The sequence below is a fragment of the Prosthecobacter sp. genome, from assembly GCF_044222345.1.
GTDB lineage: Bacteria > Verrucomicrobiota > Verrucomicrobiia > Verrucomicrobiales > Verrucomicrobiaceae > Prosthecobacter.
This window is the reverse complement of sequence record NZ_JBGANL010000003.1, coordinates 1-57,671: the sequence shown is the minus strand read 5'-3', so window position 1 is coordinate 57,671 and position 57,671 is coordinate 1. Positions and strand designations below refer to the sequence as shown.

Annotated in this window: 40 protein-coding genes and 1 tRNA gene (1 of these 41 running past the window's edge); 17 read left to right on the top strand and 24 right to left on the bottom strand. The window is 61.4% G+C overall.

Annotated elements, in window-relative coordinates; all coding sequences use genetic code 11:
• Together dnaE and ACILSL_RS02880 are read right to left on the bottom strand one after the other, a co-directional pair.
• Positions 1–1,955 carry the beginning of a DNA polymerase III subunit alpha gene (gene dnaE / locus ACILSL_RS02885; protein ID WP_395730493.1) on the bottom strand. 2,296 nt of this gene lie to the left of the window's left edge, so only the first 1,955 of its 4,251 coding nucleotides appear in the window; it begins with the start codon at positions 1,953–1,955; its stop codon lies off the left edge, out of view.
• A gap of 6 nt (positions 1,956–1,961) precedes the next feature.
• Positions 1,962–2,414, bottom strand: coding sequence for a LexA family protein (locus ACILSL_RS02880; protein WP_395730492.1), 453 nt, complete (start codon positions 2,412–2,414; stop codon positions 1,962–1,964).
• A gap of 339 nt (positions 2,415–2,753) precedes the next feature.
• On the opposite strand from ACILSL_RS02880, the gene ACILSL_RS02875 reads away from it, so the two are divergent.
• Both ACILSL_RS02875 and ACILSL_RS02870 read left to right on the top strand, forming a co-directional pair.
• Complete coding sequence (locus ACILSL_RS02875; RefSeq protein ID WP_395730491.1) at positions 2,754–3,683, top strand: DUF3500 domain-containing protein; 930 nt, start codon at positions 2,754–2,756, stop codon at positions 3,681–3,683.
• 14 nt (positions 3,684–3,697) lie between these two features.
• Positions 3,698–4,054 (top strand): c-type cytochrome domain-containing protein, encoded by a 357-nt coding sequence (locus ACILSL_RS02870; protein WP_395730490.1) that lies wholly within the window; start codon positions 3,698–3,700, stop codon positions 4,052–4,054.
• Positions 4,055–4,097: 43 nt separating this feature from the next.
• Here the strand turns inward: ACILSL_RS02870 and ACILSL_RS02865 are convergent, their stop codons facing one another.
• Positions 4,098–5,507 (bottom strand): DUF1501 domain-containing protein, encoded by a 1,410-nt coding sequence (locus tag ACILSL_RS02865; protein WP_395730489.1) that lies wholly within the window; start codon positions 5,505–5,507, stop codon positions 4,098–4,100.
• A gap of 287 nt (positions 5,508–5,794) precedes the next feature.
• Positions 5,795–5,869 (bottom strand) — tRNA-Thr (locus ACILSL_RS02860).
• A 100-nt stretch (positions 5,870–5,969) separates the two neighbouring features.
• On the opposite strand from ACILSL_RS02860, the gene ACILSL_RS02855 reads away from it, so the two are divergent.
• From ACILSL_RS02855 to ACILSL_RS02840, 4 genes are all read left to right on the top strand, one after another.
• Positions 5,970–6,740, top strand: a complete 771-nt coding sequence (locus ACILSL_RS02855) for a TrmH family RNA methyltransferase (RefSeq protein ID WP_395730488.1) — start codon at positions 5,970–5,972, stop codon at positions 6,738–6,740.
• A gap of 203 nt (positions 6,741–6,943) precedes the next feature.
• Positions 6,944–8,359: a dihydrolipoyl dehydrogenase family protein gene (locus ACILSL_RS02850; protein WP_395730487.1), complete on the top strand. Its 1,416-nt coding sequence runs from the start codon at positions 6,944–6,946 to the stop codon at positions 8,357–8,359.
• A 74-nt stretch (positions 8,360–8,433) separates the two neighbouring features.
• Positions 8,434–11,541 carry a PSD1 and planctomycete cytochrome C domain-containing protein gene (locus tag ACILSL_RS02845; RefSeq protein WP_395730486.1) on the top strand — a complete coding sequence of 1,036 codons (3,108 nt, stop codon included), beginning with the start codon at positions 8,434–8,436 and terminating at the stop codon, positions 11,539–11,541.
• A 1-nt stretch (position 11,542) separates the two neighbouring features.
• Positions 11,543–12,982 (top strand): DUF1501 domain-containing protein, encoded by a 1,440-nt coding sequence (locus ACILSL_RS02840; RefSeq protein ID WP_395730485.1) that lies wholly within the window; start codon positions 11,543–11,545, stop codon positions 12,980–12,982.
• 185 nt (positions 12,983–13,167) lie between these two features.
• On the opposite strand, the gene ACILSL_RS02835 is transcribed toward ACILSL_RS02840, so the two are convergent.
• Positions 13,168–14,013, bottom strand: coding sequence for a helix-turn-helix domain-containing protein (locus ACILSL_RS02835; protein ID WP_395730484.1), 846 nt, complete (start codon positions 14,011–14,013; stop codon positions 13,168–13,170).
• A gap of 195 nt (positions 14,014–14,208) precedes the next feature.
• Between ACILSL_RS02835 and ACILSL_RS02830 the strand changes: the two genes are divergently transcribed.
• From ACILSL_RS02830 to hisH, 5 genes are all read left to right on the top strand, one after another.
• Positions 14,209–17,280 (top strand): DUF1553 domain-containing protein, encoded by a 3,072-nt coding sequence (locus ACILSL_RS02830; protein ID WP_395730483.1) that lies wholly within the window; start codon positions 14,209–14,211, stop codon positions 17,278–17,280.
• A 44-nt stretch (positions 17,281–17,324) separates the two neighbouring features.
• Positions 17,325–17,702 (top strand): GxxExxY protein, encoded by a 378-nt coding sequence (locus ACILSL_RS02825; protein WP_395730482.1) that lies wholly within the window; start codon positions 17,325–17,327, stop codon positions 17,700–17,702.
• Between the two features lie 114 nt (positions 17,703–17,816).
• Positions 17,817–19,184 (top strand): DUF1501 domain-containing protein, encoded by a 1,368-nt coding sequence (locus tag ACILSL_RS02820; RefSeq protein ID WP_395730662.1) that lies wholly within the window; start codon positions 17,817–17,819, stop codon positions 19,182–19,184.
• Positions 19,185–19,250: 66 nt separating this feature from the next.
• Positions 19,251–19,853: an imidazoleglycerol-phosphate dehydratase HisB gene (gene hisB, locus ACILSL_RS02815; protein ID WP_395730481.1), complete on the top strand. Its 603-nt coding sequence runs from the start codon at positions 19,251–19,253 to the stop codon at positions 19,851–19,853.
• Positions 19,853–20,473 (top strand): imidazole glycerol phosphate synthase subunit HisH, encoded by a 621-nt coding sequence (hisH, locus tag ACILSL_RS02810; protein WP_395730480.1) that lies wholly within the window; start codon positions 19,853–19,855, stop codon positions 20,471–20,473. The genes hisB and hisH overlap by 1 nt, the downstream gene beginning before the upstream one ends.
• 67 nt (positions 20,474–20,540) lie before the next feature.
• On the opposite strand, the gene ybeY is transcribed toward hisH, so the two are convergent.
• From ybeY to ACILSL_RS02760, 10 genes are all read right to left on the bottom strand, one after another.
• Complete coding sequence (gene ybeY, locus ACILSL_RS02805; RefSeq protein WP_395730479.1) at positions 20,541–20,996, bottom strand: rRNA maturation RNase YbeY; 456 nt, start codon at positions 20,994–20,996, stop codon at positions 20,541–20,543.
• Positions 20,996–22,726: an HDIG domain-containing metalloprotein gene (locus ACILSL_RS02800; RefSeq protein WP_395730478.1), complete on the bottom strand. Its 1,731-nt coding sequence runs from the start codon at positions 22,724–22,726 to the stop codon at positions 20,996–20,998. The genes ybeY and ACILSL_RS02800 overlap by 1 nt, the downstream gene beginning before the upstream one ends.
• 35 nt (positions 22,727–22,761) lie before the next feature.
• Positions 22,762–23,787 carry a PhoH family protein gene (locus ACILSL_RS02795; RefSeq protein ID WP_395730477.1) on the bottom strand — a complete coding sequence of 342 codons (1,026 nt, stop codon included), beginning with the start codon at positions 23,785–23,787 and terminating at the stop codon, positions 22,762–22,764.
• Positions 23,787–24,230 carry a hypothetical protein gene (locus ACILSL_RS02790; protein WP_395730476.1) on the bottom strand — a complete coding sequence of 148 codons (444 nt, stop codon included), beginning with the start codon at positions 24,228–24,230 and terminating at the stop codon, positions 23,787–23,789. The genes ACILSL_RS02795 and ACILSL_RS02790 overlap by 1 nt, the downstream gene beginning before the upstream one ends.
• 48 nt (positions 24,231–24,278) lie before the next feature.
• On the bottom strand, positions 24,279–25,103 hold the full coding sequence (locus tag ACILSL_RS02785; protein ID WP_395730475.1) for a hypothetical protein: 825 nt from the start codon (positions 25,101–25,103) through the stop codon (positions 24,279–24,281).
• A gap of 197 nt (positions 25,104–25,300) precedes the next feature.
• Positions 25,301–25,852, bottom strand: coding sequence for a hypothetical protein (locus ACILSL_RS02780; protein WP_395730474.1), 552 nt, complete (start codon positions 25,850–25,852; stop codon positions 25,301–25,303).
• Between the two features lie 34 nt (positions 25,853–25,886).
• Positions 25,887–27,227, bottom strand: coding sequence for a coproporphyrinogen-III oxidase family protein (locus ACILSL_RS02775; RefSeq protein WP_395730473.1), 1,341 nt, complete (start codon positions 27,225–27,227; stop codon positions 25,887–25,889).
• Between the two features lie 155 nt (positions 27,228–27,382).
• Positions 27,383–29,932: a protein kinase domain-containing protein gene (locus ACILSL_RS02770; RefSeq protein WP_395730472.1), complete on the bottom strand. Its 2,550-nt coding sequence runs from the start codon at positions 29,930–29,932 to the stop codon at positions 27,383–27,385.
• A gap of 146 nt (positions 29,933–30,078) precedes the next feature.
• Positions 30,079–31,746: an ArnT family glycosyltransferase gene (locus ACILSL_RS02765; RefSeq protein ID WP_395730471.1), complete on the bottom strand. Its 1,668-nt coding sequence runs from the start codon at positions 31,744–31,746 to the stop codon at positions 30,079–30,081.
• On the bottom strand, positions 31,746–32,429 hold the full coding sequence (locus ACILSL_RS02760; protein WP_395730470.1) for a PIG-L deacetylase family protein: 684 nt from the start codon (positions 32,427–32,429) through the stop codon (positions 31,746–31,748). The genes ACILSL_RS02765 and ACILSL_RS02760 overlap by 1 nt, the downstream gene beginning before the upstream one ends.
• A 157-nt stretch (positions 32,430–32,586) precedes the next feature.
• On the opposite strand from ACILSL_RS02760, the gene ACILSL_RS02755 reads away from it, so the two are divergent.
• On the top strand, positions 32,587–33,339 hold the full coding sequence (locus ACILSL_RS02755) for a glycosyltransferase family 2 protein (protein ID WP_395730469.1): 753 nt from the start codon (positions 32,587–32,589) through the stop codon (positions 33,337–33,339).
• A 32-nt stretch (positions 33,340–33,371) separates the two neighbouring features.
• On the opposite strand, the gene ACILSL_RS02750 is transcribed toward ACILSL_RS02755, so the two are convergent.
• Genes ACILSL_RS02750 through ACILSL_RS02740 form a run of 3 tightly spaced genes read right to left on the bottom strand, consistent with a single transcriptional unit; the run spans position 33,372 to position 38,430 of the window.
• A complete protein-coding gene (locus ACILSL_RS02750) occupies positions 33,372–34,496 on the bottom strand; it encodes an ABC-2 transporter permease (RefSeq protein WP_395730468.1) in 1,125 nt (374 codons plus the stop codon).
• Positions 34,497–34,498: 2 nt separating this feature from the next.
• Complete coding sequence (rbbA, locus tag ACILSL_RS02745) at positions 34,499–37,252, bottom strand: ribosome-associated ATPase/putative transporter RbbA (protein WP_395730467.1); 2,754 nt, start codon at positions 37,250–37,252, stop codon at positions 34,499–34,501.
• Positions 37,249–38,430, bottom strand: a complete 1,182-nt coding sequence (locus tag ACILSL_RS02740) for an HlyD family secretion protein (protein ID WP_395730466.1) — start codon at positions 38,428–38,430, stop codon at positions 37,249–37,251. Before ACILSL_RS02740 ends, rbbA begins: the two co-directional genes overlap by 4 nt.
• 348 nt (positions 38,431–38,778) lie before the next feature.
• Here ACILSL_RS02740 and ACILSL_RS02735 point away from each other — a divergent pair, with 348 nt between their 5' ends.
• From ACILSL_RS02735 to ACILSL_RS02720, 4 genes are all read left to right on the top strand, one after another.
• On the top strand, positions 38,779–41,058 hold the full coding sequence (locus tag ACILSL_RS02735) for a PQQ-binding-like beta-propeller repeat protein (RefSeq protein WP_395730465.1): 2,280 nt from the start codon (positions 38,779–38,781) through the stop codon (positions 41,056–41,058).
• Positions 41,059–41,113: 55 nt separating this feature from the next.
• Positions 41,114–42,751, top strand: coding sequence for a PQQ-binding-like beta-propeller repeat protein (locus ACILSL_RS02730; RefSeq protein ID WP_395730464.1), 1,638 nt, complete (start codon positions 41,114–41,116; stop codon positions 42,749–42,751).
• A gap of 165 nt (positions 42,752–42,916) precedes the next feature.
• The gene (locus ACILSL_RS02725) at positions 42,917–45,199 is read left to right on the top strand and encodes a PVC-type heme-binding CxxCH protein (RefSeq protein WP_395730463.1); all 2,283 of its coding nucleotides are present in this window, start codon (positions 42,917–42,919) and stop codon (positions 45,197–45,199) included.
• A gap of 51 nt (positions 45,200–45,250) precedes the next feature.
• A complete protein-coding gene (locus tag ACILSL_RS02720) occupies positions 45,251–46,450 on the top strand; it encodes a family 10 glycosylhydrolase (protein ID WP_395730462.1) in 1,200 nt (399 codons plus the stop codon).
• A gap of 66 nt (positions 46,451–46,516) precedes the next feature.
• Here the strand turns inward: ACILSL_RS02720 and ACILSL_RS02715 are convergent, their stop codons facing one another.
• The 3 genes from ACILSL_RS02715 to ACILSL_RS02705 form a co-directional block, all read right to left on the bottom strand.
• Positions 46,517–51,499 carry a PAS domain S-box protein gene (locus ACILSL_RS02715; RefSeq protein WP_395730461.1) on the bottom strand — a complete coding sequence of 1,661 codons (4,983 nt, stop codon included), beginning with the start codon at positions 51,497–51,499 and terminating at the stop codon, positions 46,517–46,519.
• A gap of 357 nt (positions 51,500–51,856) precedes the next feature.
• The gene (gene glgA, locus ACILSL_RS02710; protein WP_395730460.1) at positions 51,857–53,059 is read right to left on the bottom strand and encodes a glycogen synthase; all 1,203 of its coding nucleotides are present in this window, start codon (positions 53,057–53,059) and stop codon (positions 51,857–51,859) included.
• Between the two features lie 58 nt (positions 53,060–53,117).
• Positions 53,118–54,224: a hypothetical protein gene (locus ACILSL_RS02705; RefSeq protein ID WP_395730459.1), complete on the bottom strand. Its 1,107-nt coding sequence runs from the start codon at positions 54,222–54,224 to the stop codon at positions 53,118–53,120.
• An 84-nt stretch (positions 54,225–54,308) separates the two neighbouring features.
• Here ACILSL_RS02705 and ACILSL_RS02700 point away from each other — a divergent pair, with 84 nt between their 5' ends.
• Positions 54,309–56,117, top strand: a complete 1,809-nt coding sequence (locus ACILSL_RS02700; RefSeq protein ID WP_395730458.1) for an exosortase/archaeosortase family protein — start codon at positions 54,309–54,311, stop codon at positions 56,115–56,117.
• 33 nt (positions 56,118–56,150) lie between these two features.
• Here ACILSL_RS02700 and ACILSL_RS02695 read toward each other — a convergent pair whose 3' ends face one another.
• The 3 genes from ACILSL_RS02695 to ACILSL_RS02685 all read right to left on the bottom strand — a co-directional run.
• Positions 56,151–56,630 (bottom strand): hypothetical protein, encoded by a 480-nt coding sequence (locus ACILSL_RS02695; RefSeq protein ID WP_395730457.1) that lies wholly within the window; start codon positions 56,628–56,630, stop codon positions 56,151–56,153.
• A gap of 5 nt (positions 56,631–56,635) precedes the next feature.
• Complete coding sequence (locus ACILSL_RS02690; protein WP_395730456.1) at positions 56,636–57,004, bottom strand: DUF6941 family protein; 369 nt, start codon at positions 57,002–57,004, stop codon at positions 56,636–56,638.
• A 22-nt stretch (positions 57,005–57,026) separates the two neighbouring features.
• A partial coding sequence (locus ACILSL_RS02685; RefSeq protein WP_395730455.1) for a penicillin-binding transpeptidase domain-containing protein occupies positions 57,027–57,671 on the bottom strand: 645 nt, incomplete at its 5' end.

The window sequence follows — 57,671 nt, the reverse complement described above, 5'->3', positions numbered from 1 at the left end:
TACCGCCGCCTCAGTCCCTCATGCGCCAGCCGGTGCAGCATTGCCGCAGGTGTGCTCCCATCCGCTGGTAAATAACGTGGAAATCGTAACGTTTTAAAGTCGAATTCAAATTCACATTCTGCGTGAATAGTCTCGATAATCTTCATCTCATCAGTAGAAATGATACTCGATAACACGCTATAATCGTGAAAAGAATAATCCCCTTTCCTTTTGTCCGGATGCGCTTCGTGCAAAAGCGTTAACGTCTTCACGCTTTGCAGGACATCGAAGAATACTCGGTCCTTTTTGCTTCGATAACGTATTGATTTAAACGTTACATAATTCTCAACTTCCGGCACAACAATCAAACCTTCCTCATGATCATGCATTTGCCCTGATGTAACGACACCAACGCCACTAAATGAGAGTAGCCGACAGAGGTTCTGGTAGCCTCGCTGGTTCTTCACATAGGCCAGCAGCGGCTTCTGGTCACAGCGTAATTCCGCCCCAATGATGGGCTTGATACCCTTCGTCTTGGCTGCTTGGAAAAAGGGCACCGCAGCATGCAGGTTCGGGTCGGTGATAGCCATGGCAGGCATGCCCCTCTCAACAGCAGCATCGATCATCGCCGGGATGGTGAGCGTGGAATCCAAGAAGCTGTAGCAGCTTTTCACATTCAATGCAGGCACTCCGAAATGTAACGATTTATTAGTTATTATTTGAACACCTACACCCGGCCGTTCTTTCAATGTCCGACTCGACGCCTGTGGCGTTACATCAGAGACAAGCTGCGCCTTGGGCAATGTCTGCCGGGGCGCATGCCTGTGGTTTGACAGCCACAGGTCATGCCCCCGCATGATGCTGCGGTTTTCATGCCGCAGCGCATCCACCACCCCCGCGATTTTCTGTAACTTCTCTCTCGTAACATCAAACTGCTCCAGCGGCAGCAGCGCATGTCCTCCAGTCTCATACACTTTGGTAAAGCGCAGCCCCACCAGCCTCACACTCACACGCCGCTCCCAGGCCCGCTTCAGCAGGCCCGTGATCAGCGGATAGACATCGTGCTCCAGATCTGTCGGCTCATCCAGACTGGTCGAGCGCGTCACCTCATCCATATCATTGTAACGCAATCGCAGTAACACCGTCCGAATACTTTTCCCATCCTGCCGCACCCGCCGCATCAGCGTGTCCGCCATGGCTCGCAGACGTGCGATGATGAAAGCCTGGTCCGTGGTGTCTTGACTGAAGGTGTCCTGCTCACCGTAGCTCTTCGCTTCCGGGGCATCGCAGACCACGGGGCGGGTGTCGAGCCCCATGGCATACTCATGCAGAACCGGCGCCCCCTGCCCCACCAGCAGCGACAACTCGTCCACCGGCGTTCGGGCAATGTGCTCGATCTGGCGCAGTCCGGCAGTGTTCAGCCTGGCGGTCAGCTGCGGCCCGACCGTGGGCAGCCACCGGTTTTCCAGCGGCCACAGAAATCCCTGCTCACTTCCTCTTTCCACCTCAATGAAGCAATGCGGTTTCCTCAGCTTGCTGGCGATCTGGGACACCAGCTTGTTCGCGCCCACCCCGACCGAAACCGACAGCTTCAGGCTCTGGGCGATGGCTTTCTGAATCGTCGCAGCAGCCTCCCCCGCCCGGGTACGCTTGGCTCCGTAGAGATCCAGGTAGCACTCATCGATCGACGCCTGCTCGACCAACGGCGAAAAGTCATACGCATACGAAAACATCAGCCGCGAGAAGCGCTCATACTTCTCAAAATCGCAGGGCAGCACGATCAGGCTCGGGCACAGCTTTCGTGCCCTTGCCGTCGGCATGGGCGTGTAGATCCCCAGCTTGCGCGCCTCATAGCTGGCTGAGGCGATGATGCCCCGCCGCTCCCCACCCACCGCCACCGGCCGCCCGCGCAGCTTGACGTCCGCAGCCTGCTCCACCGAGGCGAAAAACGCATCCGCATCAAAATGAAGAATCATGGCACATCACCTTTCCGACAGCCGCAGCAGCGCGATCTGCACCCCCTGGATCACCAGTTCCCGAGCCGGAATGAGGTCAGGGTATTTCGGATTTGAGGCCCGCAGATACGGCACGCCTCCCTGTACAATGAAGCGCTTCAGCGTCGTCTCCCCGTCGATCAGCGCCGCCACGATGTCCCCATGCTTCGCCTCACGAAACTCCATGATGACAATGTCCCCCTCCAAAATGGCCGCATTGCGCATGGAATCCCCCCTCACCTTCAGCGCAAAAGTCCGCGCATTCTTCGGCAGCCGCAGAGTGGAGGGGTCGATCTCGATGCACCCATCCACCCGCCCGTCCTGAATCTCCGGCCTGCCCGCGATGATGCTGCCAAGAAACGGCACCTGATGCCGGATCCAAGAACGGCCTTCGGACAACCAAAGGAGATTCAAAGCGCGAGTTTGGCAGGGATTGATCATGCCTACCTGATACTGTTCTTTGGAACAGTATCAACTACAAGCTATCGGACCTGCTGAATTCCAGCTCTTTACGAACCAGCTTCACGCGGATCGAAACCCGGAGGGTGTACTCGTTCCCGCAATCCTCCCCTCGCTACGCAAGCGATCTTCCTCCCTGTCACCAGCAAGATGCCCAAAGCCCAGGCTGTATAAGATCCCGCCATGAATCCCAACCCAACGCCGTCCTCTCCTGATTTGAATCCACCGGTCTGCCCAGAGTGTGCCGGGCACGACAGCTCTTCCCCGCACCGAGGACGTCGTGACTTCATCAGGGTGCTTTCCGGCAGTGCCCTTGGAGTCATGGGAGCCTCCTCATTGAACTCCGGCTTCGCCGCCCCGGCAGACACTCCGCGCACTGCCAAGCCCGCTGAAGAACTCATCCGCGAACTCTTTGCCACCCTGACCGCCGAGCAGAAAACAGCCATGGTGCGCCCTTGGGACCATGGCGCAGAGGCAGGCGGCATCCCCACACGCCTCAAGACCCACAACGCCGCGCCCTTGGGCAAAAAACTCAGCGAGCAGTTCACCGCACCGCAGCAGGATCTCATCAAGCAGACTTTCAAATCCATCCTCTCCGGCGACGAGGCCTACGACCGCATCAGCCGCCATGGCAAGTGGGACAGCAGCGGCTCCTTTGAAGGCAACGGCATCGCCATCTTCGGCGATCCTTCCGGCAAGGATCCCTTCTCCTGGGTCTTTGCCGGCCACCACCTCACCCTGCGCTGCGATGGCAATTCCCAGCCCAACACCGCCTTCGGTGGCCCCATGTACTACGGCCATTCCGCCAACGGCCACAGCGACATGAACGTTTACAACGACCAGACCCGGGAAGTCATGAGCGTCTTCGACATGCTCAGCGAGCCCCAGCGCAAGCAGGCCGTCATCGTCGGCTCCCCCGGAGACGGCGTCGGCGCGCTCAAGCCCAAGCTGGTCGAAAAACCCGCCACCGGCGTCGGCTACGGCGATCTCGAGGAATCCCAGCGCAAACTGGTCGCCGATGTGATGCGCAAGCTCCTCAACCCCTTCCGCCAGGAAGACGGCGACGAAGTGATGCAGCTCATCAAAACCAACGGTGGCATGGAAAAACTGCGCCTCGCCTTCTACAAGGACAACGCGGAAAAAGGCAACGACCGCTGGGACGCCTGGCGCATCGAAGGCCCCGGCTTTGTCTGGAACTACCGCGTCCTCCCGCACGTCCACTGCTTCGTGAACGTCGTCGGTCAGGCCTGAGATCCACTGCGGTGATGCGCGCCCTCCTTCCCCTTCTCTTCAGCGGGCTGCTCCTCGGCAGCCTTGCTGGAGCGGCGGACCCCGCCACGCCTGATTTCAAAAAGGACGTGCTGCCCGTCTTTGAAGAGAAGTGCATCCACTGCCACGGCGCGAAACGCAAAGGGGGCAAGCTCGACATGCGCACAATGGAAGCCATGCTCGAAGGCGGCGACACCGGCCCCGCCTTCAAACCCGGCAACGCCAAAAAAAGCCTCCTCATCGAGCTGATCCACTACAAGGAGATGCCGCCCAAAAAGAAGGGCGCCCACATCACTCCTCAAGAACTCGAAATGCTGCGCCACTGGATCAATTCCATGTCAGGCAGCCCTTGATCCATGGGACTCAAGTGCAGGATGCCGCCGTGCCTGCACCACACTATCCAAACAGCCCCATGACGGGCTTGCCGGTGGAGAAAGGCGGACGAGAGAGGCCGGTGTTCATGGTGAGATCGTTCAAGGGCACCCCCAAGGCATGAAGCACGGTGGCGTGGAGATCCTGGACGGTGACGGGATCGCTCACCGGAGCGGAGGCTGTCTTGTCGGATTCGCCGTAAATCGCGCCGCCGCGAATGCCGCAACCGGCGACGATGGCGGAGAAGCACTTGGGCCAGTGCTGGCGCCCCGGAGGCCCCTGCGTCAGGATGATGGGTGTGCGTCCGAATTCGCCCACGGCAACGACCAGCGTGTCTTCCAGCAGGCCGCGCTGCTTGAGATCGGTGAGGAGCGCGGAGAGCGCCTGATCAAGGCGCGGCAGGCAGAAGTTCATGCCATAGGAGCCCCCGCCGAAGGCGTTGCCCATGCCCATGTTGCCACCATGCATGTCCCAGCTGGAGCTGGGCGGGCCGCCACCTTTTTCATCCGGCGCGGCACCGACCCAGCCATTGACGGTGATGAAGCGGACCCCGGCCTCGACCATGCGCCGGGCGAGCAGGAGATTCTGGCCGAGCGGGTGCATGCCATAGCGTTCGCGCACGGCCAGCGGCTCGCTCTTCAAATCAAACGCCTGCCGGCCTTCCGGGCGGGTCATGGAGTCGTAGGCTTTCTCGCGGAGTTCGTTCCAGTCCTTGCCCTGCGGATTGTCCGCTAGGAGCTTGGATTCCAGATCGGCCAGCAGCTTGCGCCGTTCCCACAGGCGCGCGGGATCGCCCATGTCATAGATCTCCGGCGGCTTGAAATTGGGCATCGCGGGATGGTTGCTCTCGGAGCCGACGAACACCGGCGCGTGCGCAGAGCCCAGGTAGCCGCCGGAGCCGATATTCGGCGCGCAGAAGACCGGCTGCCCCACGCATTTGATGAGCCAGGCGTTGGAGACGAGGTTCTCCTCACTCGGCAGATGCTTGGCCACCACGGAGCCGAGATAGGGCAGGCCGTCGGGCTCGCCCTGCTTCACACGCTCGATCAACTGCCCGCTGAGCAGGTTGTGCATCGCATCGAAGTGGTTGTTGATCGGCCCCGGGTGCGTCATCGAGCGGATGAGGCAAAACTGATCGGTCACCTTCGCCAGCATCGGGTGCAGTTCGCTCAAGTGCATGCCCGGCACCTTGGTGCGGATGGGTTTATATGGGCCGCGGATCTCGGACGGTGCGTCCGGTTTTAGATCCCAGGTGTCGAGCTGGCTCGGGCCGCCGCAGAGCAGCAGAAAGATGCAGCGCTTCTTCGAAGCCACTGCTTTGCCTGAAGCGTCCAGCTTGTCCTTCCCGACGACCAGTCCCGGGATAGCGAGGTTCAGGGCGCCGATGCCACCGGCTTGAAGAAACCGGCGGCGCGAGGTCGGGAGGAGGTTCATAAACAGTGGCTGTTCGTGACAAATGGAATGCAGCCGCAGGCCACATTGCCCCGTGCAGACCCCGGGACTGGAGAATTACGGCACCACTCGCCGAGATTTCTCATCACCGGCATGAAAGGCCTAAGATGAGAGAATTCGTCGGTCTCTGGCAGTCATTGCTGCTGGAAAGTGGCACATTCGCCGCATTCTGACCTGGAATGCCGGGACTTTTGCCCGTTTGAGAGAGGGCGTTTGGCTCCTCCTTGCCCACCAAACCATTGACACCAGATGTTTTGGAAATTTTCAAATGGAGCCAGCAGTCGGGGTCGAACCGACGACCTGCGGTTTACAAAACCGCTGCTCTACCACTGAGCTATGCAGGCACATTCGTGAGGGGCTGTGATAATAAACGCCCACGTTCATTCGGCAAATGGATTTACAACAGGATTAGACGAGAGATGGTCAGCCCCGCCCATCCTCCGCATGCTCATCACCAGCTCCTCCAACGAACGCATCAAACACGCCCGCAGAGTCCGCGAAGGCCGTGAGCGCGACCTGATCTTCGTCGAAGGTGAACGCCTCGTGGCCGAGTGCGTTTCATCCGGCCTCAACCTCCACGCGTGCTTCACCGCCGCAGCGCCTTCGGCCTCCCAGCTCGCCTTGCTGGAGCGCCTTTCCTGCCCCGTCTTCCAGCTTTCAGAATCTGTCCTCGAATCGCTGAGCGACACCACCTCCACCCAGGGCATCATCGTCATTGCAGAGCGCCCCTGGCCCACGCTGGATGCCCTCTTTGCCAGCCCCGCCCCCCTCATCCTCGGCCTCGACCGCATCCAAGACCCCGGCAATCTCGGCACGCTTGTGCGCACCGCCGAATCCGCCGGTGTCAGCGGCCTGTTCTCCTTCGCCGGCTCGGCGGACGCCTTCTCTCCCAAGACCCTCCGCAGTTCCATGGGCTCCGCCTTCCGCCTGCCCATTCTGCCGGATGTCTCCGGCCTCGGCACCATCGAGACCTGCCGCAGCCGTGGTATCAAAACAGTCGTCGCCACCGGCGAAGCCGACCTACTGCATTACGACTACGACTGGAGCCAGCCCACGCTCCTCATCCTCGGCAACGAAGGCCGTGGCGCGAGCCCCGAAATCATGGCCGCCTGCGACGCCCGCGTCCGCATCCCCCTGCACTCCCCCGTCGAATCCCTCAACGTCGCCGCCGCCGGTGCCGCCATCTTGTTTGAGGCGGTGAGGCAACGAAGGTAGCCTTCCAGAATTCGTAGTTCGGCCTCAGCCGGTTCTGAAGCAAACCACGTCAAAGCAGAGCAACACAACAGTCATGCTTCATGGGGCATCTTCGTTTTGTCCCCACGAAACTGTCGCGTTAACGAGCGTATTCGCCGCTTCATCATTCGTAAACGTACCAAGTCCCCAGCTTGCACATCACCTCCCCCCCTGCACTTCTCCTCATGTCAGAACACTCTTTCGATTTCATCGTCATCGGCGGCGGCAGCGGCGGCTACGCAGCGGCCCGCACCGCCCACAGCGCCGGCCTCCGTGTTGCCGTCATCGACGGCGCAGAGGAACTCGGCGGCCTATGCATCCTGCGCGGCTGCATGCCCAGCAAGACGCTCATCGAATCCGCCAACCGCCAGCTTCACATCCGCCACGCGGAGGAGTTCGGTCTGAAGGCCACGTCTCACGGCGTGAATGTCCGCACCATCCGCGATCGCAAGCGCACCCTCATCGCCGACTTCGCCGGGTATCGGCAAGGCCAGCTCGAAGACGGGCGCTTCACTCTCTATCGCGGCCACGCCCGCTTCATCGACGCCCACACCGTGGAAGTCCTCCCGCGCGATGGCTCCGCCTCCTTCCAAGCCACCGCCCGCAGCTTCTGCATCGCCACGGGTTCTGAAGTCATGGTGCCAAACGTCCCCGGCCTTGCCGAAACCGGCTTCTGGACCAGCGATGACGTACTCGATGCCGACACACTTCCCAAAACCATCGCCGTCCTCGGTGGCGGTGCCATCGCCCTCGAAATGGCGCACTACCTCGAAGCCATGGGCTGCGGCGTCACGCTCATCCAGCGCAACACCCAACTCCTCACCGGCCTCGATCGCGAATGCAGCGATGTGATTGCCAAAGCTTACACCGAGCGCGGCATGAAGGTCCACCTCGGCACCCACCTCAGCGCCGTCTCCACCCACGAAGGCCGCAAGCGCATCTCGTTCACCGAGTCCGGCCACACGCACGCCATCCTCGTCGATGAAATCCTCCTTGCCATGGGCCGCGTGCCCGCCACGAAGAGCCTCGCGCTGGATGCCGCCAAAGTCGCCCTGCACAAATCCAAGGTCATCGTCAACGACCGCCTGCAGACCTCCCAGCCGAACATCTTCGCCGCTGGCGATGTGTGCAGCCCGCTCGATGTCGTGCACATCGCCATCCAGCAGGGCGAGATCGCCGCACGCAATGCCGCGAAGCTCATCCAAGGCAAAACCGCCGATGAAGCCATCGACTACCGGCTCACGCTCTTCGGCGTGTTTTCGCACCCGCAGGTCGCCGTGGTCGGTGCCACCACCGAGAAACTCAAGGGGAAAAAGATCCCCTTCCTCGAAGCCTGCTATCCCTTCAACGACCACGGCAAATCCATGGTCATGGGCGAAACCGCCGGCTTCGTGAAGATGCTCGCCCACAAAGAAACCGGCGAGATCCTCGGTGCCTGCGTCGTCGGCCCCGAAGCCACCGAGTTGATCCATGAAGTCGTCATCGCCATGAACTTCAAATCCACCGTGCAGCAGTTCATGGCCATCCCGCACTACCACCCGACGCTGAGTGAAATCTGGACATATCCGGCGGAGGAGATCGCGGACCAGATGGCGGGCTGAGCAGAATTGGGCATAACAAACCCACTAAAAGGCATGGCCCCACGGACGTTAGCATCAACACTATCGTCCAACCCATGTGCCGCGCTCTTCTCTTCCTCCTGGCCCTCCCTGCATTGCACGCGGCGGATTCCGCCAAACTGAAATACAACCGTGATGTGCGGCCCATCCTCAATGAGAAGTGCTTTCATTGCCACGGCACGGATGCCGGCCATCGCAAAGGCGACCTCCGCCTTGATCTGCGCGACTCCGCCATCAAGCCCGCCAAGTCTGGCGACATCGCCCTCGTCCCCGGCAAGCCCGAGCTGAGCCAGCTCATCGCACGCGTCGAATTGCCGCACGACGATGACGACGTGATGCCACCCGACAAAGACGGCAAGCCTCTCACCGCCGAGGAGAAAGCCATCCTCCGCCAATGGATTAGCGAAGGCGCCGAGTATCAGGGCCACTGGGCCTTCCTCAAACCCGAGCGCGCACCTGAGCCAAAAATCACGGATCCCACGTTCACCATTCGCAATCCCATTGATTCCTTCATCGCCGCGCGCCTGCAGGAAGAAAAGCTCCACACCTCACCCGAGGCAGATCCCGCCACACTGCTGCGCCGAGTCACACTCGATCTCACCGGCCTGCCACCCACCCCCGAAGAGATCGCCGCGTTTGAAAAAGACACATCTCCGCAGGCCTATGAAAAGGTGGTGGATCGCCTGCTCAAATCCGAGCACTACGGCGAGCGCATGGCCATGCAGTGGCTCGACTTCGCACGCTTCGCCGACAGCCACGGCTTCCAGACGGACAGCAGCCGCTCCATGTGGCCCTGGCGCGACTGGGTCATCAAGGCCTTCAACGACAACAAGCCTTTCGACCAGTTCACTCTCGAACAAATCGGCGGCGATCTGCTGCCCAATGCCACGCGTGATCAAATCGTCGCCACCGGCTTCAATCGCAATCACCGCCTCAATGGCGAAGGCGGCATCATCGCGGAGGAATGGCGCATCGAAAACATCATCGACCGCGTGGAAACGACCAGCTTCACCTGGCTTGGCCTCACGCTGAACTGCTGCCGTTGTCACGACCACAAGTATGATCCCTTCTCGCAAAAGGACTTCTATTCCTTCTTCGCCTTCTTCAACAACATCACCGAGAGCGGCACCATTCAGGGCAGCTCAAACCGCAGCGGCGGCAATTCCGATCCTGTCATCTCCGTGCCGGACGCCGAGGAGGAAAAGCAGCTCGCCCTGCTTCGCAAAAAGATCGAGACCGCCCAGTCCAAAGTCACCGAGACCCAGCTCCAGCTTCCCAACCTCGTGGCCAGCTGGGAGGCTGACATGGAAAACCCCGACACCGCGAAGAAGCCGATGTGGGAAGTTCTGCCCATCACAGAAGCCAGGTCTCAGGGCGGTGCATCCTTGCGAAAGCTGGAGGATGCCTCCTGGATCGCGGGAGGGCGTAATCCCAACTCCGACACCTACACCATCACCGCGCCGCTCGCCGAGGGCAGCTTCACCGGCGTGCTGCTGGAGGCGCTGCCAGACCCTGCGCTGCCCAATCAAAGCCTGGGCCGCGCCTCCAACGGCAACTTCGTGCTCACCGGCATCGAGGGCGAAATCAGCGCGCCCAGTTTGAAGCAGCCGGTGAAAATCACCTTTGCCCGCGCTGAAGCGGACTACTCGCAAAAAGGCTACGATGTGAAGCTGCTGCTCGACAATAATCCCAAGAATGGCTGGGCCATCGACGGCAACGACCCCAAGAAACGCGTGGAGCGCAATGCCATGTTCATCGTGGACAAAGCCGTGCACGTTCCCGCCGGTGCAACGCTGACCGTCCGCATGCTGCATCAGTCCACTTTTGCCGGACACAATGTGGGGCGCTTCCGCCTTTCCACCACCGATGCAGAGCCCGCGCTCGCCAGCCTCGACGGCACCGGCGGCCCACCTGCCGCCGTGCTGGCCGTGATGAAGATACCCACTGAAAACCGCACGCCCCAGCAGCGCAGCGAACTGGAGAAATACTTCCGCGCCAGTGTGGACAGCCCCCTGCGTGATGCCGACTACGCACTCGCCGCAGCCAAGGCGGAGCTGGAGAAATACGAGCGCACCGTCCCCTCCGTGATGGTCATGAAAGAAGGCCCCGTGCGCGATGCCTTCGTCCTCAAACGCGGCGAGTATGACAAGCCCGGCGACAAGGTCAGCATGGTCACCCCCGCCGTGCTTCCTCCCATGCCGAAGAATGCGCCAGGCAATCGCCTCGGCCTCGCGCAGTGGATCGTCTCGCCTGAAAATCCTCTGACCGCCCGCGTGTGGGTAAATCGCGCGTGGGAAAAATTCTTCGGCTACGGCTTGTCCAAATCCACCGAGAATCTCGGCACGCAGTCGGAGTATCCTGTGCATCCGGAGCTGCTCGACTGGCTCGCCACCGAGTTCATCCGCTGCGGCTGGGACATGAAGGCCATGCAGAAGCTCATCGTCATGAGCGCCACCTATCGGCAGTCTTCCAAGCTCACGCCCGCGCTGCTCGAAAAAGATCCTGAGAACCGACTCCTCGCACGTGGCCCGCGCTTTCGCCTTCCCGGCGAGGTCGTGCGTGATCAGGCACTCGCCGTCGCCGGATTGCTGGTGCCCAAAATCGGCGGCCCCAGCGTGAAGCCCTACATGCCCGATGGTGTGTGGGATGATACCAGCAAATATGGCGACCTGCGCGGCTACAAGGCGGATACCGGCGAAGGCCTGTACCGCCGCAGCTTCTACACCATCTGGAAACGCACCGCCGCACCGCCCACCATGCTGCTCTTTGATGCGCCCACGCGCGAAATCTGCACGGTGAAACGCAGCCGCACCAACACCCCGCTGCAGGCGCTCTCATTGCTCAATGAAGTCACCTTCGTCGAAGCCGCACGCGGCCTCGCGCAGCAGATGATGCAGCACGGCGGCGCCACGCCGGAGCAGCGTATCGCCTACGGCTACCAGCGCGCCACCTCCCGCAACATCGAGCCTGCCGCGCTCAAGCAGCTCGTGGCCGGTGTGCAGAAACGCATCACGGAATTCCAGGCGAAGCCCGCCGAAGCCACCGCCCTCATCACCCAGGGCGCCACCAAGGCCGACGCCTCTCTCAATCCCACCGAACTCGCCGCTTATACCACCACGGCATCCGTGCTTCTCAACCTCGACCGCGTCATCACCCGTGACTGATATGAATCCTTCTCTTCAACTTCAGGACCGGCTCAACCGCCGCATCTTCCTCAAGAACTCCTCCGCCGCCATCGGTGCTGCCGCTCTCGGTTCACTCCTTCAGGACGAAGCTGCCGCTGCACAGCCCGCGCGTTACTTCCCCAACTTCGCGCCCAAGGCCAAGCGCATCATCTACCTCTTCCAATCCGGCGCGCCCTCGCAGATGGATCTCTTCGATCCCAAGCCGCAGATGGAAAAGCACCGCGCCGAGGATCTGCCCGCCAGCATCCGGCAAGGGCAGCGCCTCACCACCATGACCTCAGGCCAGAAGGCCTTCCCGGTTGCGCCATCGATTTTCAAATTCGCGCAGCACGGCCAGGGCGGCATCTGGCTTAGCGAGCTCTTCCCGCATCTCTCCACCGTGGCGGACGAGATGTGCGTGATTCGCTCCATGTTCACGGAGGCGATCAATCACGACCCCGCCATCACCTTCTGCCAGACGGGCTCGCAGCTCGCAGGCAGGCCCAGCATCGGAGCCTGGCTCAGCTACGGCCTCGGGAGTGCGAATCGCGATCTGCCCGCCTACGTGGTCATGACCTCCTTCGGCACGGGCCGTCGCGATGACCAGCCGCTCTACGACCGTCTCTGGGGCAGCGGCTTCCTGCCCACGCAGCATCAGGGCGTGCGCTTCCGCAATGCCGGCGACCCCGTCCTCTACCTCTCCAATCCCGCCGGCGTGGACCGCCCCATGCGCCGCCAGATGCTCGATGAACTCGCCGCTCTGAATCAGCGCGACTTCGAATCCTTCGGCGATCCCGAAACCGCCACACGCATCTCCCAGTATGAAATGGCATTTCGTATGCAGATGAGCGTGCCCGATCTGGTGGACACCTCCAAAGAGCCGCAGCACATCATCGACAGCTACGGCCCCGACGTCAAAAAGCCCGGCACCTTCGCCGCGAACTGCCTGCTCGCACGCCGGCTCGCCGAGCGTGATGTGCGCTGCATCCAGCTCTTCCACATGGGCTGGGATCATCACGGCGGCCTGCCCGCTGCCATCCGCGGCCAGTGCCGCGACACCGACCAGCCCACCACCGCCCTGATCAAAGATTTGAAACAGCGCGGCCTGCTCGATGACACCCTCATCGTCTGGGGCGGAGAATTTGGCCGCACCATCTACTCCCAGGGCACCCTCACCGCCACGAACTACGGCCGTGACCACCACCCGCGCTGCTACTCCCTTTTCATGGCCGGAGGCGGCGTGAAGAAAGGCACCACCTACGGCGAAACCGACGACTACAGCTACAACATCGTCCGCGACCCCGTGCATGTGCACGATCTCAACGCCACCCTCATGCACCTCCTCGGCATCAACCACGAGCGCCTCAACTACAAGTTCCAGGGACTCGACATGCGCCTCACCGGCATCGCCGGGAATGTGGTGAAGGGTGTGCTGGCGTAGTCACATCCTCCTCTTCCTCCTACTCATACTCCTCCTCTCGGAAGCACTAAGAGCCTGCAAAACTTCGAGCACTCACTTCTCGTCCTCCTACTCGAACTCGTCCTCGATCTCACAGTCCCGCCACACGCTCCAGTTCGCTCACCGCATCGGCGTTCCTCTGTCGGGGTTTCAGACTTCAGCTCAGTTCACCCATCCTTCCGCACTCTCTGCCGCGCTCGAAACTCCCCCGGTCCACACCCCACCTGCCGCGCAAACATCCGGCTGAAGTAGTGCCGGTTCGGAAACCCAAACTCCACGGCGATCTGGTCGATCGTCTTGTCCGTCAGCGCCAGCGCCTCCCCCGCCAAACGCACCCGCGTCCGCAGCACATGCACCGCCGGCGTCTGCCCGGTGTGCTCACGAAAAGCCCGGATGAAGCGCTCCACGCTCATCCCCGCACGCTCCGCCAGAAAGGGATTCGTCAGCTTCCAATGCGGCGCACGCGCGATGAGTGCCAGCACCTCCACCAGCCGCTCCGGCATCACCGGCGGGGCTTCCGTTTCCAGGGCAGCGAAGACCGTATGCAGCAGGGCAGCGCTGAGATGGTGCAGGCGATGATCCCGCAGCTCTCCGGCTGCCTCCCGATGCGTCTCAATCAAATGCCCCAGCATCGCACGCAGCATGTCATCCACCGCGATCACCATCGGCCTGGCCGGCATGGACACACCCGGCCGCGCCGTCGTAAAGTGCAGCCAGAAGTGGCTCGCCTTCACCGGGCCGCAGCAGTCAAAGACCGTGTCCGCCGGAATCAGCACCGCGCACTTCGGCCCCAGGGGGATCTTGCTCCCTTCAAACATCAGATGGCAGCCCGGCTTTGAGTTGTAATAGAAACGCCAGAACGGTGAATCGACTCCCGTGTGATTCCAGTTCTCCAGCGCCGGCTGATACCCGCTTTCATGAATCAAAAACGGCGTCCATCCTGACTGCGCCACACGCGCAAGATCCACGCCCCACGGCGTGGTGTAGTTCAGGTATTTGCGACGACTCGACATACTCTATCTGAAATCAGATACGCCGATCCACGTCACATTTACCAGCTATTCACACCGCCTCCGCAGAATAAGATACAATTCATCCATAAAGAGGCACAGACCCACCGCGTTTGTTATTCCACCCTACCACGCCCCTGCCTGCCCTCTGGAATTCAATGTTCAATGTTGAACGTTCAAAGTTTTCCCATCTCCCTCATGCACCGTCTCCTCCTCATCCTTCTCACCTTCCCCGCCCTGCTCCCGGCAGCCCCCGCCAAGGTGAAGTTCAATCGCGATGTGCGCCCCATCCTCTCGGACAAGTGCTTCTTCTGCCACGGCCCCGACCCCAAGAAGCGTGAAGGCGATCTGCGCCTTGATGTGCGCGATGCCGCTGTCGAAGCCAAAGCCTTCCTGCCCGGCAAAGCGGAAGTGAGCGAGATGATCCAGCGCATCCTCACCACCGATGCCGATGACCACATGCCACCAGCCAAGTCCAAGCTCGCCGATCTGACGCCGGATGAGGTCGCCATCTTGAAGCAATGGATCAATGAAGGCGCCGAGTATGAAGCCCACTGGTCCTTCATTCCTCTCAAACCCGAGGCCACCCAAAACCAAAGCATCGACAAAATCGTCAGCGCCGAACTCGCAGAGCGCAGTCTGAAACTCCAGCCCGAGGCCGCTCCCGAAACCCTCATCCGCCGTCTGAGCTTCGACCTCACCGGCCTGCCGCCCTCCCCCGAAGAAATCAGCGCCTTCGTCACCGCGCATCAGTTTGATCCAGCATCAGCCATCCAGCATCTAGTCACCCGCCTGCTGGCGTCACCGCATTACGGCGAACGCATGGCCGTGGACTGGCTCGATCAGGCACGCTACGCCGACAGCTACGGCTTCCAAGTCGATCGCGAACGCGACGTCTGGCCCTGGCGCGACTGGGTCGTGAAAGCCTACAACGAAAACCTCCCCTTCAATCAATTCATCACCTGGCAGCTCGCAGGCGATCTGCTCCCCAATCCCACCGACGAGCAAATCCTCGCCACCGCATTCAACCGCCTGCACCAGCAGGAAAGCGAAGGCGGCAGCGTGGAGGAGGAGTACCGCGTGGAGTATGTGGTGGACCGCGCGCAGACCGTGGCCACCGCCTTCCTCGGCCTCACCTTTGAATGCTCACGCTGTCACGATCATAAGTATGACCCCGTGACGCAGAAGGATTATTACGGCCTCTTCTCCATGCTGCAAAACATCGACGAAGCGGGCCTCTACTCCTACTTCACGCCCTCGCCGCCCACTCCGGCCATGATGATGATGGATGCGCCTGCGAAAGAGAAGCTGGCCGCGCTGAATGCGAAGGTCACCGCACTGGAAAAGAAACTGAGCAACGCCGGCATTCCCGCCACCGCTTTGGAACTCCGCGATGGCGTCCCCACATCCCTTGAAGGCCAGATCGCCCACTTCACCTTTGATGAACTCAAAGGCAACAAACTCGCCGACTCCCTCCATCCTGCTCCACCGCCCGCACCTCCGCAGCCCAAGGTCGCCGCAGACGCAAAAGACAAAACACCCGCGCAGAAAAAGAAAGACGCCAAGGCTCCGCCTCCCGGCCCCGAGGCGATCCTCAAAGGCGAAAACAAACTCGTCTCTGGAAAGCTCGGCAACGCCATCCAGTTCACCGGCGATGACGCCGTGGACACACCGCTCGGAAACTTCCAGCGCCACGATCCTTTCAGCATCTCGCTCTGGCTGCAGACACCCGATGACAAAGATCGCGCCGTGGTCCTGCATCGCTCTCAGGCATGGACAGATGCTGCCAGCCGTGGCTACGAACTCCTCATCGAAAACGGCCGCATCAAGTGGTCCCTCATTCACTTCTGGCCCGGCAATGCCATCTCCATCCGCACCCAGGCCAAAGTGCCGCTCAATGAGTGGACGCAGGTCATCGTGACGAATGACGGCAGCAGCCGCGCCTCCGGCCTGAAGATTTACATCAATGGAAAAATCGCGCCGGTGGACATCATCAAGGACCACCTCACCAAGAACATCACTGGAGGTGGCCACGACAACATCAGCCTCGGCGAGCGCATGCGCGATCGCGGCTTTAAAAGCGGGCTCGTCGATGACCTGCGCATCTTCAATCGCGATCTCTCCCTGCCCTTTGACGCCAAGCGGGAACCGCTGCTGGCTGAACTCAAAGCCGCCCGCGCCGAAGTCACCGCCTTTGCCGATGCGCAGAAGGAAATCATGGTCATGCAGGAGCTGCCGCAGCCCAAGAAGGCCTACATCCTCACCCGTGGCGAGTATGATAAACGCGGTGACGAAGTCGGCCCTGCCACGCCCGCCTTCCTGCCCCCCTTCCCCAAAGACGCACCCAAGAACCGTCTCGGCTACGCGCAGTGGCTCACCGCGCCGGATCATCCCCTCACCGCGCGCGTCACCGTCAATCGCATCTGGCAGAGCCTGTTCGGACGCGGCTTGGTGAAGACCGCCGAAGACTTCGGCAGCCAGGGCGAGCGCCCCTTGTATCCCGAGCTGCTCGACTACCTCGCCATGAAGTTCATCCAAAACGGCTGGAACGTGAAGGCGCTGGTTCAGGAGATCGTGACGAGCAAGGTGTACCTCCAGCAGAGCATCGCCGATGCAAAGACCATGGCCGACGATCCCGAGAATCAGTGGCTCGCACGCGGCCCGCACTTCCGCCTGCCCGCCGAGATGATCCGCGACAACGCGCTCGCCGCTTCGGGCCTGCTCAAGCTCACCATGGGTGGCGCTCCCGTGTATCCCTATGAGATGACCGAAGCTTTCAAGCCCATGGGCCCCAGCGCAGGCGATGCCGTCTATCGCCGCAGCCTCTACACCAACTGGCGCCGCACCAGCCCTCCGCCCGCCATGGTCGCCTTCGACGCCCCACGCCGTGCCGTGTGCATTTCCAAACGCGAACGCACCGACTCCCCCCTCCAGGCCCTCATCCTCCTCAACGGCGTGCAGTATGTCGAAGCCGCCCGCGTCCTCGGCGAAAAGCTCCACCTCGAAACGAAAAGCGACCTCCCCAAGATGATCGAACTCGCCTTCCTCCGCTGCCTCAGCCGCAAACCCGACGCCAAAGAAGTCAGCATCTGCACCCAGCTCTACCAGGAACAGCTCACCCATTTCAAAGCCACCCCCAACGCAGCCGAAGAACTCCTCAAAACCGGGAATGCCAAGCGTGATGCTTCCATCGCGCTACCCGAAGCCGCTGCAGCAGCCGTGCTGGCGCAGGCTTTGTTAAATCACGATGCTTGCGTGGTGAAGCGGTGAGATTTGAACCACTGACTTGCACTGACTGACACTAATTTACAGATATGAATAAAGAGCTGTATAAAAAGGAGGGTTTTCTGCTCGTTGGCGCAGCATTTGCAGTGCATGACGAGACGGGAGGAGGGCTGGCGGAGGAGGTTTATCAGGAGAGCTTTGAAAGCGAGCTGGAGATGCGAGGCATTCCGTTTCGTCCCAAACAAGAAATCGCGATCTTTTACAAAGGTCGCGAACTGAAGAAGCGCTACATCCCCGATCTCTACGCCCACGATGCCATTGTGGTGGAATTGAAAGCCGTGGCAGCACTCCAGCCCGAACATTCTGCACAGCTTCTCAACTACATGCGGCTAACCAAGATGCCCGTCGGTTATCTCCTCAATTTCGCGCCACTTGAAGGCGTAGAGTGGAAAAGATTTGTTCTATAATTCAAGAGTCATCCGATCATGAATCCCATCAGTGCCAGTCAGTGTCAGTCAGTGGTTCCAATTTCTGATTATTCAGGAAGTCTAAACCGCCGCACTCTCCTCAATCGCTTTGGCATGGGCCTGGGCGGCATCGCGCTCAATGAGCTGCTCGCTCAGGGCTCCGAACCCGCCGACCACGGCGTGCTCGGCGGCACGCACTTCGCGCCCAAGGCCAAGCGCATCATTTACCTCTTCATGTCAGGCGGCCCTTCGCACCTGGACCTCTTCGACTACAAGCCGCTCCTCAACAAACGCCACGGCGAGCAGCTTCCCGACTCCGTGCGCGGCGGCCAGCGCCTGACCGGCATGTCGGGAAATCAGTCGTCCATCCCCATGGTGGGGTCACCCTTCAAATTCTCGCAGCATGGTCAGGCGGGCGGCTGGTTCAGCGAGCTTCTGCCACACACCGCGAGCATCGCGAATGATCTCTGCGTGGTGCGCTCAATGTACACCGAGTCGATCAATCACGGCCCCGGCGTGACGTTTTTCCAAACCGGCTCCCAGATCGCAGGTCGCCCCAGCTTCGGCTCATGGCTCAGCTACGGTCTGGGTGCAGAGAATGCGAACCTGCCCTCCTTCACCGTTCTCATCACCAAGGGCAAAGGCGGCCAGCCGCTCGGCTCTCACCTCTGGGGCAGCGGCTTCCTGCCCACGAAGCATCAGGGCGTGCTCTTCCGCGCCGCCAAAGATCCCGTGCTCTACCTCGGCAATCCCGCAGGCGTCAGCGCCGACAGCCGCCGCCTCATGCTCGACCGCCTCAAGGAACTGCATGAGCACCAGTTCGCCGGAACACCCGATGCCGAAATCCAAAACCGCATCGACCACTACGAGATGGCCTTCCGCATGCAGACCAGCATCCCCGAAGTCACCGACCTCAGCGACGAGCCGCAGCACATTCTCGACAGCTACGGCCCCGATGTGAAAACCCCCGGCACCTTTGCCGCGAACTGCCTCCAGGCGCGGCGTCTTGCCGAAAAAGGCGTGCGCTTCATCCAGCTCTACCATCAGGACTGGGACCACCACGGCGGCCTGCCCGGCGCCCTGCCCAGGCTCTGCAAAGAAACCGACCAACCTGCCGCAGCGTTGGTCAAAGACCTCAAACAACGCGGCCTGCTGGACGACACCCTCGTCGTCTGGGGCGGCGAATTCGGCCGCACCGCCTACTGCCAGGGCAAAATCAGCACCAACTTCGGCCGCGACCACCACCCCCGCTGTTTCAGCGCCTGGTTTGCCGGCGGCGGCATCAAGGCAGGCTCCGTCTATGGCGAGACCGACGACTTCGGCTACAACACCGTCAAAGACGGCCTCCACATTCACGACTTCCACGCCACGCTGATGCATCTGCTCGGCATCGATCACGAACGCCTCACCTACAAGTTTCAAGGCCGCCGCTACCGGCTCACCGACATTCAAGGCAAGCTGGTCAGGGGCCTGCTGGCGTGACACGTTGATGTGCAACTGAGACGGTTGCACTACAGGGAAACGCGTGTTCATTGCCCATCCCCTTTCATGAGCCAAACCCGCACCGCCAAGCAGCACCGCAAAACCGCCGAGACGGATATTGAGATCGAGCTCAATGTCGATGGGTCCGGCAAATCGCAGATCGACACCGGAGTGCCGTTCTTTGACCACATGCTGACGCTGTTTACCAAGCACGGCCTCTTCGACCTCAAGGTCAAAGTCGTGGGCGACATCGAGGTGGACTACCACCACACCGTCGAAGACACCGGCATCGTCCTGGGCAACTGCTTCCGCGAAGCCCTCGGCAACAAGGCTGGCATCACGCGCTACGGCTTCTTCCTTCTGCCCATGGACGAAACCTTGGCCGAAGTGGCGATGGACCTCAGCGGCCGCGCCTTCCTGAGCTACCATGCGCCTGAGCGCGTCGAAGCCATCGGCGGCGTGAACCGTTTCAGCTACCAGCTCGTGGAGGAGTTTCTCCGCGCCTTTTCCTCCAGCCTGCTGGCGACTCTTCACGTCGAAATCCGCCGTGGTCGCGATGCCCACCACATGGCCGAAGCCATCTTCAAAGGCTTGGCCCGCGCACTGGATGCCGCCACGAAGCACGATCCCCGCGTCACCGGCATCCCTAGCACGAAAGACATCCTGTGATGAAACTCGGAGTGCTTGATTACGGCGGCGGAAACCTCCGCAGCGTGCTGAATGCGTTCGATGCCATCGGCGCCCATGCTGACCTCGTCACCAAGCCGGAAGACTTCGAGTCCATCGATGTCCTCGTCTTCCCTGGCCAGGGCGCCTTTGGCGACTCCATCCGTATCCTCAAGGAGACCGGCCTCTGGGTGCCCCTGCAGGCCTGGCTGAAGGCGGAGAAGCCCTACCTCGGCATCTGCCTCGGCTATCAGCTCCTGTTTGAAAGCAGCGAGGAATCCCCCGGCGTCGAAGGCCTCTGCGTGGCCAAAGGCCAGGTCAGAAAGTTCGATCCTGCAAGCGGCCTCAAGATCCCGCACATGGGCTGGAACGTCGCCCAGTGGGAGCCCGCGCAGGCCGCCGTGTGGTCGGGTCTGCCCAACCCCACGTACGTGTACTTTGTGCACTCCTACTACCCGGACGTGCAGGATGAATCGCTCGCCCTCTGCCGCACCGACTACGGCGTGAGCTTCATCAGCGGCATCGCGAAGAAGAACCTCGTGGCCGTGCAGTTCCACCCGGAGAAGAGCCAGGAAGCCGGACTCACGCTGCTGCGCAATGCGCTGAAGGTGCTGGAGCAGTAAGGCGTTCGTTGGCCGCAAAAAGACGCAAAGATTCACAAAAAACAGATTCAGAATCTGTTCTGAATTTTCACTCCTTTTTGTGGCTCTTTGCGGCCAATGCTTCCTTCAAAACAGCCTCCTGCCGCTGCGCCATCTCACGCGCTTCCTCCGGCTCGTGGTCGTCCCAGCCCGCGAGGTGCATCAGGCCATGCACAAGGTAGAGGGCGACTTCGTGGTCGAGGGGCTGACCATGCTCAGTGCCCTGGCGCAGAGCGGTGTCGGCGCTGATGAGGATCTCACCGTGGTGGAAGGTGATGACGTCTGTGGGTGTGGGGTCATCGAGGAAATCGGCGTGTACGCGGGCGATATCGGCATCGTCCACGATCGTGATCTCGATTTCTTCAAGCGAAGCCAGCGGGGCATCGGGAGATTTCAGCTCTTTGAGGCACCCGGGCAGCGCGGCTTTGCCGATGCGCCGCAGCCAGGGCAGCGGGATGGCGTGGGCTTTCTGCCGGTTGTAAATGCGGAGCTTCGGCAGCGGCATCAGGCGGCGGAGGCTGGGGGAGATTTACGGCTGCGGGGCTTCTTGACGGAGGCCTCGGCTGCAGGGCTGGAAAAGGAGGCTTCGACGATTTTTGCCGAGGCTTCGGTTTCTTCATCGCCCACCAGCACGGGCTTTGCCTCGACGGGTCTGGCTTCATCCCGCACATGAGCCTGCTGTGATGAAGGCCTGGCTTCAACGGCCTTCTGATATTTGATGCGGCCGTGCATCATGCTGAGCAGGGTCTTGGCAAAGCTGGCCTTGATCCTGGCGAGCTCGGCGATGGTGAGATCACACTCATCCAGCTGGCCGTCCATCATGCGCGCCTGCACGATGTCGTTGATCATGGTCTCAATGCGTGAGGCATTGGGTTTTTCCAGCGTGCGGGAGGCGCTCTCCACGGCGTCTGCCAGGGAGATGATGGCGGATTCCTTGAACTGCGGACGCGGTCCTGGGTAGCGGAAGGTTTCCTCGCTCACCTGCGGCACGTCGTCCTCCTTGGCCTTGCCGCCTTTCACCAGACGCTCTACCTCGGCTTTCTGATCCAGCGCCTGACGGTAGAAGAACCACGCGAGGGAGTTGCCGTGGTGCTGCTCGATGACGTCGATGATGCGTGCATTGAGGTTGTGCTTGATGGCCAGATCCACGCCGTCTTTGACGTGCGCGATGATGACCAGCGCACTCATGCGCGGGGTGAGGTCCTCATGCGGATTGTCCGAAGGGTCCATGTTCTCGATGAAGTACTCCGGCTTGCTGAGCTTGCCGATGTCATGGAAGTAGGCGCACACACGGCACATGCTGGCGCTGGCACCGATGGCTTCTGCTGCGGCTTCGGAGAGATTGGCAACGACGAGGCTGTGATGGTAGGTGCCGGGCGCTTCGATGCTGAGGCGGCGCATGAGCGGGTGGTTCAAATCTCCGAGCTCCAGCCAGGACACATCCGTGGTGACACCGAAGACGCTTTCCATCACCGGCAGCAGCCCGCCCACGGCCATGCCGGTAACGATGCCAATGAGCAGCGGCAGGCCCACCATGCGGCCGATTTTTTCCTCCATGATCACTCCAGCGGCCTCATGCAGCAGGAGCGAATAAGCCATGGCCACCAGCCCGACGTAAAGCCCCGCCATGAAGAGCCGGTTGCGGCGGCGCACACGCTTCGTGAGAAGAACTCCGGTGAAGCCGAGCAGGGCCGAAGTGGCCATGTAAGTGGGCGCTGAAATGGAAATGCAGACCAGCACACCAAAGAGGGTGGCGTAAATGGCCCCAAACAGGCCGATGCGCCGGCCGAGAATCACCGAGAGCACCACCGGCCCAAAGGCATGCGGCAGTACGATGGCCTTGAGCGTCTTGCCCCAGCTCTGGCTGAAGGACAGATCCAGCATGAGCACCACCAGCGCGAGGTGGGTGACGATGGTGCCCAGCACCAGCAGCAGCACACCGTTGTCACAGATCTCATGCCGCAGCGCCACGCGCTCATGCACCACCATGGCAAAACCAATGGCCGCAGCATAGAGCATGTGCAGCCAGGTGACGGCGGGCAGCCCGGCCTCCACCTGGGTGCCGAGGCGCATCAGGATGCCGATGCCAATGAAAAACAGCACGTAGGCTCCGACCGTGCCCGCAGGATGCGTGCGCATCTCATCAAGCAGATCCCCCTCCTGGTGCTTTCGGCGGGTTTTGCCGCAGGAAAGCCCTTCGCGTTGCAAGCGGGCACGACGAATGGACTCAAACATGGGTTAAAAAAATAGGGGGGACGGCTATGAAGCTATCATACATCGGGGTTCGGACAAGAATCTTTCCCCCCACCTTCAGCCTGTTTGGGCCATTGTGTCTCATTTTTACGACTCCGCCCCGTTTGGTAGGCTTCAATGATACGCTGCACGACCGGCAGACGAACGATGTCTTTCGGGGCAAAAGCCACGAAACGCACGCCTTCCACATCCTGCAGCAGCTCCACGGCCTCCTTCAGACCCGACTTCACATGGCGGCGCAGGTCAATCTGGGAAGGGTCTCCCGTGACCACGCAGCGCGCCCCCTCCCCCAGACGGGTCAGGAACATCAGCATTTGCTCGGTGGTCGTGTTCTGCGCTTCATCGAGGATGATGAAGGCATTTTTAAGCGTGCGCCCGCGCATGTAGGCCAGCGGCGCGATCTCGATGCTGCCGCGCTCGATGAGGCGCTCCGCCTCCTCCGGCTCCAGCATGTCATAGAGGGCGTCATAGAGCGGACGCAGGTAGGGGAAAATCTTCTCCTTCAGATCTCCCGGCAGAAAGCCCAGCGCCTCGCCAGCCTCCACGGCGGGACGGGTGAGCACCAGGCGCTGCACGAGCTTTTCCTTCAAGTAATGCAGGCCCTGGGCCATCGCGAGATAGGTCTTGCCGGTGCCCGCAGGCCCCACGCCGAAGACGACCTCGCTTTCCCTCATGGCCTGCACGTAGGCGATCTGTCCGCGCGTCTTGGCCAGAACGGGGGGGCGCTTGCCGGAGCCGAGCAGCTTGAGCTGCATGATGGCATCCGCCGGGGCATCGCCCGTCTCACGCTGCACGCTTTCGACCACCAGGCGCACCATGCCGGCAGACACATCGCCACCGTTGCGGCGCACTTTTTCGAGTTGGGTGAAAACCTCGCGCACTGACGCGATGGGGGCCGCCTCGCCCTCCAGACGCACCCAGCCTTCGCGGCTGGTCACGTTCACGCCAAACGACTCACCGATCAGCCGCAGACTGCCGAGGTCATTGCCGATCAGTTTTTGCAGGAACTGCGGCGTCTCGTACGTGAGCGTTTCGACAGGCATCAGCGGTAGCCATAGGCCAGCGCCCAGAGCACGCCGGCATCCGTCTTCGACTTCAGTTCAAAGACGATCTTGTAAGTGCCGGTCTTCGGCGGATTGACGCGCACGCTCATGAAGAACTTGTCCGCCTTCGCATTGATCTGCACCGGCTGGTTCTTCTCATCGTACACCTTCATGTCGAGCGTGACTCCTTCCTGGCTCGTACCGAGCCAGAAGGCGTATTCGTTGCCCTTGAAAAGCTGGTGGGTGATCTGCAGCTTCTGCCCGCTCTTCACCTCGCCGTTCCAGTAGTCTTCACGCACGATGAAGCCCTGCTCCACAAATGGCATCGCGGCCTCCATGGCAAAGTCATGGGACTCATCCACGGTCGCATAGACGCACGTGGCTCCCAGCACCAGCAGGCAGGCGGCGGCGAGAACTTGAAAGCGGGACCAGGGGCGGTTCATTTGGGGGGATCTTTCCATGGAGGAGGTCATGCAGGTGGAGGGCACCGACTACTTTTTCGCGAGGATTTCCGTCAGCAGGCTGTCGCAGGTTTTGCCGATGTCAGTGACCGCATCCTTGGAGAAACCATCCACGGCGCCTTCCATCTGATCGAGCACGGAGGCCAGGCCCTTTTGGATGGACCTCACCACATCGTGGTCACGGGTGCTGACGGGCATTTTGGCGATGCTGTTGACGAAGTGCTCCACCAGCATCGGCTGGTTCAGCAGCTCGGCGCGGTCGGCCGAAAAACTCTTCTTCACCACGGAGGTCACGGAGGCCGTGCCACGCAGCCAGCCACCGAGGCTGACGCACTGCGAGAGGTCCATGTCCTTCATCTGCTCCATCGTGTCGCGCACGGTCTTCTGGGTCTGGTCAAATTCCTTGCGGATGGCGCTCCAGTTCCCCTTGTCCGCCGCGTCCAGGATGGCCTGGGCGTGAGGCAGCACGGATTTGCTGAGGCCGAGGCTCTTGGCCAGGGAGATGACGTCATGGCCGATGTCCTTCACGGCTTCCTTGTCCTCGGCCTGCACAGCCACGAAGCCCTCGGCCACGGTGTAGCCAAAGAGGAGGGAGAGCTTGGTGCGGTCGCTCGTGGTCGGCATGTCCTGCTTGCGCAGTTCCGCGTTCCAGTTGGGCTCGCCGAGCTTGTCGAGCACGGAGAAAACTTCGCTCGGGACCGGGACGATCACGTCATCCACGACCTTGCCCGGGAAAGCGAGCGGGTCGAACTCCTCCACCCCCTTGGTGCCCTTGGGGGCGGCGGTGAGAGGCAGAATGCCAGCCAGAAGCAAAGCGGCAGTCAGGGTGGGGCGAATGAACAGGGAGCGTTTCATGACAAAAAATAACCAGGGTAAGAGCGCAAATCGGGTCTGACCAACTCAACCCCATTACCCTCAAATCGCAAATGGTTTGACCACCAACCGTACGGAGCCACGTCTTTTCGGCGTGGAGAGGAAGAGTGAGGAGGGCACAGAACGCTCGCACGTCATGGTGTTTGCCACACCTCGCGCAAGCCCGCTGAAACCCTGCCCTACCCCATCCGCGGCAGCACCTCGACCACATCCGCGAGCACCCTGCCGCTGCCGTGGCGCAACTCATTGCAGCGGCCAAAGAGGATCTGGCCGCTGGTGGCACCGAGGAGGTCGGCGAGGCGCTGATCCACCGAGATGCGGAAGTAGCCGCGCGGGTGGCTGGAATGAGGCACCTGGTAACGCTCCAGGATGGCCCCGAAGGGCACGAGGCCTTCGAGGACGAGCTTCTGCGCTTCCTCGGGCAGGAGATCCAGGTGAATGCCGATGGCGCCAAACTCCACGGGCATGCCGTCCGTGTGCCGGTGCAGCACGGAGGCGCGCACGAGGTAGTTGCCGATGCGGGCACGGGCGGCCACGTCCAGATCGATCTCGCTGGCATGAAACTCCCGCAGGCGCGGGGTCATGTCCTTGTCATGCACCAGCAGGGCGCGCTCCTGCTCGGCGAGGTCGCTGCCATCCACAAAGGTGACGCGCGGACGCACGCTGCCGATGCCGTAAAAGAATATGAGAGGTGCCAGGATGTCCTCGTCCTGCCGGGGTGCCTCGTTCATCGCCGTCGTTGTCGTTCGGTTGCGTCGGAGGGCTTCAGGTGTAGCGGGCGTACTGGCGGTGCTGCGGCAGGAAGAAATCATGCAGCAGGCGGTCCACCTGCAGCAGGCCGTCGCGCGAGAGCGTGACGCCCGCCGCATCCAGCGTGGCAAAGCCTTCCTTGGCCAGGTAGTCGAGCTGCGGCCCGAAGTGCTGGCGCGGATCTTCACCGAACTTTTTGACGTAGTAGTCGAACTCGCTGCGGCCCAGCTTGAGCTTGAGGATGAACTCGCGCACGAAGCGATCCTCCGCCGTGGTCTGGTAGGCGCGGAAGATGGGCAGCTTGCCGGCATCCACCGCCTGCATGTAGGGGCCCACATCGGCCTGATTTTGATAATGCACCCCGCCGAGATGGCCGAAGGAGGCCACGCCGCAGCTCAGGAGATCGGCACCTTCCCAGAGGGAATCGCGATAGACGAATTTGATGCGCTTGGGGTCCTTCACCACGGTGTAGGCGCTGGTCACGGTGTAGCCGTCTTTTTGGAATTCATCGAAGGCGTAGCTGACCCAGTCGCGCTTGGTCTGCCAGTCGGCCACAGGGGCGGTGACCTTGCCCTCGGCCTTCATCTGCTGATACATGGTGGTGTTGTAGGGCACCTCCATCTGGTAGATCGTCACGGCATCCGGCTGCAGGGCGATGGCCTTCCTGACGGTGTCCTTCCAGTTCTCCCAGGTCTCGTTCATCATCCCCGCGATGAGGTCGATGTTGATGTGCTCAAAGCCGAGCGTGCGGGCAAAGCGGTAGGCCTTCTCGATCTCGCCGCTGCGATGCGCGCGGCCGTTGGATTCGAGGATATGATCGTCGAAGTTTTCCACGCCGAGGCTCAGGCGTGTGACGCCAATGTCACGGATGCCGGTGAGCTTGACTTCATTGAGCGTGCCGGGTTCAGCTTCGAAGGCCACTTCCTCCGCCTCGTCCCAGGGGATCATGTCCTTCATGCGGTTGGTCAGATCCTTGAGCTGCGGCACGGACAGGTAGCTGGGGGTGCCGCCGCCGAAGTAGACGAAGTGCGCCTTGCGCCCCTTGAGATAGGGCTGGCTGGTGAAGCGCTCCATCTCGCGCATGCCGGCGTCGATGTAGGCCTTCACCTCCTGCGCATTCTTGTCGGTGTAGACCTTGAAATAGCAGAAGTGGCAGCGTTTGCGGCAGAACGGGATGTGGAAATAAACACCCAGCGGGATGTTGGCCGGGGCGGGCTGCTTCAGCACCTCCTCCACCACCGGAACCTGGTCAGGCTTCCAGAATGAGAACGGCGGATAATTGGAGACAAAGTAGTTTCCAGCCTCGGTCTGTTCGACCTTTTTCTCCGGAGCGGGAGTTTCGAGAGCGGTTTGCATGATGGGGTAAAAGAATAACGGCTGCTACGGGAAGTTCTACGAGCAAAATATGCGCGAAGCGAGACGAAGGGATGATTTTCTCCCTGAGGAAGGGACCCCGCATAAAGAGATGGCTGGATATTTTGAGCCAAAGGCTTCTGCCCATCTTTCCCCCGTCACTTCCCATGCGCCAGCACGACGCGGAAGCCGATGGTGTTCCGGCGTGTCTCCGGCGGCACGGGCATGCGTGCTGAGGCCAGGAGTTCGTCCTGAGAGGCGGAGCGCCAGTTGCCGCCGCGTGTAGTGCCCAGGACGGGTTTCGCGGGCTCGCCTGGTTTGGCGGGTGGCTGCAGTGTGTAATCCGTTTCCACCCATTCGGAGACATTGCCCGCCAGTCCTGAAATGCCACGATCATTCGGGCGCAGCGCCGTCACCGGGGCGAGGAAGGGAAATTTGTCGCTGTAGCCAGGAATCGCGCTGTCGAGGCTGGCTTTACGTGCGCCACTCATGTCGGCGAGATTGTCCACATCCTCTGGCGGCGGCCACTCAAAGCCCCAGGGGTAGATGCCGCGGATGCGTCCGTTGCGCTCCTCAGGGGATGAGCCGCGCTCCAGCGGCAGGCCCACCGCACGGCTCCATTCTTCATCCGTGGGCAGGCGGTACAGATCCTTCGCGCCGATCAGCCCGGCGTTGCGCTCACGCTCCGTCAGCCAGGCGCAGAAGGCCCGCGCCTCAGTGCGGTCCACCCCTGCCACGGGCATGGTGCCCCCGCCCTTGATGGTCCCGTCCAGCCTGGCAGGGCGGCGCGACTGGGTGGCTTTGCAAAATTCCAAATAATCGCGATGGCGGGTTTCCCACGCGGAGAGCATCACGTCCCCCAGCGGCACCAGATTCATCCCGAGGCTGTTCGCCTTCCACTGGCGGCCAAAGGTAACGGCCTTGCGCGTCTGCATGTCGGCGATGAGTTCCGCCTGCTCCCCTTCCCGCACCTCGCCTTCCAGCACCACATCCGCGAAGCCCTCCTCGCGCAATTCAAACTCCACGGGGCCGGTGCGCACGCGGGGCAGCTCCAGCGGCGTCTCGCCCAGAAACTGGTCGTGCTGAAACACGCGTACCTTCTCCGGCTGGCTGTGCACCACCACGCTGCCGTAGGTCTGGCGCTCCACGCGCAGGTGAAACGCACGCCAGTTCTTTTCCTCACTCTGCTCCCCTTTGTCCATGTCCCGGCCATCCGGCATGTCATCGGCGGCGGCCTGCCCGCTTTCCACAAAGTAGAACGGCTCCACTTCATAACGGTGTTCCTGGCTTAGAAAGGCCTCGCTGCGGTCGCGGTCCGTCAGCCAGTAGCGGAAGGCTTCCGCATCACCGTCAGGAACGACGACGAGGTAGGCCGACTCCTGATCTTTGCCGCGCTGAAAACGCACCACCTTCCCTTCAAACGATCTCCCCGTGGCCTCCAGGAAGCGCTTGAAAAACTTCATCTCCACCGGCTCCGCGCTCATGTGCCCGCCCGGGCCGGGCTTGAACACCATGCCGAGACTGTTCAGCCAGCGCTCGCCCTTTTGCGGCAGCTTGGAAGGCTCCAGTTTCAGGTCAAACATCGCCGGCTTTTCATCCAGCGCGATGTGATCGATCTCGATCTGCTTGTAGCCCGGCAGGCGCAGCTGATAGATCACTGGCACGCCTTCAGCGGGGTTGAGTTCCAGCGGCGTCACGCCCAGCTTTTCTTCACCGGCAAAGACCACGGCCCCGGGCGGCGTCGTCACGATCTTGAGGCGCGGCACGCTGTTGTTCACCGCCATGAGCGTGCGCGTCCGGTGGTTCTGCGCCAGCCACATGCCAAATCCTACCGCCAGCAGGAGCGCCACGGAACCGACGGCGATCCATGACCACATCAAACGGCGGGAGGAGGGCAGCGGCTCGCCGCGCAGCGCCAGCGCCATCTCCCGCGCACTGACAAAGCGCCCTTTCGCCTTCGGCGCACAGGCTGTGCACACCACATCCTGAAGTCTGCGCCAGACCTCCAAGCTGGAGCCCGTTTCCGCACAGGAGGGCAGGTCGGGAAAATCCAGGCGGTCCTTCCCGGTGCTCGCCTCATACAGCACCATGCCCAGGGAGAAAATATCCGAGGCCGCCGTGCCCGGCCCTTCGGGAGCCACAAAGCCCTCCGTGCCCACAAAACTGCGCTGTCCCAGCAGGGCCACCAGCCCGATGTCGGCCAGCCGGCAGATGCCGTCGATGAAGATGAGGTTCGACGGCTTCACGTCGCGGTGGATGAGCTGATTGCGGTGCAGGTAGTCCAGCCCCTCGGCGATGGTCGCGCCCAGCTTGATGCACAGCTCGGCTGACACGCATTTGTCCCGCTTCATCTGCAAGCCCAGCGTGTGGGGCTTGTAGGTGTCGGCATGGATGTCGCGACCGGTCTCCAGATCATCCGCCAGCTCCATCACATAGTAATAGAAGCCCTCGTTATCATTGCGGCCCACCTGCAGGATGGGCACCAGGGCCTCATGGCGGCGGGAGATGGGCTCGAAGCGCTTGATCGCTTCAAACTCGCGCTCAAAGGAGTCGGGCCGGTCATAGTCCTCCCGCCACACCACCTTCACCGCGCGCAGCACGCCGGTGACACTGCGCGCCAGCCAGACCTCCCCAAACGCCCCTTGGCCGATGATACGTAGGGTCTCGTGATCGCGAATATCGGGCGCTGTTCGTGACTTGGACTGCATGCAGGAGGTTGGAATAGCGGAATTACACCGCAACCGCGCCTGCTTGTCGAGTTGTGAAGTGGAGAAATGCGGGGCTGTGGCACCGGCAGCCACAGCCCATGGGGGGCCAGCGCCTATGCGCTTCCCGCTCCTCCGACGCCCCTCCGTCAAATCCCCCCCTTGATCCGCACCAAAATCCGCGAGCCCTGCGTGTGCAGCTTCTCAATGCGGCCAAAGAGCGGGGATTCAGGAATCTGCAGATGAGCCAGATCGTGGGAGAGGAGGATGCAAAGCACGCTGTGCTGCTTGCTGGCCAGTTCGTTCAGCCCATCGGTGCCGCGCACCATCTTGAGCGGAGGATGCGGGGTGAAGTAGGGCTGCACATGCTCCGGACCTGACGGGAAGAAGATGACGCCTTCAGGCATCTTGCCGGTGTAGTAGGTCACCGCACGGGCGATGAAGCTCGAAGTGACGAGCGGCTCGCCGGGCTGACGCACTTCCACCGCCTTGGCGGCGATGTCCCGCGTGGAGGTGTAGATCGGGATCTTGTCATCCACACCGTACTGCATCACAATCACGATGACGGCGGTCACCATGACGGTGAAGCCCGCCCAGGCGACCGTGCGGCGCATCAGCAGGAGCACCATCGGGACGCTGATGACAGCAGCCAGCGTGTAGATGACCGGCACGAGGTCTTTGATGAAGACATTGCTCTCCTTCGGCGGCAGGATCATGGACACCACAGCAGCTGCGCCCAGCACCAGCACCGTCTGCAGCACCGCCAGGAAGGAAGCCAGAATGCGCTCCCCTTTGCTGCGGAAGCCGTTGCTGATCCATTGATCCATCGTGTGGCCCATCAGCAGCGCGATGGTCACAAAAAAGAAGAACGTGTAGGTCGGCAGCTTGCTGTTGCAGATGGTGAAGAAGATCAGGTTCGGCACAAACCAGCAGGCCATGAACAGCATGCGATTGTCTGTTTTGAGCCCTTTCACCGCACGCACCACGGCGGCGATCAGCAGGGGAATCCAGGGCAGCGAACCCGCGACGAGGATCATGAGGTAGTAGTACCAGTGGTTGCTGTGCTTGTGCTCCGCGCTGGTGAGGCGCTCCCAGTTTTCATGCACAAAGAAGCGGTGCCAGTACTCCATGCCATACTTCTGAAACATGACGGCATACCACGGTCCGGCGATCGCCAGCCAGGCCAGAATGCCAAGCCACAGACCTTTGCCGCGCCATGGGGAGCGTTTGCCCGTGAGCCAGATGTAGCCAATCGAGCCAATCGTAGGCACCAGCAGGCCGACAGGCCCCTTCGTCAGCATGGCAAATGCCGAGGCGACAAAGTGCAGGATCATCCAGCGGTCACGTTTGTCTTCCTCCTCCGTGGCCAGCCAGAAGCAGAACACCGAGGCGCTGATGCAAAGCGCCAGACAGATGTCCGTCAGCATCAGCCGCGACATGAGCACATACTCCACCCCGGTGGCCAGCACCACGGCAGCACAGAAACCGGCGCGCGGTGAGAACATGCGCCGGCCAAACCACCAGGTGAGAAAGACCAGCAGCGTGGCCGCAGCAGCGGAGGGGGCACGGCAGGCAAAGGGGTTGTCGCCAAATAGCTTCATGGCGATCATCGACTGCCAGTAGAAGAAGATCGGCTTCTCAAACTGCCGCTCGCCAAAGATAGTGGGGGTCAGCCATTCGTTCCCTTGCACCATTTCCTTGGTGGTTTCCGCGTAGAACGGTTCATCGGGGTCGATCAGGGGCAGATGCCCGAGACGCCACCAGAACATGACTGTGCAAAGAGCGAGAAGGGTGAGTAATTGGGAGCGCGTGGACATCAGGCAGGGTTGGAGGGAATGAAGATTTCTTGATCGCGTGCATACCCGCAAAAGCGGGAGCTGCTAAGGAAAAGTTGGGTTTCGTGGCACTCGATCGCCGCGAGTTTGCGGGCCTTTTGCCTCAGCGTGAGCTGCAGGGTGAGCCCGGCTGCCTCAGGGCAGAACCAGCGGCGGTGGATGAGATAGGCCCACTGCGGCAGGTCCATCCCGGCACGATGCATGGCCTCCTGAATGAGGTCGTAGGATCCTACATGGTCCGGGTGGTTGTCATCCTGGGAGGGCACCACGAGAAGCGTGGGGCGGAAGGTCTGAAATTCGGACACATGCAGCTCCAGGGTGCGTGCGTCTTTCTGCTGAGAAAGGCGGGTCAGCCCCTGATCAGGCAGGCCGAAAAAGGAGGCCGCCTCCGCCGGCAGGCCGAGAGTCTGCAAGGAACGCACCGCCTCAAGCCGCCGCCGTGCGCCCCAGCGCTGGCGGCAGGACGCGTCGATGGTCCAGCGCTGCTCGACGTAGCGCTGCGGCCAGGGATTGTTGTCGCCATCGGTCTGGAAGACGACCCGCACCTGCGCTCCCAGCGCCACGGCCTGCTGGATCAGCCCGCCGCAGCCCAGGGCCTCGTCATCCGGATGAGGGGCAAAGACCAGCACGCGATCCTGGGGTGAAAGCGTGAAGGAGGAAGGCATCGGGGGTGGGTCGGGGAATGAGGGAGCCTGAGGGTGGCCGGGGTGGCGGCTTTCCATACCCGGCTTCTTTCAGCGTGCCAGATGAATTCTTTGCGGCGGCATATTCTGGTTGGACAGGGTTAGGGAAACCGTGGAAGATTGCTTACCCACTTAATTCATGCAGGCCGCCAGCCAGATTCCCCCCTCCACGTGCAAGATCGCCGCACTCATTCCGGCCTACCGAGAAGCGATGGCCATTGCCGATGTGGTGCAGCGGACGATTCCCCACGTGGATCTCGTGCTGGTGGTGGACGACGGCTCGCCTGACGACACGGCGGAGCTTGCCAGGAAGGCCGGAGCTGAAGTTATCGTTCACTCGGTCAATCAGGGCAAAGGTGCCGCCATGAAGACGGGCATGAAAATCCTGACCGAACGCGGCTTTGACTACATCATGCTGCTGGACGGAGATGGCCAGCACGCACCGGAAGAAGTCTCCCGCTTCACCGCCGTGGCCCGCGCAGGAGCAGCCCATGTGGTGCTGGGAAACCGCTTTGAAAACGTCAAGGGCATGCCCATCGTGCGCCGCTTTGTGAACAGCCTGATGTCCCGCATCATAAGCAATGCCTGCGGCGTCCGCATCCCGGACACCCAGTGCGGCTTCCGCCTCATCCGCTCCTCTCTGGTGACGTACATCATGGGCAGCAGCGACCACTTTGACTTTGAAACGGAAATGCTGCTGCTGGCCAGCCGCGCCGGATTCACCATCCAGAGTGTTCCAGTGAGCACCATCTACGGGGCCGAGAAGACCAAGATCCGCCCCGTGCAGGACACCATCAAGTTCATCAAACTGATGCGCCGCTGGCAGAAGCAGTCCGACACCTTCCCCGCCGGACCGGCCGCTGCGCTGCATCAGGCCGCTGTGGAGAAGTAGGACCGCCCTGCAGTTCCGGCGATGGGAAGGCCTCAGGCCATTTCATTGATGGTCTTGCGAAAGCGCCCCAGGGCGATGAAGAAGAATGCCGCGCCGATGGCGACCAGCACCAGAAACTGCGGCCACACCACACTGAGGCCCGCACCACGAAACAGCACCGCCTTGCCGAGCGACACGAAATGCGTCGTCGGCGCGAAGAGCATCAGATGCTGCACGATAGCCGGCATGCTTTCGCGCGGGGTGAAGCCGCCGGAAAGCAGCTCCATCGGCAGCAGGAACAGCACCGCAAGCAGCCCAAACTGCGGCATGGAGCGCGCCAGCGTGGCCATGAAAATCCCCAGGGAGGTGGTGGCAAAAAGATGCAGCGCCGTCCCCAGCAGAAAGAGCACCACAGAGCCCTCCACCGGCACGTGCAAAGCCCCCTGCACCACCACCAGCAGGGCGATGGTGGCCGCCACCAGCACCACCAGCCCCATGGACCAGATTTTGGCGACCATGATTTCAAACGGCGTGACGGGCATCACCAGCAGGTGCTCGATGGTCCCATGCTCACGCTCTCGAATCAGCGCCGCCCCTGTCAGGATGATGGAGAGCATGGTCACGTTGTTGATGACCTCCATCAAGGCGCCAAACCAGGACTGCTCTAGATTGGGATTGAAGCGCTCACGCAGGACCAGATCCACCCTCGGTGTGGCGCTGCTGCGGTAGTGCGCGACGAATTCGTTGACCTCGTCGGAGATCATTTGCTGGACATAGCTGCTCCCGGTGAAGGCCTGCGACATGCGGGTGGCGTCCACATTGAGCTGGAGACGCGGCGACTTGCCCGCCAGCACGTCGCGCTGAAAATCCGGCGGTATGTCGATCACAAAGGTGTAGTCGCCATTGTCCATGCCCGCATCCATCTCCGGCAGGGTAATCATGACCGGGGGGTTGAAGCGTGGCATGGAAAAAGCCGAGGCGATGCGCGCCGAAAGCGGCGAGCCATCCTCATCCACGATGGCGATGGGCGCCTTGTGCAGCGTGTCCGGCATGGCCGTGGCGGCCACGTAGATCGAAACCGTAAAGGTGTAGGCGATCAACACGAGCATGACCGGGTCGCGCGCCAGGCTCCAGAGCTCCTTGATCCCCAGCCGGTAGATGTTGATGGCAAACGACATGGTCATGAATCCTGCTTTTTCTGCAGCGCAATGGACAGGCCAACGATGAACAGCACCCCCAGCAGCATGGGCACGAAGAAATGGTACTGGCCGGAGAAGCCCAGGGCCTTGTTGAACACGCCACGGCTGATGTTGAGGAAATAGGTGGCCGGCTGGATCCGGCCGATGAACAAGCCAGTCCCCTCCAGGGAAGAAACAGGATTCAGCAGCCCGGCAAACTGCACCACCGGGATGATCGTGCCCACGAGGGTCACGAAAATGGCCGCAATCTGGCTGCGGGTAAAGGTGGAGCAGAACAGGCCCAGGCCGGTCGAAAACATCACAAACAAAAGCGCGGCCAGGGCGAAGGCCGGAAAACTGCCTTTGAGCGGCACGCCAAAAACCGTGACGGCCAGCAGGGTGAGCAGCCCGAAGTTCAGCATCGCCAGCAGCACATAGGGCAGTTGTTTGCCGAGCAGAAACTCACTGCGCGTCACCGGGGTGACGTAGAGATTGATGATCGATCCCAGCTCCTTTTCACGCACGACCGACAGCGCGGCGAGCATGGCCGGAATCATCAGCAGAAGCATCGGGATCACCGCCGGCACCATGGATGGCAGGCTGGCGACATCGGGGTTGTAACGGTAGCGCGTCTCGATGATGGCGGGGCCGCTTCCGGCATTCTGGCCCAGCCTTCGCTGCGAAACATCCAGCAGCCAGTTTTGATGCATGCCATGCACGTAGGCCTGCACCGTCTCGGCACGGGCGGGCATGGAGCCGTCCACCCAGGCTGCGATTTGCACGGGAGTTCCACGCCCCAGATTCCTGGCAAAGTTCGGCGGGATCTCAATGGCCAGCGCGAGCTCGCCAGAACGCATCCGCTGATCCAGATCCGCGTAGTCGGTGATGGCCGGACGTTCGATAAAGTAACGCGATCCGGACAAATTGAGCGCATAGTTCTGGCTCAAGCCGGTTTGGTCACGATCCAGCACGGCATAGGTCAGATTTTCCACGTCCAGGCTCATGCCATAGCCAAAGACAAACATCAGGATGACCGACCCGAGCAAGGCCATGGTGGCGCGGACCGGATCGCGCTTGAGTTCCAGAGCTTCCCGCAAGGTGTAGCTCCACGCACGCTGCCAGCTGAACGCTTTCCGACCCGCGCGTGCCACCGGCGGCGTCAGAGGCGCTGCAGCCTCCGCTGCCACATCGGGCGGCAGGCTCTCCGGCGGAGCGCTTTCTTTCAGATAGCCGATGAACGCCTCTTCCAGCGAAGCCGCGCCACGCTTGCGGACGAGTTCGGCAGGTGCGTCGGTGACCAGCACTTTGCCCGCATTCATCAGCGAGATGCGGTCGCAGCGCCCGGCCTCATTCATGAAGTGGGTGGAGATGAAAATGGTGACCCGATCATTGCGCGAGAGATCAATCATCAACTGCCAGAGGATGTCCCGAGCGATGGGGTCCACCCCTGAAGTGGGCTCATCCAAGATCAGCAGCTCCGGCTTGTGCACCATCGCCACCGCCAGCGACAGGCGTTGGCGCATGCCCAGCGGCAGGCTGTCCGGCATGGCATCGAGCAGCGAGGCCAGACCAAAGCGCTGGGCCATCTCGGCGACGCGCGCGTCGATTTCGGCCTCGGGCACTGAAAACAGCCGCGCATGCAGCACCAGGTTTTGCTGCACCGAGAGCTCCGAGTACAGCGAGAATCCCTGCGACATGTACCCGACACGACGGCGCGTGGTGATGTCCTTCGGATCGACTTCATGACCGAGCAGCATCGCGCGCCCCTCGCTCGTCGGCAGCAGGCCGGTGAGCATCTTCATCGTGGTGGACTTGCCGCAGCCATTCGACCCGATGAATCCAAAGATTTCACCCCGCAGAATACGAAAGCTGACATGGTCAACCGCCGTGAAAGCACCGAACCGCCGGGTCAGATCTGTGGCCTCGATGGCAATCCCGGCATTGGCTTCGGCGGCGAGCGGTGGAATCGAAACCGCACGGTGGCCACGCTGCTGCTCCTCTGGCAGCAGGGCGATGAAGGCATCATCGAGCGACTCCCTCTGGGAGCGGGCCAGCAGCTCCGCAGGCGAACCGGTGGCCAGCACCTGGCCGGCATTCATCGCCACCAGCCAGTCAAAGCGCTGCGCCTCCTCCATGTATGCCGTGGCGACGATGACGCTCATGCCGGGGCGGCTGTCGCGGATGCGTTGGATCAGATCCCAAAACTGCGACCGGGCCAGCGGATCCACACCGGTGGTCGGCTCATCGAGAATCAACAGATCGGGATCATGGATCAGCGCACAGCACAAACCCAGCTTTTGCTTCATGCCGCCTGACAGCTTGCCCGCCGGACGCGACAGGAATGGAAGCAGCCCGGTGCTGCGCGTCAGCTCGTCAATGCGGCGGCGGCGCTCGGCGGCATCGTGGCCGAAGAGCCGTCCAAAGAACTGCAGATTCTCCTCCACCGAGAGCGTCGGATAAAGGTTTTTGCCAAGCCCCTGCGGCATGTAGGCGATGTGCGGGCAGACCTGCTTGCGATGCCCCACTTCCGTCATATCTCCCCCGAGGACTTCGACGCGTCCTTGCTGCACTTTGCGCGCCCCGGCCACCAGCGCCAGCAGGCTGGATTTTCCCACGCCATCCGGCCCGATCAACCCCACCATCCGGCCCGCAGAAATCTCCAGCGTGACGCCGGCCAGCGCGATGTTTTTGCCGTAGCTCAGGCTGACATCCGTCAAGCGGGCAACGGACTCGGAACTGGACTGCACCGGGTTCATTGCGGCAGCTTGATCGCCAGGCTCTCCGGCCACTCAGCTTTTGCATCGAGCTTGAGCCATGCCACCCCGGGCAGCCCCGTCTTGACCAGCTTCAGATTCTTCTGCAGCAGTGGGCGGCCAAACTGCGCCTTGACGCGAAACATCAGCTTCTGCCGTTCGTTCGCCGTCTCCACTGTCTTGGGCGTGAACTGGGCGACGCTGGCCACATAGGATATCTGCGCCGGGATCACATACTGCGAAGCTGCATCGAGGATGACGCGCACTTCGCTGCCCAGCGCCACCTTTCCCACCGCCGCCTCGGGCAGGAAAAAGGTCAGATACACATCGCCGAGATCCACCAGGTTCAGAACCTTGCCACCGGGCGCCAGAACTTCGCCGGGCTGTGTCACTCGGTATTGCACGCGACCATCTCGCGGCGACTTGAGCTGGCAGTCCAAGATGTCCGCCTCGATGCTGGCGGCGGTCGCCTTGCTCGCATTGACCGCGGAATTGGCGCCGATGACCTGGGCTTCTGCGGCCTTGATCGCAGCCTGGGCGGCGGCCACCTGGGCTTGCGCCGCCGTCACCGCAGCCTCCGCCCCATGCAGTCTGGCGAGGTCATCATCGTGGTCCTGCATGGAGATCGCCCCGCTGGCAGACAGCGCTTTGGTGCGGGCGTACCGGCTCTTGGCGGCTTCGAGTTCAGCCTGACGCTGAACGGTCACGGCCTGCGCGGCAGCCACGTCACTCTTCCGTGCGGCCACCTGAGCCTCGGCACTGGCCACGGCGGTGATGGCCTGCTGCAGCTGGGCCTTGGCCGCATCGTGCTGCGCATTCAGCACATCCACCTGCATCTGCGCCAGCAACTGCCCCGACTGCACAAAATCGCCCTCATCCACCAGAATATTCTGCACACGCCCGGCCAGCTTGGTGGCGATGTCGATCTCCGTGGCTTCCACGCGCCCGTTTCCGCTGACAAACCCTGGGCCAGGTCCGGCATGTTTGAATTCAAGCCCAACCACGATCACCAGCAGGACCACGGCGCCTGCAATGGCGGCCAGCCACCCGTACTTTTTCAACAAGGACGAACCAGCCTTGGCTGGAGGCGGAACCGTTGGCGCGGCCTCTGTAACAGCGGGTGAGACTGGTGGAACGACAGAGGCACTGGTGGAGCCAGTGGGGGTACCGGGCGGAGTCATGGATGTCGATAGTTTTGAATGCCCACAAAATCCACCCCATTCGAAGCATCGGAACTGTTCATTCATGAGCTATTCTTGCAGTCGGCCCATGAGATTGTCCGGCCCTGCATTCCCCTGCCGGCGAAGCGACGCATGGAAACACGGGAGCATTTGAAGCGGCAGACAAATAGGATTTCGCGTTTTCGAGCGCTCCTGTGCCCGTCCGCCTGCAAGATGGAGGGCGTATGATGCGTTGCCATCATCCCCCCATTGTCAGCTAGCGGCGCCTCCCTTGCGAAAGGTATGAAAATCGCATTGAAGCGCGTCGTGTGCTCACGATGTTTTATTTCCACCCTCCCACCCCATTCCATGCACCACCGTCCCCGACCCTCCTTCGGCTGTTTGTTTGCCGCCACTCTGGCTCTGACCGGAATCACCCAAGCGAATGACTGGACGAACTGGCGCGGGCCGCTGCAAAACGGCGTGAGTCTGGAACATTACACCAAGGCTGGAAAACTGGATGAAAAGCCGACGTGGACTGTGGACATCCGCAGCCGTGGCATCCCGGTGGTGGTGGATGGCAAGGTCCTCCTCTGGGGCTACAAGGGTGAGACGACGGATCTCATCGAAATGCTCACCTGCATGGATGCCAAGACGGGCAAGAAGCTGTGGGAGCATGAGTTCAGCGATTATCTCAGCGATTCGATCTACAACCGCTACACCATCGGCGCACCGACGGTCGATCCTGAAACGAAGCGCATCTATCTTGTCAGCAATGCCGGACGTTTCCTCTGCTATGAACTCGATGGCACGAAGGTCTTTGAGATTCCGCTGATGGAAGACTTTGGCCGCATGACCTTCCCCAACGCACGTGTGGGCAGTCCTGTGATCGAAGGTGACTATGTGATCACCCACTTCATCTTTTCGAACTGGGGTGCCGACGGCCCGGCCGCAGACCGTGTTTATGCTTTTGACAAAAAGACCGGCGAACTCGTCTGGTGGTCGCTGCCGGGCGTCAGCCCGCCAGTGGACAGCTCTTACTCAACGCCGGTGCTGGAAACCCGCGACGGCAAGCGTGTGATGTATTTCACCACCGGCTGCGGCAACATCGTCTGCCTCAATGCGCGTAGCGGCAAACCCTACTGGAAGATGCAGACCTGCAAAAACGGCATCAATTCCTCGGTGGTGATTCACAAAGGCAACAAGCTCATCTCCATCCATGGGGACGAAAACGTCGACAATTCCGAGAAGGGCCGCATGACCTGCATCAAGCTGCCGGAGAAGCTCACCGCAGCCGTGCCACCATCCACCGAAACCACCACGCTGGAGCCCAGCGTTGAACTGTGGCGCAATCCCATCGGCGCCACCAGCAGCTCCCCGGTGGTGGTCGGTGACGTGATCTATCAGCTCACTGACGGCGCTGAACTCTACGCCATCGATGCCAACACCGGCGCCGACCTGTGGAAAAAGAAGCTCAGCAATGCCAACCTGCACTCCTCCCCGCTGTATGTGGACGGCCTGCTCTACTGCCCCCTGATGGAAGGCAAACTCGTCGTGGTGAAGCCGGGCGAGAAGGATGGTGAAATCGTCCAGGAACTCACGCTCGATGGCAACTGCCTTGGCTCACCCAGCGTCTGCAATGGCATGCTCTACGTGACCACCACGAAGCATCTGTATGCCTTCGCCATTCCGAACAAGGGCATCAAGGTGGACGCAGCACCGGCCGTGGAAATCCCCAAGGCAGGCAAGGCCGTGGCCCTGCAAATCATTCCTGCTGAGACGGTCATCATGACCGGCGAGAAGCAGAAGTTCCGCATCCGCAGCATCGATGCCAGCGGCTTCGTTGTCAGCAAAAACGTCAAAGGCGTGAAGTGGGAGACCTTCATCCCGCCAACCGCCAAAGTGAAAGCCACGATGGACGGCAAGTTCAACGACGCCGGAGAGCTCGAAGTCGCCGCCGACGCCAAGTCCAGCGCTGGTGCTTTCAAAGCCACCTCCGCCGATGGCATCTCCGGCACAATCCGGGGACGTGCTTTGCGCAACCTGCCGCTGATCGAAGACTTCGAAAAATACAATCTCACCGAAACCCAGCCCACCGAAGGGGTGAAGTTCTCCTACCCTCCCCTGCCCTGGATCGGCGCACGTTTCAAATTCGACGTGCGTGAACTCAACGGCAACAAGGTGTTTGCCAAGACCTTCGACCGTCTGCTGTTCCAGCGCGCCACGGTCTTCGTCGCCCCATCTCATCTGTCGAACTACACCATGCAGGCCGACGTCATGACGGAAGGCAGCGCCCGTGCGAAGTCCGACATCGGCCTCATCAACCAGCGCTACCTGATCTGCCTGCGCGGCAATGCCGGCAAGCTTGAGGTCAGCTCCAACCCCGAACGCTTGAAGCAGGAAGTCCCCTTCAAAGTGGTGGCCAACACCTGGTACACGCTCAAGACGCGCGTGGATGCCGCCAAAGACGGCAGCGGTGTCGTCCGTGCCAAAGTCTGGGACAAATCACAACCCGAGCCCGAGGCCTGGACGCTCGAAGTCAAGATTGCCAGCAATGTGCAAACCAACGGCTCCACCGTCATCTTTGGTTTAACGGCTCTGAACCAGATGAGGGTCTTCCTCGTCTTACTGAGATTTTCACTCTACTAATAATTCAAATAATTCCCCACGGAACGCGCCACGAAACGTTTGTTTTTTAAACCACATGATCACGAAACTTTCTCCCATCCTCGCCGCGGCCCTGGTTGCCACGGCCTCGCTGAATGCCGCCGACTACACCCAGTGGGGTGGCGGCAACACCCGCAACATGGTGTCTGATGAAAAGGGCCTGCCGACAGATTTCAGCCCCGGCAAAAAGTACGGACCCAAGGCCGCGCCGAAAGTAGCCGGACGCCTCCGCCCGAACGCCCAGGACGCCAACAAGGCTCCCGGTGCGGAAGACATCGACATGAGCACCACCAAGAACTGCCTCTGGGTGGCCAAGCTGGGCTCCCAGACCTACGGGACGCCGATGATCGCCAACGGTCAGGTGTATGTGGGCACGAACAACGAGTCTCCGCGCAACGACAAGCAGATCGGTGACCGCGGCATCATGATGGTGTTTGATGAGTACACCGGCCAGTTCAAGTGGCAGCTGGTTTCCCCCAAGATGGGCAGCGGCAAGGTGAATGACTGGGAGTACCTGGGCATCTGCGCGAGTCCGACCATCGTGGGCGACAAGGCCTACGTGCCGGGCAATCGCTGCCAGATTGTCTGCCTGGACGTCAAAGGCTTGTCCAATGGCAACCAGGGCATGCAGGACGAAGGCGCCTTCATGGCTCCTCTGGACAAAGACGGCAAGCCCACCGCCCCCCTCACCCCCGGCGACACCGATGCCGACATCCTCTGGGTGTATGACATGTACAAAGAACTCGGCGTCTTCCAGCACAATGCGACCGCCGGTTATCCGCTGGTGATCGACGGCAAGGTCTTCGTGCCGACCTGCAACGGCGTGGACTGGACCCACACCAACATCCCTTCCCCGAACTCCCCCAGCTTCATCATGCTGGACGCCGAAAACGGCACCCTCCTCGGTGAAATGGATCACATCGCCTCCGAGCGCGTGCTGCACTGCTCCTGGTCCTCCCCGAACTCCGTGGAAGTGAACGGCAAGAAGCAGATCGTCTTCGCCGCCGGTGACGGCTGGGTGTACTCCATGGCCCCTGAGACCCACAAGGACGCTGAAGGCCTGGACATCCTCAATGAGTTCTGGCGCTATGACGCGAACCCACCCGAGTATCGCAAGAACTCCGCCGGTGAGCCGATCAAGTATGTGGAATACGACGGCCCGAGCGAAATCATCGCCACCCCGACCGTCGCTGACGGCTTGGTGTATGTGAACATCGGCCAGGACCCCGAGCACGGCGAAGGCGTGGGCTGCCTGAGCTGCATCGACCCCAAAGGCAAAGGCGACCTCACCGGCAAGGCCCTCTGGACCTTCAAAGGCATCGAGCGCACCATCTCCACCCCAGCGGTGAAGGACGGCCTCGTCTATGCGGCGGACTACACCGGCCGCCTCTTCTGCCTGGATGCCAAGACCGGCAAGGAATACTGGAAGTTCGACACCAAGGGCCACATCTGGGCCAGCCCGCTGGTGGCTGATGGCAAGGTGTGGATCGGCAATGAAGAGGGCGAACTCTTCGTCCTCGCCGAAGGCAAGGAACTCAAGGAGATCACCACCATCGAGTTCCCTTCCCCGCTGCTCAGCAGCGTGGTGGCTGCCAACGGTGCTCTGTATGTGACCACCCACACGCATCTCTACTGCTTCAAGGAAGGCGCCAAGACGCCTGAGGCGGCGAAGTAAGCGGCAGCAAAGCCAGACCATTCACGAAGGCGGGCCAGAGATGGCCCGCCTTTTTTGTGCCCCCGCTTCCGTGCTGGATGCGCGCGGTGGAGCGGACGATTTTAAGATTGGTGCTGCGAACCCCGTAGCTTCTGGATGTTGCCCAGCTTTTCTTTGTCTGTTGGAATGCGCCTCCGCAGTGCGGCCCTGGCGCTGCTCGTTTCCTCCACGGCACATGGAGAGATCCCGAAACCGGACGATGCCCCAAAGCCGCTGTCTCCGGCTGAAAGCGCAAAGCTTTTCCAAGTCCCTGCCGGTTATCAGATCCGCCTGCTGGCCAGCGAGCCGCTGATCCATGAGCCCTCGGGCATCTGCTGGGATGACAAGGGCCGCTGCTTTGTGTGCGAGCTGCATGGCTACAATGTCGAAGGGCAGTACGACATCGACGAGCTCAACAAGTCGGGGCAGCTCGATCTCGAAGTGCGCCGCATCCAGGCCAGCGAAGCCGCCAAGAAGAAGGCCGAGGCCGAAACCTACGGCACTGTGAAACTACTGCGCGACACCGACGGCGATGGCGTGATGGACCAGTCCATCGTATGGGCGGACCGCCTGCCACCATGCTATGGTATCGCCGCCGCGAATGGCGGACTCATCGTGGCCTGCGCACCGCACATTGTCTTTCTGAAGGACAGCGATGGCGATGACAAGGCCGACGTGAATGAAAAGCTCTTCAGCGGCTTCGGCACGGGGAATCTGGAGCGCGGCATCAATGCGCCCACGCTCGGGCCGGACGGCTGGTACTATTTTGGCCGCGGCTGGGCCGGTGGCGAGATCACGGGGCCGCATCTGGCGCAGCCCGTGAAGCTTCCCGCCACGGACTTCCGCATTCGTGCGGATGGCAGCGCCCTCGAGCCTGTGAGCGGCAGCACGAAGACGCTGGGCATGGCCTTCACGCCGGGCGGCGAGCGCTTTGTCTGCACCACGACGCATCCAGGTCTGTTCGTCACGCCCATCCCGTGGCGCTACCTCATGCGCAATCCGGACGCCGCCGCGCCGCTGCTGGATGCACCGGCCAGCGATGACACGCGCGTCTATCCCATTTCCAAACCGCACCCCTGGCGCACCAAGCGCGAGCAGCATGCGGAGTACTTTGCCTTCTACCGCAAGATCAGCCTCAGCGATGCCGCTGCCTCCGGCTACTTCACCTCCGCCTGCGGCCCGCTGGTGTGGCGCGGCCAGTACTTCGTGTGCGAGCCCGCTCAGAATCTCATCCACCGTGCAGACATCGTGCGGGATGGGACGCGCCTGCGGCTGGAGCGTGTGAAGGGGGAGGAGCAGAGCGAGTTTCTCGCCTCACGGGATTCCTGGTTTCACCCCATGAGCCTCGCGCACACGCCGCAGGGCGGCATGGCCATCTGCGACTTTTACCGCGAAATCATCGAGGACTACTCCGCCATCCCACGCCACCTGCAGCAGCAGTACGGCGTGATGAACGGGCACGATCGCGGCCGCATCTGGATCTTGGAAGCGAAGGCACCGTACACGGAACCGAAGCTCAGTGCCGCCGAGGCTCTGGTGCTGAAGCTGCGCAATGCGGATGACAAACCGCTGGATGCTGCCACGCGCACGCTCTGTCTCAAACCAGAGCTGGAGCCGAACCTCGCGCTGCAACTGGCCCTCAGCGCCGGTGCTGACAAGGAGGCGCTTCTCGCGCTGGCGCGGAATCATGGTCAGCTCAAGTGGATGGATGCGGCCATCGCCAGCTCCGCCCATCATTTGGAAAAAGACCTGCTGCTGGCGCTCGCTGCTGAACCTGGAAAAAGCGAGCCGGTGATGAACAACCTCGCCGGCGTCATCGCAAGTCGTGGCGATGCAAAGGAGATCTCCGCCTGCCTCGCCGCTGTGCCCCCAGGAAAAGCGGGAGACATCCTGCGCCTGGGCCTCGAAGAAACCAAGCCGCTGCCGCAGCAGGCCGAGGTGCCTGCGCCCGCCGCGCCCAGCGCCGAACAGAATGCCGCATGGGAAAAGCGCGTGCCCGCCGTGCTGGCCGCGCTGAAGGAGAAGCCGGATCTTGAAGAAGGCCGTGTGCTGTTTCAAAGCATCTGCGGCGCCTGCCATAAGTCCCACGGCATCGGCGTCAGCGTGGGGCCGGATCTGGATGCAGAGTTCCAGCGCGCGCCGGAGGTCATCCTGCGGGATGTGCTCTTTCCCAGCGAGGCCGCACGTCCAGGCTACGAGACGCTGCGCGTGAAAACGCAGCGCGGCGAGACGCTCCTCGGCATCGCCGCGTCTGACTCGCCCACCAGCGTGACTTTGAAACTCCCCGGCGGCACGGAGCGCACCGTGCTGCGCAAACGCGCCGAGATCCGCACCCTGCGCAATGTTTCACTCATGCCCGCCGGACTCGGCGATGCGCTGAAGCCTGCGCAGGTGGCCAGCATCATCGCGTTTCTGCGCTCGGCTCCGTGAAGTTGTCCAGTTGCGCCGCAACGAATGCTCCACCATACGCGTTCTTTTGCCATGACCCGCTTTCTCCTGTCCGCCGTCTTCGCACTCAGCGCTTCACTCTTCTCCGCCGAACCTCCGAAGCCGCGCAACGGGTCGCTGATCCTGATCACCAATGACGACGGCTTCAGCTCCTTTCACAGCGGGCGCTACAAGGGCGCGGAAGATCTGCGCAAGGCGATGCTGGCGTACAAGGACACACAGATCGCGGTGATGGAGTGGTGCATCATCGCGGGCAGTTGCTCGAATTATCCCTCCAAGGTCACGGAACTCTATGGCACGGGCATGACGGAGTTCCCACGGCGTGGCGACAAGCTGGCGCATGAGACCGTGAAGCGCATGGCGGACGCGGGGGAAAACACCCTGGGCATCGTGGCCGCAGCCTGCCATGAGGCGGGGCTCTCCTGCTATGCCTCGCTGCGCATGAACGGCGACTACGCGGAAAGCATGTGGGGTGGCACCTTTCCACGATTTGCCAATGGCAGCTTCTGGTGGAAGCACCCGGAGTTCCGCGTGCTGGATGCCAAAGGCAAGCCCGGCTCCCACCAGTCCTTCGCCTTTCCCGAGGTGCGCGAGTTCAAGCTCAACATCCTGCGCGAAGTGGCGGAGCAGGACATCGACGGCATCAACCTCGACTTCCAGCGCCACCCCACGTTCTTCGGTTTTGAGAAGCCGATGAGCGATGCCTTCAAGGCGAAGTACGGCATCGAGCCGAGCACCGTGCCGCAGGATGATCCGCGCTGGTTTCCGCTGCGCTTTGAAATGATGAACCGCTTTGTCCGCGAAGTGCGCCAGCTTTTGGACGAGGCAGGCAAGCGCAAGGGCCGCCACCTCGGCCTCTCCGCACGCATCGACTGGAAGAAGTATGCCACCTGGGGCTGCGACATCGACACATGGCTGAAGGATGGCCTGCTCGACTACCTCGTCGTGGGCCAGTATGGGCTGGGCGGTTATGACTTCGACATCGCGCCGTTTGTGAAGCAGGCGCAGGGCAGCGGCTGCGCCGTGCTGTTTGGGGAGGAAGCCATCGTCAAAGGCCACGACCGCACGGCAGAGGAGGACCGCCTCATCGCCGCCGGCAAGATGAAGCCCGCCGCCAGCACCCTGCTGACGCGCGAGCAGTACGAGCAACGCGCCGCCAAAGTCCGCGCCGCTGGTGCGCAGGGCGTGCACCTCTTCAACGAAGGCCGGAAGGGGATGATGAAGGGATACTAGACAATAGACAAAAGCTGCGGGGGCGATGCCAGCCCCTGCCCCACTCTCCCGGCGGTTCGTCTCATCTCACGCCTTCGGATGCAGTACTCCGTCGATCGTGCGCAGCAGCATGTTTGAATTATACGGCTTGTGCAGGACCGCTTCCACGCCCAGCGATTTCATGGTGTCGAGCTGGGCCTGATTGCATAGCCCCGAGGAAGCAATCACCAGAAGGCCGGGGTTTATTTTCCGCAGCGTGCGCAGAAACAGCACACCATTCATGCCCGGCATCATGAGGTCCGTCAAAACGAGCGCAACCTCCTTCGAGTGCTCGGTGTACAGGACGAGGGCCTCTATGGCACTATTGGCCAGCAAAACGCGGTAGCCATTGGCTTCCAGCACGGTGCGCGCCGAATGGGTGATGGCGGACTCGTCGTCCACCACGAGCACGAGCTCCTCATGGCCGGTCGGAGGAGGAGCAGCGGCGGCATCCTCTATGGACTCCTGATTCGGGGCGGCCGGCAGATAGATCTGGAAGGTCGTCCCGTTGCCAGGTGCGGACACCACTTTGAGCAGGCCGCCATGGCTCTTGACGATGCCATGCACCGTGGAAAGGCCGAGTCCGGTGCCTTTGCCAACTTCCTTGGTGGTGAAGAAGGGATCAAAGATACGCTCCAGGATTTCCGGCGGGATGCCGGTGCCACTGTCGCTCACTTCCAGCAGCACATGCGGGCCTGGCGCCATTTCGGGCAGCATGCTCGCGTAGCTGGTGTCGATGTCGAGGTTGGCGGCGCTCAGCCGCAGCGTACCTCCCTCCGGCATGGCGTCACGCGCATTCACACAAAGGTTGAGCAGCACCTGGTGCAGCTGCGTCGCATCTCCCAGAACCAGCCATAAATGCGGTTCGCTCACACATTCCACGGTGATGTCCTTCGGGAAGGTGCTGCGGATCATCTGCTCCATCTCAGTGAGCAGCATCTCGATCTGCAAAGGATACATTTCCCCTTCCAGTCCACGGCCAAAGGCCAGCACTTGTTTGACGATCTGCGCCCCACGTGCCGCGCTCATCTCGATGGTGTCGAGGAGGCCGGCACGCTTTTCATCAGCGATCTTCATGCGCAGGACGGCCGCGGACATCATGATGGGCGTGAGGATGTTGTTGAGATCATGCGCCACGCCGCTGGCGAGGGTGCCGATGCTCTCCATGCGCTGGGCGCGGAGGAACTGCGCCTCGAGCTTTTTACGCTCGGTGATGTCGTGAAAAGTCCACACACGGCCGTAGTAGGTGCCATCTCTTCCGCGCACGGGGGCGGAGTGGCGCTCCAGGGTGGTGCCATCCACCAGTTCAATGACATCCGTGCTGGATTCATCCGGGTGCGCATTGAGATGGGAGATCTTTTGGAGAAAAACCTCCGGCTCCTTGACCTGACCGAGGACGAATTGAAGCTGCCGGGAGTCGTCCGGATCATCCGCAATGGGCGGCGGGATTTTCCAGAGCTCGTTCATGCGTCGATTTTGCAGCAGTTTTTTTCCTTCGGTGTCCACCACCAGGATGCCATCGATCGCGGAATGCACCTGCGCTTCAAAGAAGGCGGTGCGCCAGCGCAGCTCCTGCTCCGCCTGCCTGCGCCTGGCCTCGCTTTCGCTTACATCCAGGGCAAAGCCGATGTCCATGGCAAGCTCATCGAGCAGCAGCGTTTCCTCCTCATTGAAGAAGCCGGCCTCGCCTGAGTAGAGAGTGAAAACACCGCACACCTCACCTCCGGCTCTGAGCGGGAAGCTGGCAGACGAACGGTAGCCGCGCTTCAGCGCCTCATCACGCCATGCCTCCATGAGCGGGTCGTTCTCCATGTCGCTGCAGGTGACGTGCTCTCCGGAGAGGAGGCATCTGCCCGAAGGCCCGCAGTTACGCGCCTTGTCACGCAGATCAATGTTCACCTGATCCAGATACCCCTCCACCACGCCCGCAGAAGCCACGGGGCGCACCTTTTGGGACGCGGCATCAAACATGCCCACCCATGCCATCCGAAACCCGCCCTTCTCCACGACGATGCGGCAGGCCTCCGCCAGCATCTTCTGCGGATCCTTCTCGCGCACGATGGTCTTGTTGATGTCGCTAAGCACCTCATAGACCCGGTTCAGCTGCCGGATGCGCAGTTCGGCCTGCTTCTGCTCCGTGATGTCTTGGTTCGTCCCAAGGATTTTTCCCGTCCGGCCTTTCTCATCCAGAAGGATCCTGCAGCGCATCAGCATCACGCGCTCGGCTCCGTCCCTGCGGATGATGCGATGCTCAAACTGCCGCGCGAAATTCGGATCTTCCGATGCGACGCCGAGGGCCACCTCACTGGCGACGATCCCCGCATCCTCCGGGTGGACGAATCTGCGGATGTATTCCTCCGGCGACATGGCCAGACCGCCCTCCTGCTGTGCGGTGGTGCCCAGCAGCTGGAAAATGTGCTCATCCGCAGTGACGAGGTTGCTCCCCACGTCAAACTCCCATTGGGCGAGCCTGGCAATGTCCATGGCCAGAAGAAGCTGGGCCTGCTTTTCGCGCAGGGCTGCCTCCGCCAGCTTGCGCTCAGTTATGTCCTGAACGTAGGAAATCAGGTAGCAGCCCTGATCGCGTGACTGCTCTATGATGGCAGTGGACAGGTAGGCCCAGACGATGGCTCCATTCTTGTGGATGTAACGTTTTTCCACCTGCATGCTCCTGGGTCCGCCGGCCAGGGCATTGCCTACAAAGGCGCAGCCGATTTCCTTGTCCTCATTGTGGGTGACGTCAGTGAAGGTCAGCTGGAGCAGTTCCGCTTCGGTGTAGCCCAGCATGGCGCACCAGGTGCGGTTGACTTTGAGAAACCTGCCATCCTTCGCCACCAAGCAAACGCCGACAGTGGCGTTTTCAAAGGAGGTGCGGAACAATTCCTCGCTTTCCCGCAGCTTCAATTCGGTGTGCTTGCGCTCCGTGATCACCTGCGTGAACATGATCAGGCCGCCGATCACGTTCTCCGCAGCGTGCCACGGACGGACTTCCCATTGCAGCCACTCCACTCCGCCGTCGGCACGCGGGAACATGGCCTCGTCGCAGCGGTCGGTGTTCCCGCGCAGCACCAGGCGGTGAATTTCCTTCCAGTGCTCGGGAATGTCTGGGAACACCTCGTAATGCGAGCGGCCGATGACCGTCTTGCCTTCCAGATGATAGTCGGCAATCCAGCGGTCACTGGCCTGCAGGTAGCGCATCTCCGTGTCAAACATCGCCACGGCCGCGGGCGTGTGCTTGATCAGATTGCGCAGCAGTTCCTCGCTTCTGGCCAGCGCATTTTCGGCATGTTTCTGCGCGGTGATGTCCCGTGCGATCTTGGAGGCGCCGATCACGGTTCCACTGCCGTCTTTGAGCGGAGAGATGGTGGCGGAGATGTTGATCCGCCGTCCGTCTTTGCAGATGCGCTCGGTATCGAAATGCTCGACCGTTTCACCCCTCTTGATCCGGGCCAGAATGTCCGCTTCTTCACTTTCGCGCTCGGGAGGGAAGATCATCAGCAAGGGCCGGCCGATTGTTTCTGCGGCGGTGTAGCCAAAGACTTTTTCTGCGCCGCAGTTCCAACTGGTGATGACGCCGTCCACCGATTTGCCGATGATGGCGTCATCGGAGGATTCAACGATGGCCGCCATCTCCGCCTGCTTGCGCCGCAGTTCCTTGCGCTCAGTGATGTCACGGGCGAAACCACAATTGAACTCCCGGCCCTCAAAACGGACGTAGGATGCCACGATTTCGACCGGGAACTCACTGCCATCTTTACGGCGGTGCGTGCTTTCACGGGTCAAAAAGCCGCTTTCACGCAACTGCGTCCACACATTTTGAAGTGCTTGCGGTGTTGCTTTGGGGGCAACCATGGAAATCGACCGCCCGAGCAGTTCTTCCCGCGTATACCCCAGGGATGAGCAGGCGGAGTCATTGACGTAAACAAAGTTATTGCTGCTGTCCATCCAGTAGGCCGCATCAAAATGCTTGTCGATGGACACCTTGAGCAACTCGTTCTGTTCCGTGGCCTGCTTGCGCTCGGTGATGTCCTCGATCAGGGTCATCAGGCAGCGCTTTTCCGCGAGCACGATAAGCTCGGCATTGAGGGTAACGGTCTTGCGCACGCCGTAGCGGGTGCGCACCTGAATTTCAAGATTGTGCAGCGAACCGCCGTTGAGCAGCGGCTGCAGCATCCGGGCTTGCTCTTCCGCGCTTTGCCAGATTCCCTTGTCCAGGGTTGTGTAGCCGATGACCTCCTGCGGCGGATAGCCGAGGATCTTGCAGAAGGTTTCGTTGACCTCGATGTAGCGCCCCGTCTCGACTTCGGTGATGGCGATGCCGCTGGGATTGGCCTGGAAGGCCTTGGCGAATTTCTCCTCATTCTCCTGGAGCTCCGCCAGCTCCCGGCGGCGGATGGTCAGATTAGACACCAGCACCACCGCGCAGGCGAGGGCCAGCACGACCACGACGGCCACGGCCCAGTAGAGCAGATTGACACTGTGGCGGATCGAGCCCGAAAGGGCGATGGTGTTGCCGTGGTTGTACTTGATGAGATCCTCGGCGGATTTGATCGCCGGGAGAAAGGCTGGCAGCAATTTTTTCTCCAGGAAGGCGGCGGCTCCGCTACGGTCTCCGGCCAAAATCAGCGTCTCATAGGCCATGAGCTGCTTGTAAAATTCCGCATAGCTGGTTTTCACCAGCTCCAGCAGCGCTCGGTCCGCCACCGGATTCAGAATGATGGTGGTTTCATATTGCTGGAGAGCCGCGGCAAACGCCACGTCGGCCTCATGCACGGTTTTCAAACCCGCGTCCCGGGACTCCGGCGTCTGTGCCGAAGCCGCCACCAGCACCCAGCCAATGCTGCGGGAGATGGCCATGCGCATGTAGTGCGCATCTATGGTGCCGGGCACGGCGTCTTCGGCGATCAGGTTGCTGTCCTCCTTCACCTGCCGTCCGCTGAGGTAGGCGACCGCCGCCAGTACGATCAACAGTCCCAAAATCGCGATGGTGGCCAGTCGTATCTGCAGGGATGGGTCGCGCTGTTTTTTCATTCGTGACTAATGATTCTGGCAGATACTCAGGCGGTGCTTTAGCGTCAGGTTCTGTAGCGGCAAAATGGGTATCTGATCACGACAAACATCTAAAACTCAGGCGCACATTTCATAACGAGGCAAATAAATATCAGCTTAGATTTTTCGAGGACAAAAAATATCACATCCCTTTTGGCAACCTTCCCAAGCCTGCCATGAAATCTTGCCTCCAGCCATTACGGAACTCGCCTACGCCTGTCCCCGCCGGGGAAACCACCCGGCACTCAGACAGCTGCCGCTTTAGCCACTCCTCATTCCAGCAACATCGCGCCATGTTCGCATCCAACGCTGACGGGCGCGTGTGCCTGCCTGCTCCGCCTACACCGCCAGAGTCTTGTACAGCGCCAGGGTCTTCCGTGCGATGCTCTTCCAGCTAAAATGATCTTCGGCACGCTGGCGGCCGGCCTGGGCCATGCGATTGCGGAGGGTGGGGTCGGCCATGAGTTTGTTGATGCCGGCCGCGAGATCGCGGGCGAACTTCTCAGGGTGCATGGCTTCGAAGGGGCTTTCAGTCTGCTGCTCCAAAGGCACGAGGATGCCGGTCTCGCCATCAACCACAACTTCCTTGATGCCTCCGACGGCGCTGGCGACGACGGCGGTCTCGCAGGCCATGGCTTCGAGATTGATGATGCCGAAGGGCTCATAAATCGAAGGGCAGCAGAAGACGTCGGCATGGGAGTACATGACGATCTTTTCCTGCAACGGCAGCATGGCCTGCACCCAGATGACGCCAGGGCGCACCTTGCTGGCTTCAGCGACGGCGGCCTCCATCTCCTCTTTGATTTCGATGGTGTCAGGCGCGCCGGCGCAAAGGACGACCTGGAAGCCGGGATCGAGGTGCTGGATGGCGCGGACAAGGTGGACGATGCCTTTCTGCCTGGCGATGCGGCCGACGAAGAGGACGTAGGGTTTGTCGGGATCGACGCCGTGCTTGCGCAGCACGTCGGGGGCTTCGGTGCGGCGGTATTCGGCGAGGTCGATGCCGTTGTAGATGACGTGGACCTTGTGGGGATCGACATCGAAGTGCTGGAGGATGTCGGCCTTGGTGCCTTCGGAGACGGCGATGATGGCGTCAGCCATTTTGAGGGCGGTGCTTTCCAGCCAGACGGTGAAGTCATAGCCGTGGCCGAGCTGCTCGCGCTTCCACGGGCGCAGAGGCTCCAGAGAGTGGACGGTGAGGACCATGGGCACGCCGTAGTTGAGCTTGGCCAGGATGCCGCCGAAGTGCGCGTACCAGGTGTGCAGATGCACGAGGCTGGCATCAATGCCATGCGTGTTGAAGTCGAGGCAGCGCTGGAGGGCGCCAAAGACGGACTTGAGATTGAGGGGGCTGTCCCAGCCGGTGCTGTCGAGGCCGAAGCCCTCCACATGAAGATTGCCCTCATGGCTGGACTGATCGCCAAAGCAGCGGACGTCGATTTCCATGAGCTTGGCGAGCTCGCGCGTGAGGTACTCGACGTGGACGCCGGCGCCGCCGTAGATGTGAGGTGGAAATTCGTTGGTGAGGAAGAGTGCTTTCATGGGTGCGGGCAGGATGACGCCAAATGGCTGGCGGGTGGTGGGAAAGGCGTTCGCAGGGTCATTTCCCCTGCGATTGGAACCACTCCTCGATAGCGGGGATGTCGAAGAGGCGGAACCGTTTTTTGACGCGCTGCTCCAGGGCGAGCTGCGCGTGCTTGGCCACATCGAGGGAGGGGTCTTCCTTGATGGACTTGATGAGCTGGGCGTTGGTTTCGGGCAGCGGACTGCTGAGAAGGAGGAAGCAGACTCGCACGCGCACCTCCCAGGAAAGCTTGTAGTCAGAAAGGAGCTTGAGCAGGGCGGCGGGGGTGACGTCCGCTTCATCGCGAATGCTGCCGTCTTTGAAGAGTTCGGCCACGGGGAGACGGTAGCCGGGGTCCTCGCGCTGGAGAAGCTGGATGGCGCGGATGGCACGCAGGTACTCGGCCTGCGCGGCGTCATGCAGATGAGGAAGCTGCGGATCCCGCATGTACTCGACGAGGACTTCAACGGGACGGCGCTGGCCGGTGGCGATGGCTTCGTCTGCGTATTGCGTGAGGCGGTTGCGCTCCTTGAGTTGAATGAATTCCTCCTGAGTGGGCGTGACCTGGGGTTTCATATCGGCCATGCGCGGGGTGCCGGGCTGACTGGTCACGGGAGCACCAGGTGCAGGTGCGAGCTCCGGAATCTTCAGTGTGGCGGAGATGTTTTCGAGGGATTCCCGGGTCTTCTGCTGCATGAGCAGCTGCTCGCGGCGCATGACGTCCACCTGCTTCTCTAGTGCTGCGATGTGCTCGGCGGATTTGGCGAGTTCTTCTCTGAGCTTGGTGTCCGGGGAAACTGAGGCAGGAGAAGCCGCCGCAGTGGACGCTGAGGAGGGAGCTGCGATGGCAGCCGCGGAAAGCCGGGGTTCGATCTTCTCAAGATAAACCCACCTGCCGACAAACAGGAGCAGCAGGCCGATGATGCAGGAAGTGCTGAGTGAGATGACCAGATGGCGGTAGGCCAGGTGGGAGGATGGGAGGTTCGGCGGACTGCCATCCTTGGGAAGGCCGGAAGTGGATTTGGACTTGGCCGCAGCGTCCGTCGTTGCAGGGCTGCAGCGGGCAAAGAGCAGGGCAGACTCCTCTTCCGTGTCGTCGGTGTCAGTGGCTGGGGATGAAGTGGGGGGAAGCGGATCGGACATGGAGAATGATGCGTCGAGGACGTTACGCGATGAAGGTTGCCAGAATCAACAAACAAGGCCAGCCTTTGTCCGTCAATCCACGTCATGGCAACAGATTCCACCCGGACTCCCAGTGTGTCCACCCTCACTCGTTCGACCACGCCCCTCTTTGAGCAGCCGGAAACGCTGCGTCGGGCGGTGCTGGGGGGGCTGCCTGCGGTGCTGGTGCTGCTGTTTTTCGTCTGGCCGTATCAGCAGTGGGACTATGACAGTCGTGAGAGCATCCTGATCGGCTGGGGCCGCTGGGTGAGCAAGCGTGCGGACTGGCAGTTTTGCCTGCTGGTGCCGTGGCTGGTGGGCTGGCTGGTGTGGCTGCGGCGTAAGGAGCTGGAACGTCTGCCCTTGCGTGGCACCCGGCTGGGCCTGCTGTCCCTCGGTCTGGGACTGTTCTTTTACTGGGTGGGCTACAAGGCCAACACGGGCTACCCGGGCTTTCTGGCGGTGCAGTTTGTGCTTTCAGGCTTCATTCTCCTGGTGGCGGGAACGGCCTGGTTCCGCACACTTTCCTTTGCGTGGCTGTTTTTGTTTTTCACCTGGCCGATGCAGCCGCTGGAGGATTCCCTGGCCTCTCCACTACGCCCATGGACGGCAGCGATGGCGGCAGCGGTGCTGAATGCGGTGAAAGTGCCGGCGGTGAATGAGGGCTCCGCGCTGCAGTCCGCCCCGGATGCTGAAAACGGCCTGCAGATCGGCGATGTCTTCAGCCTGGATGTGGATGCGAAGTGCAGCGGGATCAATTCGCTCTTTGCGCTGATGATGATCTCCGCGCTGCTGGGCTACCTGGCGCTGAGGCGGCCGCGCTCCCGCTTTGTTTTATTTGCCTGCGCGGTGCCGCTGGCGGTGGCGGGCAATGTGGTGCGTCTGCTGCTGCTGGTGGCGGGCACGAAGCAGTTTGGCGCTGATTTTGCCGTGGGCAGACACATTGGCGGGCATCAGGAAATGTCGCCCTACCACACGTTTGCGGGCTTTGCGGTCTTTGGCATCGCGCTGGCGGGGATGTTTGCGCTGTGCTGGCTGCTGGAGGGACGTGAGATGAAGGCGAATCTGAAGCGGCATGGCACACCGCTGGCGGTGGGTGAGGTCTGCGCGATCCCTGAGCCACGCCGGACTCTGGCCCACCTCCTGGCGGCCATCGGGCTGCCGCTGCTGGTGCTGGGGATCTGCGCGTGCACGGACATCAGCTTTCATGTGGCGGCACCGGGGGTGAAGCTCAGGCCGGATGACTCGCGCCTGCCCTACCTGCCGCTGTCTCTGGGCGACTACCAGGGGCGTGAATTTGACATGACGGCCGATGAGAAAAACCTGCTGGATGAAGGGGTGCGGCTGGCGCGCAATGTGTATGCGTCCGCCGCAGGCAGGCAGATCATGGCCACGGTGATCCTGAGCGGATTTGAAAAGCGCAGCCTGCACCGCCCGGAGGTGTGTCTGCCGAACCAAGGCTGGACGGTGACTGACCGTACGCAAATCCCGCTGCAAATGAAGGATGGGCGTGAGATCAACATCATGATGATGCGCATCTTCCGCGATGCGGAGCCCCAGCCGGGAGTGAAGGTCCGCACGCGGGCCATCAATTTCTACTGGTACATCGGCTCAGACGGCACCTCCTGCGCTGATCATTACGAGCACGTCTTCCTCTCATACTATGATGCGGTCTTCCGCAACATCCAGCACCGTTGGGCGATGGCCTCCATCTACGTCCCGCTGCCGGAACAACGCGTGGGGCAGGAGGACCCGATGCTGGAACTCAATGCGGTGGAGGATGCACGCGCGTTTCTGTCACAACTGGCCCCCGCTTTCATGCTGACGAAGGAGGAGTGGCTCAAGACCGCGCATGCACCTGTGGAAGCACGCTGAACCTTGTTAAAGAGCCCCTTCTGCCCCCTTCCCCTACCGGCTCAAATCTTCCTGGGTCAGCACCTCCAAGCCGGAGGCGGTGAGCACTTCAGCCCCCACTTCAGGGAGTCCAGGTGGAGCACGAAGACGGGATGTTGGGCAGGGACGCACAAACAGCGCGTAGGTGAAGTCGATGTTGATCTCGGCGGAGAGCAGAGCGGAGAGCGCGTGTGGCAGGGAGTGGTCCGTCTCACGCAGTTCGACGACCGTGACGGGAAAGACCACATGGGGGATGCCTTTTTCGATGAAGAGCATCTCCGTGGTCTCAGGATCGCTGGGGATGAGGCGCACGAGGGCGAGCTCGGTGGTGTCCTGCAAGGAGAGGCCCAGCACCTCAATGCGGTGCTCCGTGAGCAGCTTGACCAGAGACATGAGCGCACCGACGCGATTGTGCAGGAACACGGACAACTGCCGCACTGGGGTGCCTGCCGGAGTGCTGGTCTCGGATTGAGTCTTGGGTTTGGAGGTGATCATGGTGGCTAGCCTGCAGGGCCGGTGGCGGATCGGCGCTCGTCGAACAAAGTCACCCGCAGAGGAATGCTGGCCAGGGTTTCATCCTGATGCTGGACCAGCCAGCGGTAAAGGCCCTGCCGCTCAAACTTCAAGCGCTGCAGCGTGTAAACGATGTTGCGTGAGACGAACGGGATGAAGGACGAGGGGAAGGTCACATCCAGCTGCGCAGGCATGGGCGGCAGGCATTCCTTGCCATCTGGATCGACGCAACGAATCACGAATTCATGCTTGCCGGCGTCTTCCGACTGAAAAATAGCCCGCACGGCGATGGAGCACTGCGGATGCACCACAGGAAAGGTCTGCGCGCAGAGTGTATCAAACGCGCCTGGACGCAAGAGCTACCTGTAGTCGCAGAAGTCACAGATGATGGCGAGCTGAATGTTCATCGTGCAGGTGAGGTGGGTTAGCGGCCAAAGAGTCTTTGAAAAAGCCGCCGATGCCTTTTTTAGGTGGCGAAGGAGGTGGTGCAGGCGGCCTGGCAGGCTCCACTTCCGAAGATTTTTCTCCATCTCCTCCTCCGGACTTTTCCTCCACCAAAGTGGCCTTGGGAACTTCCTTCATGGCCAGCAGCATGGGATCATCCGCCGGGGCTTTTTCGAAAATGTTGGTGAAGACTTCGTTCACGATGGGGGCGGCCTTTTTACCACCGCTGATGTCCTCACCTGGCTCACCTTCATAAACGACGGCGAAGGCAAACATGGGCTTGCCTGCGGGCAGAAAGCCGGTGAACCACGCGAGGTTTTGATCTTTGCTGATGCGCCACTGGGCGGTGCCGGTCTTGCCTGCGATCTCAGCCTGCTTGATGGCCGCTGCATGTCCGGTGCCACCACCACCATTGACGACGGCCACCATGCCGCTGATCACCGTCTGCCGCTGTTCGGGATTGAGGCTGATGCGCCTGCGGTCCTTGGGTTCGTAGGCCGTCACCACGCGGTCGCTGAGGTCCTGGACTTGCAGCACCAGACGCGGCTGGGGAATGCGTGCTCCGTCCCCGAGACCGGC

What these genes read in the sequence shown, in the direction of transcription:
- ACILSL_RS02720 (WP_395730462.1), top strand. Translation starts at nt 45,251, where the DNA reads ATGACCCGCTTTCTCCTGTCCGCCGTCTTCGCACTCAGCGCTTCACTC.
- hisH (WP_395730480.1), top strand. Translation starts at nt 19,853, where the DNA reads ATGAAACTCGGAGTGCTTGATTACGGCGGCGGAAACCTCCGCAGCGTG.
- ACILSL_RS02725 (WP_395730463.1), top strand. Translation starts at nt 42,917, where the DNA reads ATGCGCCTCCGCAGTGCGGCCCTGGCGCTGCTCGTTTCCTCCACGGCA.
- ACILSL_RS02700 (WP_395730458.1), top strand. Translation starts at nt 54,309, where the DNA reads ATGGCAACAGATTCCACCCGGACTCCCAGTGTGTCCACCCTCACTCGT.
- ACILSL_RS02790 (WP_395730476.1), bottom strand. Translation starts at nt 24,230, where the DNA reads ATGAACCGCCCCTGGTCCCGCTTTCAAGTTCTCGCCGCCGCCTGCCTG.
- ACILSL_RS02825 (WP_395730482.1), top strand. Translation starts at nt 17,325, where the DNA reads ATGAATAAAGAGCTGTATAAAAAGGAGGGTTTTCTGCTCGTTGGCGCA.
- ACILSL_RS02835 (WP_395730484.1), bottom strand. Translation starts at nt 14,013, where the DNA reads ATGTCGAGTCGTCGCAAATACCTGAACTACACCACGCCGTGGGGCGTG.
- glgA (WP_395730460.1), bottom strand. Translation starts at nt 53,059, where the DNA reads ATGAAAGCACTCTTCCTCACCAACGAATTTCCACCTCACATCTACGGC.
- ACILSL_RS02880 (WP_395730492.1), bottom strand. Translation starts at nt 2,414, where the DNA reads ATGATCAATCCCTGCCAAACTCGCGCTTTGAATCTCCTTTGGTTGTCC.
- ACILSL_RS02765 (WP_395730471.1), bottom strand. Translation starts at nt 31,746, where the DNA reads ATGTCCACGCGCTCCCAATTACTCACCCTTCTCGCTCTTTGCACAGTC.
- ACILSL_RS02840 (WP_395730485.1), top strand. Translation starts at nt 11,543, where the DNA reads ATGAATCCTTCTCTTCAACTTCAGGACCGGCTCAACCGCCGCATCTTC.
- ybeY (WP_395730479.1), bottom strand. Translation starts at nt 20,996, where the DNA reads ATGCCGCTGCCGAAGCTCCGCATTTACAACCGGCAGAAAGCCCACGCC.
- ACILSL_RS02715 (WP_395730461.1), bottom strand. Translation starts at nt 51,499, where the DNA reads ATGAAAAAACAGCGCGACCCATCCCTGCAGATACGACTGGCCACCATC.
- ACILSL_RS02705 (WP_395730459.1), bottom strand. Translation starts at nt 54,224, where the DNA reads ATGTCCGATCCGCTTCCCCCCACTTCATCCCCAGCCACTGACACCGAC.
- ACILSL_RS02800 (WP_395730478.1), bottom strand. Translation starts at nt 22,726, where the DNA reads ATGTTTGAGTCCATTCGTCGTGCCCGCTTGCAACGCGAAGGGCTTTCC.
- ACILSL_RS02830 (WP_395730483.1), top strand. Translation starts at nt 14,209, where the DNA reads ATGCACCGTCTCCTCCTCATCCTTCTCACCTTCCCCGCCCTGCTCCCG.
- ACILSL_RS02760 (WP_395730470.1), bottom strand. Translation starts at nt 32,429, where the DNA reads ATGCCTTCCTCCTTCACGCTTTCACCCCAGGATCGCGTGCTGGTCTTT.
- ACILSL_RS02750 (WP_395730468.1), bottom strand. Translation starts at nt 34,496, where the DNA reads ATGTCGTTTGCCATCAACATCTACCGGCTGGGGATCAAGGAGCTCTGG.
- hisB (WP_395730481.1), top strand. Translation starts at nt 19,251, where the DNA reads ATGAGCCAAACCCGCACCGCCAAGCAGCACCGCAAAACCGCCGAGACG.
- ACILSL_RS02820 (WP_395730662.1), top strand. Translation starts at nt 17,817, where the DNA reads ATGGGCCTGGGCGGCATCGCGCTCAATGAGCTGCTCGCTCAGGGCTCC.
- ACILSL_RS02795 (WP_395730477.1), bottom strand. Translation starts at nt 23,787, where the DNA reads ATGCCTGTCGAAACGCTCACGTACGAGACGCCGCAGTTCCTGCAAAAA.
- ACILSL_RS02730 (WP_395730464.1), top strand. Translation starts at nt 41,114, where the DNA reads ATGATCACGAAACTTTCTCCCATCCTCGCCGCGGCCCTGGTTGCCACG.
- ACILSL_RS02770 (WP_395730472.1), bottom strand. Translation starts at nt 29,932, where the DNA reads ATGCAGTCCAAGTCACGAACAGCGCCCGATATTCGCGATCACGAGACC.
- ACILSL_RS02870 (WP_395730490.1), top strand. Translation starts at nt 3,698, where the DNA reads ATGCGCGCCCTCCTTCCCCTTCTCTTCAGCGGGCTGCTCCTCGGCAGC.
- rbbA (WP_395730467.1), bottom strand. Translation starts at nt 37,252, where the DNA reads ATGAACCCGGTGCAGTCCAGTTCCGAGTCCGTTGCCCGCTTGACGGAT.
- ACILSL_RS02755 (WP_395730469.1), top strand. Translation starts at nt 32,587, where the DNA reads ATGCAGGCCGCCAGCCAGATTCCCCCCTCCACGTGCAAGATCGCCGCA.
- ACILSL_RS02850 (WP_395730487.1), top strand. Translation starts at nt 6,944, where the DNA reads ATGTCAGAACACTCTTTCGATTTCATCGTCATCGGCGGCGGCAGCGGC.
- ACILSL_RS02740 (WP_395730466.1), bottom strand. Translation starts at nt 38,430, where the DNA reads ATGACTCCGCCCGGTACCCCCACTGGCTCCACCAGTGCCTCTGTCGTT.
- ACILSL_RS02695 (WP_395730457.1), bottom strand. Translation starts at nt 56,630, where the DNA reads ATGATCACCTCCAAACCCAAGACTCAATCCGAGACCAGCACTCCGGCA.
- ACILSL_RS02785 (WP_395730475.1), bottom strand. Translation starts at nt 25,103, where the DNA reads ATGAAACGCTCCCTGTTCATTCGCCCCACCCTGACTGCCGCTTTGCTT.
- ACILSL_RS02845 (WP_395730486.1), top strand. Translation starts at nt 8,434, where the DNA reads ATGTGCCGCGCTCTTCTCTTCCTCCTGGCCCTCCCTGCATTGCACGCG.
- ACILSL_RS02865 (WP_395730489.1), bottom strand. Translation starts at nt 5,507, where the DNA reads ATGAACCTCCTCCCGACCTCGCGCCGCCGGTTTCTTCAAGCCGGTGGC.
- ACILSL_RS02780 (WP_395730474.1), bottom strand. Translation starts at nt 25,852, where the DNA reads ATGAACGAGGCACCCCGGCAGGACGAGGACATCCTGGCACCTCTCATA.
- ACILSL_RS02735 (WP_395730465.1), top strand. Translation starts at nt 38,779, where the DNA reads ATGCACCACCGTCCCCGACCCTCCTTCGGCTGTTTGTTTGCCGCCACT.
- ACILSL_RS02875 (WP_395730491.1), top strand. Translation starts at nt 2,754, where the DNA reads ATGGGAGCCTCCTCATTGAACTCCGGCTTCGCCGCCCCGGCAGACACT.
- ACILSL_RS02855 (WP_395730488.1), top strand. Translation starts at nt 5,970, where the DNA reads ATGCTCATCACCAGCTCCTCCAACGAACGCATCAAACACGCCCGCAGA.
- ACILSL_RS02775 (WP_395730473.1), bottom strand. Translation starts at nt 27,227, where the DNA reads ATGCAAACCGCTCTCGAAACTCCCGCTCCGGAGAAAAAGGTCGAACAG.